We start from the raw sequence: 56,678 nt of genomic DNA, 5'->3' as shown, positions 1-56,678 counted from the left end.
GTAGGGGTAGTCGCGGCCCATCTCCGGGAACTGGCCGAGGAAAGCGCTGTTGGGCTTCTCGTCGCTCTCGTTGACCTTCACCCACACGTAGTGGGCATCGCGGAAACGGCGCAGGTCGCCATCCCCCTCCACGATCTGGTCCAGCGCATGACAGCGGTCGCAGCCGGCGTTGCCGACCTCGAGGATGATGCGCTTCTTGCCACGCTGGGCTTCCACCTTGGCGGTGGCCAGATCGTCGGCGGGGTCGCGGGCCGGGTCGAACTGTGCACTGAGCCCGGCGATGGCGGCGATATCCGCCGCCACCGGGGTGTTGCCCGAGGCCACCGGTTCGCTGGGGTCAGCGACCGGTGGCTCGGTGGGACGGGTATCCAGTGGCTGCGTCGGCCCGGTGGCGGCGGGTGGCGGGGGTTGCGAACACGCGCCGATCAGCGCCGCACAGACCATCCCCATCGCACCACCGAGCTTCCTACGCATGCCAGCTACCCTCTCATCACTTGACGCCGTGCATCAGCTTGTTGATCAGCGGGGCGATCAGGAACAGCACCACGCCGGAACCGATCAGGGCCCAGAAGCCGAAGGTATACCCCTTCAGTGCCGAATCGATCGTCATGCCGCCTTCACCACTGACGGCGCCGGCGAAGATGCCCGACAGGTTGTTGCCGATGCCGGTGGACAGGAACCAGCCCCCCATGCCGAAGCCGACCAGGCGGACCGGGGCCAGCTTGGTCACCATCGACAGGCCGATCGGCGACAGGCACAGCTCACCGACGGACTGGATGACGTAGACCATGAACAGGGTCCAGAACGGGATCTTGCCGTCCACGACCATCTGCGACAGGGCAAACATCAGCAGGGCGAAGGCCGCGCCGTTGAACAGCAGGCCCAGGCCGAACTTGCGCGGGATGGACGGATTGGCGCGACCCAGGGCCACCCAGATCCAGGCGATCAGCGGCGCCAGGGTGATGATGGCCACCGAGTTCACCGACTGGAACCACGCGGTCGGGAAGGTCCAGTTGCCGAAGTCACGGTTGACGATGTTCTCGGCCAGGAAGGTGAACGAGCTGCCGGCCTGTTCGAAGAACATCCAGAACATGACGTTGAACGCGAAGATGATCAGCATGGCGATCACGCGGTCGCGCTGCACCTTGCCCTCGCGGATGCCTTCGACCAGCAGCAGCACGGCCAGCGCAGCGAACATCACGCCCAGGATCCAGGCCAGCGCGGTGGCGCCGGTCGCCAGCAGGAAGTAGGCGACCGGGATGGCCACCAGCGCGCCTACCAGCACCATCACGATGCGACCGAAGCCTTCGGCACCGGCCGGCGGTGCGCCGATGCCCTTCAGGCCGGCCCGGCCGATGTAGAACCACACCAGCGAGATCAGCATGCCCACGCCGGAGGCGATGAACACGACCTTGTACGACGGCATTTCCGAAGTGCCGAACACCTTGCGGGCCAGGTACTCGGTCAGCACCGGGGCGATCATCGCGCCGATGTTGATGCCCATGTAGAAGATGGTGAAGCCCGAATCGCGGCGCTCGTCCTTCAGGCCATACAGCTTGCCGACCATGGTGGAGATGTTCGGCTTGAACAGGCCGTTGCCCACGATGATCGTGGCCAGGCCGAGCTTGAACAGATGCTCTTCCGGCAGCGAGATCATGAACAGGCCGGCCGCCATGATGATCGCGCCGGTCAGGATCGAGCGCTGGTAGCCCAGCACCCGGTCGGCCACGTAGCCGCCGAAGATCGCCGCCGCGTACACCAGCGCCAGGTAGGCACCGTAGATGCGGCTGGCATCGCCCTCGCCGGCGGCGTTGCCGTTGTAGAACTGGGCGACGATGTACAGCACCAAGGCCCAGCGGATGCCGTAGAACGCAAAGCGTTCCCAGAACTCGGTCATGAACAGCATCCACAGCGGGCGCGGGTGGCCCAGCGTGGTCTTGAAGTCCGGCAGCGCCGGCTCCGGGGTGTTCGCAGTGGCGTTTACGCTCATGCGGGATTCCTGGTTCGGTGGATGACGAGCACGTCCGATGTGCAATGGAGCAACGCGCGAGGATCACCGACTTGTGGCGTTCACGTCAAATACACGCAGTTTGAGGCAGGTGCCCGCCTGCTCGCTGAACTTGCATCTGAAACGATCCAGCCGCCGGCCGGGATCCGGATGAATGGGGATCAGCCCAGCTCCGGCGGGGGCGCGGCCTGCAGCGTGGTCCGCACCTGGAACAGCTCGGGGAAGAAGGTCAGCTCCAGCGCCTGGCGCAGGAAGCCGACCCCGGACGAGCCTCCGGTACCACGCTTGAAGCCGATCACCCGCATAACCGTACGCATGTGGCGGAACCGCCAGAGCTGGAAGGCCGTCTCCAGGTCCACCAGGTCCTCGCACAGCGAATACTCGCGCCAGTAGCGGTCGGTGTCCTGGTAGATGCGCTCGAAGACCGGCTGCAGGGCGTCGTCGGCCACATGCGGCTGGGTCCAGTCGTGGGTCTCGTACATCGCCGGCACGGCGTGGCCGAAGCGGGCCAGGTACTTCAGGAATTCCTCGTACAGGCTGGGTGCCTCCAGCACGCTCCGCAGCTGCGCCTGCCCGGCCGGATCATGCTCGAACACCTGCAGCATCTGCGCGTTCTTGTTGCCCAGCAGGAACTCGATGTAGCGGTACTGCAGCGACTGGAATCCCGAGGAAGGCCCCAGCACGTCGCGGAAGCCCATGTATTCGGACGGGGTCAGGGTTTCCAGCACCGACCACTGCTCGGTGAGCTGGCGCAGCACCTGCTTGCTGCGGGCCAGCACCTTGCGGCACTGCCAGACTTCATCGCGCTGCAGGAAGCCGATGGCCGCGCCAAGCTCGTGCCCCAGCAGCTTCAACCACAGCTCCGACGTCTGGTGCTGGATGATGAAGAGCATCTCGTCATGGTGCGGCGGGTTGGACAGCGGCTGCTGGGCACTGAGCAGCTGGTCCAGCCGCAGGTAGCCGCCGTAGGTCAGCCGGCCGTGCAGGTCGGTGTGGATGCCGGCTTCGAGATCGCGTTGGTTGTTGTCGACGGACATGAGCGGGACCAGATCGGGGGCGGCAAGGGTAGCGCGTTGCCGCCGCGCTGGCAGCCGGAGGGTCCATACCGGGCCGTGCGGTGGGCCGTGGATCACCCGGCAATGGCGGGCCCGCGCGTGGAACCGTTTGCGACGTTGCGCCGGCAGTCAGCCGGAGGCGTATTCGGATGCTATGCAGCAACGACTGAATACGTTGTTGTTATTGGCCCTCCACCCGCCGGCAGGGGTACAACGGGGAATCGCCGTGTTGCGCCGCAGGAAGGCTATTTCGTACGCGTTCCTTAACATGGCGATTCATATCATTTGTAACTTCTCTGTCGAAGGTGCAGTACGCGATGACGGTTGCCGCTGAATTCAAGATCGAATACCTGCAGTATCTGGATGCGGACGGCACGCTCGTCCGCGACGACCTGCCCGAATCCCTGAAGGATCCGCGCGTCCTGGTGCCGCTGTTCAAGCAGATGCTGTACGTCCGCACGTTCGACAGCAAATCCATCGCCCTGCAGCGCACCGGCAAGCTGGGTACCTATGCCGCCTGCCTGGGTCACGAGGCGGCGCACGTGGGCATCGGCGCCGGCATGCGCGAAGGCGACGTGCTCGGCCCGAGCTACCGCGAGTACGGCGCGATGTTCATGCGTGGCGTGCGCCCGTACGACGTGCTGATGTACTGGGGCGGCGACGAGCGCGGCAACGACTTCACCGGCAATGCGGTGAAGGACTTCCCGTTCTGCGTGCCGATTTCCACGCAGTGCCTGCACGCTGCGGGCGCCGCGCTGAAGTTCAAGCTCAACAACGAGCAGCAGGTCGCGGTGGCGGTGTGTGGCGATGGCGGCAGCTCGAAGACCGACTTCTATGCCGCGCTGAACTCTGCCGGTGCCTACAAGCTGCCGCTGATCCTGTGCATCGTCAACAACGGCTGGGCCATCTCGGTGCCACGCTCGGCGCAGACCGGTGCCGAAACGCTGGCACAGAAGGGCCTGGCCGGCGGCCTGCACTGCCTGCAGGTGGACGGCAACGATCTGATCGCGGTGCTGGCGGCGATGGAACAGGCGCGCGAGCGCGGCCTCGCCGGCGAAGGCGGCACCGTGCTGGAACTGATGACCTACCGCCTGTCCGACCACACCACCGCCGACGACGCGCGCCGCTACCGCGACGACGCCGAAGTGAAGGATGCCTGGACCCGTGAGCCGATGCTGCGCCTGCGCAAGTACCTCACCGCCCAGGGCGTGTGGAGCGAGGACGAAGAAAAGGCCTGGGTGGAGCAGTGCGGCGCCAGGGTCGACGAGGAAGTGAACCAGTACCTCAATACCCCGGTGCAGCCGGTCGAGGCGATGTTCGACTACCTGTATGCCGATCCGCCGCCGGATCTTCTGGCCCAGCGCGCGGCCGCCATTGCCCTGGAGCAGCGCCATGGATGACATCAAGACGGGCGCTTCCGCTTCCCAGGCCAATGCCGCCGACAGCGCTGCTGTCGCCGGTGGAGACATCGCAATGACCGCTACCCCCATCACCCTGATCGAAGCCATCACCCAGGCGCTGGCCTGGGAGCTGGAACACGACCCGTCGGTGCTGGTGCTGGGCGAGGACGTGGGCGTCAACGGCGGCGTGTTCCGCGCCACCGCCGGCCTGCAGCAGCGCTTCGGTGCGCAGCGCATCCTCGACACCCCGCTGGATGAAACGACCATCGCCGGCCTCACCGTCGGCCTGGCCGCGCAGGGCATGAAGCCGGTGGCCGAAGCCCAGTTCGATGGCTTCGTCTACCCGATGGTCGACCACATCATCTGCCACGCCGCGCGCCTGCGCACCCGTACCCGTGGCCGCCTGCACTGCCCGATGGTGCTGCGCGTGCCGTGGGGCGGTGGCATCCGTGCGCCGGAACACCACAGCGAAGCCAACGAATCGATCTTCACCAACGTGCCGGGCCTGCGCGTGGTGCTGCCGTCCAGCCCGCAGCGCGCCTATGGCCTGCTGCTGGCCGCCATGCGCGATCCCGATCCGGTGATCTACATGGAGCCCAAGCGCATCTACCGCCAGTACAAGGAAGTGGTCGTCAACGACGGCGAAGCCCTGCCGCTGGACGTGTGCTTCGTGCTGCGCGACGGCACCGACGTGACCCTGGTCGCCTGGGGTGCGCAGGTGAAGGAAGCGCTGGAAGCGGCCGACAAGCTGGCTGGCGAGGGCATCAGTGCCGAAGTCATCGACGTGGCCACGCTGCGTCCGCTGGACTTCGCCACCATCGCCGAGTCGGTGTCCAAGACCGGCCGCTGCGTGATCGTGCAGGAGGCCCCGAAGACCGCGGGCTTCGGTGCGGAAATCGCCGCGCGCCTGGCCGAGGAATCGATGTACGACCTGCTGGCCCCGGTCGAGCGCGTTACCGGCTACGACACCCACATTCCGCTGTTCCGCCTGGAGATGAAGTACCTGCCGAGCGTGGACCGGATCGTGACCGCGGCCAAGCGCGCGGTGGCGGCAGGCTGACATGCGGGCCCGCCTCCTTGGGGCTTACCGCAGCCAGTATCCCAACCCGCTCCGGTTCCGCACCGGCCAGATCGTCGAAGTAGGCGTACGTGACGAGGAATGGCCGGCGTTTGCCTGGGTACGCACCAGCGATGGACGCGCCGGCTGGGCGCCCGTCGCCTGGCTGCAACTGCTGGACGACGGTCGCGCCGAAGCCCTGCGCGATTACGACGCCCGCGAGCTGGATGTGGAAAGCGGCGAGATGGTCAAGCTGCATCACGAACACGGCGGATGGTGGTGGTCCGAGCGCGCCAATGGTGCGACGGGCTGGCTGCCGGCCCGCGAACTGGAACTGCTGGAAGAGAACTGCAAATGAGCCAGACCAAGAATTTCAACCTGCCCGACCTGGGCGAAGGCCTGCCGGACGCGACCATCGTCGAGTGGTTCGTGAAGGAAGGCGATGTGATCAAGCTGGACGAGCCGCTGGTGTCGATGGAGACCGCCAAGGCCGTGGTGGAAGTGCCGTCGCCGGTCTCCGGCAAGGTGCTGAAGCTGTCCGGTGCGGCCGGTGACATCATTCCGACCGGCTCGGTGCTGGCCAGCTTCGAGATCGACCCGAACCTGCCGCAGCGTGCCGATGGCCAGGACACCGGCCACAGCCACGGCCATGCGCCGGCACCGGCTGCGGCCGCAGCACCGACCCCGCCGCCGCTGCCGACTCCGGCACCGGCCGCCGCCGAGGACGCCAAGGCCGAGCGCGATGACGCCGGCACGGTGGTCGGCGCGATGCAGAGCTCCAATGCCGTGCACACCGAACAGGCGCTGGCCGTCGGTGGCGTCAAGGCCGTACCGGCGGTGCGTGCGATGGCCCGCAAGCTGGGCGTCGACCTGAGCCGCGTGCGCGCCACCGGCAGCGATGGCGCGGTGACCATGGCCGACGTCAAGCAGGCCGCCGCCAACGGCACCGCCAAGCTCGGCGCCGCGCCGGCCCCGGCTGCCGCTGCGGCCTATGCCGCGCCGGCCCCGGCGCAGGTGTCTGCGCCGGTACAGAACGAAACCCGCACCCCCTTGTCTGCGGCGGGCAAGCCGATGCGCACGCAACCGCCGGGCGTGGTCGCCAAGGGCCAGCCGGAACCGCTGAAGGGCGTGCGCCGCAACATGGCGCGGGTGATGGCCGATGCGCACAGCAAGGTCGTACCGACCACGCTCAACGACGACGCCGACATCCATGCCTGGCTGCCCGGCAACGACGTCACCGCCCGCCTGGTGCGTGCCATCGTGGTTGCCGCGCAGAAGGTGCCGGCGATGAACGCCTGGTTCGATGGCGAAGCGCTGACCCGCACCCTGCACGCGCAGGTGGACATCGGCATCGCCGTGGACACCGACGACGGCCTGTTCGTGCCGGCCCTGCGCAACGCCGACATGCTGGATGCCCGTGGCATCCGCGAGGGCGTGAACCGCCTGCGCGAGCAGGTGGAAGCGCGCTCGATCGCGGCCTCGGAACTGAGTGGCTACACCATCTCGCTGTCCAACTTCGGCATGTTCGCCGGCCGCTACGCGACCCCGGTCGTGGTGCCGCCGTGCGTGGCCATCGTCGGTGCCGGCCGTGCCCGCCATCAGATGACCCCGGTGATGGGCGGCGTGGAAGCGCACAAGGTCATCCCGCTGTCGGTCACCTTCGACCACCGCGCAGCCACCGGCGGCGAAGCTGCCCGCTTCCTGCGCGCGATGATGGACGACTTGGCCCTGGCCAGCTGATCGACCACCACCTCTGAAACACAGAAGACGCCGGGCAGTGCCCGGCGTTTTTTTGTGCGCGCTCTACGGCAGAGCCGAGCCCATGCTCGGCAGCTTCCTGCTGGTCAACCGAAGGTGGGCGGAACCACATCCGGGAACAGCGGAACCGGCAGGTACCGGCTCCCCTCATTTCAACCGCGCGCGGGCAGGCCCTCGGCGCGGCTGTACACACGCAGGCGGTGCCCATCCGGATCAACACCCACGAAGGTATGCCCGAATTCCAGGGTGACCGGGGCCTGCACGATCTGCACGCCGAGTGCGCGCCACGCGTCGTGCATCTGCTGTACAGCCTCCGGGTTGGCGACCACCATCGCCAGTTCCGCGGCGCCGGCCTGCGTGGACACCGGCGGCTGCACGTCATCGCGCTGCCACAGGCCGAGCGCGGCGCCGTCGCCGAGCAGGAACAGGGCAAAGCCGGGCGACTGCTCGACGGGGGGCGTGCCGAGGATGCCGCTGTAGAAGGCGGCGCTGGCAGCGACATCGCTTGCGTACTGCAGCAGGGTGCTGGGCCTGAACATGGGGACGCTCCGTTGTTGGGAGCCTTCATGGTGGTACCGCCCTGCTGACAGATTCTGTCAGCAGCATCGCGATTGTTCGCCCGCTGTTCGCCAAGCTCGAAGGCCGTCGAGCAAGCCCGATGCTACGAACGATCCAACCAGTCCGGTGCGATGCCCTGGGCCTTCTGCCAGCGCCGCAGCAGGATGGCGCGTGGCACGTGATAGCGATCCTCCAGCGCGCGCACCTGCCGGATGCGGTCCAGCCGGAAGTGGCGGAAGTCTTCGCGGCTCTCGCACCACGCCGCCAGCATCGGAACTTCGTCGAAGTAGCCCAGCGCGAAGGGCCAGACGATGCGCTCGCTGCGCTGGCCGTGCGCATCTTCGTAGCCGAACTTCAGGCGCTGCTGTGCGCTTACGGCTTCGCGCACCGCCTGGAGCCGGGCCGCCGGCACCTTCGCCGCTGTTCGTGAAGGGCCCACGCGCAGACCGCTGTCACGCAGTGCCTCGCGGCGAGCGGCGGGCAACACATGCGCAATGCGCGCCAACGCATCACGGGCAGCCTCGGCCAGCGCCGGCTCGCTGCGGGCCGCCACCCAGCGCAGGCCCAGCACCAGCGCGTCGATCTCGGCCGGTGGCAGGGTCATCGGCGGCAGCGTGTCGCTCGGCGCGAGCTGGTAGCCGACGCCGGCCTCGCCGCGCAGGTCAGCGCCCTGCCCGCGCAGCGTCTCGATGTCGCGGTACAACGTACGCAGGCTGATACCCAGCGCATCGGCCAGCACCTGTCCGGCCACCGGCCGTCGATGGCGGCGCAGCAGCTGCAGCAGCTGGGTCAGGCGCAGCGCACGCGACATCAGCCGACCAGTGCGCTTGATGTCACCACGTGCTCACCCGGTTGCGGGGCCAGCGCGGCTCCGGTCAGTGCCCTGGCGATCTCGACGGCTGGATTGATCCGCCATGCCCGCGGCAGTGCCGGCCCCAGGGCACCGAGCACCGCCAGTGCGAAACGCTCGCCACGACGGACCTCGGTGCGCTCGCCGCCGATCAGTCCAGGCCGCACCAGGGTCAGCGAAGCAAACCCCAGCGCGCGCAGGTCACGCTCCAGCTCACCCTTCACCCGGCTATAGAAGATCGACGACTGCGGGTTGGCACCGGCGGCGGAATTCAATACATAGGTCTTCGCGCCCTGTGCCTGTGCGAGGCGGGCGAACGCCAGCGGATAGTCATGGTCGATGCGGTGGAAGGCCTCGCGGCTGCCGGCCTGGGCGATGGTGCTGCCCAGCGCGCAGATGACCGCGTCCACGCGCGCCCACTCAGGCGAGGCCGGCAGCGCGTCAAAGGCCAGCACCGGGTTCTCCAGCTTCCCATGGGTCAACGCCAGCGGACGCCGGGTGGGCGCGATCACGGCGCTGCAGCGCGGGTCGTCCAGCAACCCGGGCAGGGTCAGCCCGCCGACCAGGCCGGTCGCCCCCAGCAACATCACGCGCATCACCACCTCCCGTGCGGCATCCTGTCGCCCATCCTAGCCGTTCAAGCCATCGGCAGCCGCGCCGATATGCTGGAACCAGACCCTGCCAGCCCCAGGATTCGCTCCATGACGGACCACCCCGACCCGCGCCCCGCCCCCGGCACCGCCCTCGGTCCGCCGGCACGCGTGCGCGCGGTTGCCGACGCGGGTGAGGGCGAGCGCGTGGTCCTGCAGGGCGGCAGCAGCGCAAGCCTGCAACGGCTCTTTGCCGGTGCCGATGCGCCGGAGCCGCTGCTGGCCGCGTTCGCCAATGGCATGGCGACGCTGCCGGGCGAACTGGGCGACATGGGTGATCGCCTGCAGTCCGCGCAGGCCAGCGCCGACTGGCCACGCTACGGGCGGGCGATGCGGCAACTGATCGACAAGTACATCCGCACCATCGACCAGCATTCACCGGATGGGCAGCCCGACAGCCTGCGCCTGTCCGAACAGCTGCGCCTGCTGCTGGGCGGCGCGGTAGTGGCGCTGCTGCAGCACGACCCGGACCTGCGCGAGCAGGCGCAGGCGCTGTCCCTTCGCCTGCGCCACTGGCAGCCGGGCAGCGCCCTGGAGCCGATCGAGCAGGGTGTGCGCGAGCTCGGCCATCAGATCGGCGTGCGTGCCGGCAGCTGGCAGGAACAGCAGGCGCTGCTGCTGGAGCTGTTCGCACTGCTGCTGGAGAATGTGAGCGAACTGCTGGACGATCGCAGCTGGCTGCAGGGCCAGATCGCGGCGGTGCGGCAACTGCTGTCCGGCCCGCTGCAGGCCGAGGCCGTTGAACGAACGCGTGCCGAGCTGCGCGAGGTGATCTACCGGCAGGGCCTGCTGCGCCAGGGCATCGACGACTCCAAGGCGGCGATGCGCGGACTGATGGGGGATTTCATCGAACGCATGGATGGCATGGCCACCAGCACCGGTGAATACCATGACCGTATCGGCAGCTACGCACTGCAGCTGCGCGAGGCGCGCAGCATCGCCGATCTGAACCAGCTGCTGCAGGAGGTGATGCGCGATACCGGCAAAGTGCAGCAGCAGGCCGCGCAGGCACGCGACCACCTGGCTGCCGCACGGCTGGACGTGGAGCGCGCTGAACAACGCATCGCCGAGCTGGAACAGGAACTGCGCATGGCCGGCGACCTCGCGCGCATCGATCCGCTGACCCAGGCACTGAACCGCCGGGGCCTGGACGAACTGCTGCAGCGCGAGCTGGCGCGCGCCGAACGCAACAACACGCCGCTGGGCGTGGCGGTGATCGATCTGGATGACTTCCACCAGACCAACAACGCGCATGGTCACGCCGGCGGTGACGCGCTGCTGCAGCACATGGTGGCGGTGTGCATGCTGCTGCTGCGCGCCACCGATGGCATCGCGCGGCTGGGCGGCGACGAGTTCGTGCTGGTGCTGCCGGAGACCCCCGGTGCGGACAGCATGGCCACCGTGCAGCGCCTGCAGCGCTCACTGGCGCATCGGGTACTGACCGTGCAGGACCGGCGCGTGCCGGTGCATTTCAGTGCCGGACTGGCGCAATGGCAGCCCGGAGATGACAGCGAGGCGCTGCTGCGACGGGCCGACGAGGCGCTGTACGCGGCCAAGCGGCAGGGCAAGAACCGCGTGCAGGCGGGCTGAAGCGCTCCGCCGGGCATGGCCCGGCGCTACCGCCGCCCGTCCGGCGACGCGGCTACTTCCCGCGCAGCTTCTGGATGCCGGTCACCGCCGCCAGCACGATGGCGCCAGCGACGATACCCACCACCATGTTGGCAACCGCGCCGATCAGCCAGCCCCACTGGCCCTCGCCACCGAGCGCCTGCACCGCGTGGTGCAGCGCCGGCACGTTGTGCACCAGAATGCCGCCGCCGACCAGAAACATGGCCACGGTGCCGGCGATCGACAGGAACTTCATCAACCACGGCGCCGATGCGACCAGGCCGCGTCCGAACGCTGCGACCGCTCCGCCCTTGCGCGAGAGGTACAGGCCCGCGTCGTCCAGCTTGACGATGCCGGCAACCAGTCCGTAGACGAACACCGTCATCGCCAATGCGACCACCACCAGGGTGAGTACCTGCTGGGAGAACGAGGCGGCGGCAACCACGCCCAGTGTCAGGACGATGATCTCGGCAGAGAGGATGAAGTCGGTACGGATCGCACCTTTCACCTTGTCCTTCTCCCACGCCACCATGTCCACCTGCGCATCGGCCAGTGCCTTGCGCCGCTCGGCCTGGTGCTCGGCGTCCTCGTCCGCCGAATGCAGGAAACGGTGCGCCAGCTTTTCCACGCCCTCGAAGCAAAGGAATGCGCCACCGATCATCATCAAGGGCACGATCAGCGGCACGTTCCAGCCACGACCATGCAGCCAGGCTTCCAGGGCGCTGATCGCCAGCGCGGCCGGAACCAGGATCACCTTGTTGAGCAGCGAGCCTTTGGCCACCGCCCAGACCACAGGCAGTTCACGGTTGGCAGAAACACCGGTTACCTGCTGCGCGTTCAGCGCCAGGTCGTCGCCAAGCACACCGGCCGTCTTCTTCGCGGCCACCTTGGTCAGGATCGAGACGTCATCGAGCAGCGTCGCGATATCGTCGAGCAGGGCAAACAGGCTGGCACCGGCCATGGGGGTTCCAGGAGGGAGGATGGACGGATTCTGACCGATCCAACGGCCCGGGAGGAAGTGGATTCACCGCGTGCCTACCCTGCCCCGGCCAGACTGGCGAGGTGATCCCGTTCCGCCGGGCATGGCCCGGCACTACCGGTCGTTGTCCACAAGGAGTGCCGTTTGAACAATCCGCCCACCGCCACTGGCAATCCACCGCTGGTAAAAGGCATGAGCCGACGCAGCCAGATCCTGCGCCTGCTGATGCGCTACCGTCATTCGGGGGTGTTCTCCGGCATGAACCTGGACGCAGCCGGCAGCCAGGCCGAGGTGCCGGCCGACGGCAATCCCGAGCAGTTCGTCAGTGACCTGGAAGCGCTGGGGCCGACGTTCGTCAAGCTGGGCCAGATGCTGTCCACACGTCCAGACATGGTGCCGGTGGAGTTCGCCACGGCACTGGAGCGCATGCAGGAGAAGGTGGCCGAGATTCCGGTCGAACGCATCCATGCCATCGTCGAGCAGGAGCTGGGGGCACCGGTGAGCAAGCTGTTCGCGGCCTTCGACCCCGAGCCGCTGGGCTGCGCCTCGATCGCCCAGGTCCATCGTGCGGTGATGCATGACGGCCGGCAGGTCGCGGTGAAGGTGCAGAAGCCGGAGGTCGCCGCGCAGCTGCGTTCGGACCTGGAAGCGTTGCGCAGCTTCGCTCTGGCCGCCGATCACCTGACCCAGGTCGGCCGCCGGGTGCGCCTGCGCGACTGGCTCAACGAGTTCGCCAAGACCCTGATGCAGGAGCTGGATTACCACGCCGAGGCCGAGAACCTGGCCCGCTTCGGCCGCCATCTGCGGCCCTTCCGGCGCCTGTGGGTCCCGCAGCCGATCTGGGATTACAGCAGCCAGCGCGTGCTGACCATGGAGCTGGCCACCGGCGTTCGCGTGGACGCGATACCCGGCGTACGCCGTACCGAGCAGTCGATGGACCCGTTGGCAGCCGCGCTGATCCGGGGCTACCTGGACCAGATCTTCGTGCATGGCGAGATCCACGCCGATCCCCATCCGGGCAACCTGCGGGTGATGCCCGATGGTCGCCTCGCCATCTTCGATCTGGGCATGGTCGCGCACATGCCACCGCGGCTGCGCGAGCGCCTGCTGAAGATCCTGTTCGCCGCCGTCGATGGCCGCGGCGAAGAAGTGGCGGACGATCTGATCAGCATCAGCACCCGGCTGGAAGCCTTCGACGAGGAGCGTTACCTGCGCGAGACCGGCCAGTTGATCGCGCGCTATGCCGCCAGCGGCAACTTCTCCGAGGGACGCGTGGTGCTGGACATGGTGCGCATCGCCACGGCCTGTGGATTGCGTACGCCGCCGGAACTGAGCCTGCTGGGCAAGGCGCTGCTGAACCTGGAGACGGTCTGCCGCCTGCTCGCGCCCGAACTGGACACGCGCCGCATCGTCGAGCGCCAGCTGCAGCATGTGATGCGCGCGCGCCTGAAGAAGTCGCTGTCGGCCGCCAACCTCGCCAGCGAGGCGATGGAGCTGCAGCAGCTGCTGCGCGATGGGCCGCGCAAGCTGTCGGACATCATGGCCCTGCTGGCCGAGAACCGCCTGCAGATGAAGGTGACCGGGCTGGAGGAATCACGGCTGATGGAGAACCTGCAGAAGATCGCCAACCGCGTGGCGGCGGGCATCATCAGCGCAGCGCTGATTCTCGCCGCATCGCTGATGATGAAGCTCGATACCGGCTGGCATGTGTTCGGTTACCCGGCGATCGCGCTGGTGCTGATGCTGATCGGCGTGGCGTTGGGGCTGGGCATCGTCACCAGCGCGCTGTTGTTCGATCGGCGCGCGCGTGCACGCGAGGAACGCGGCCATCGATGAGCGGAGTGCGTGGTGCGCGACATGTGCACCTGCGCCATACGTCCATCTCCGAAGTGCCGCATTCATGCGGTTCTTAATGCAATCCAACGCGCGTTTTCACGCTCTTTTTACTTGATCGCGCTGTTACCGCACGCGGTCGATCAACAAACATTTCAGTCAGGTTCGTGCATGCACTATCGGGTCATCGGCCTGTCATGCACACATGCTAGCGGCAGCGCCGGTCGGATGGACACGCGTCGGTACGACGTCCATCGCACCACCCCGTTCACTGCCGAAGCCGCCTATGCTCTGGATCCTTCTGCTGTCGTTGTTGCTGCTGGCCTGGCTGTTCCTCGCTTCCGACAAATGGATGTGGTGGAAGGCCGGTTCGTTCTCACTGCTGTTGCTGGCGCTCAGCACGTGGTGGCTGATCGACAAGCTCTCCGGTGACGGACTCAACGCCGCCACGCTGTACCACCTGGGTGCGGACATGGAGGGTGCCGGCGTCGCCGACTTCAAGGGCTACATCGCCGGCTTCATCGTGCTGGCCCTGGTTTCGCTGCTACCGCTGTTCGCCACGCGGGTCCGCCGCTGGCATCGGCCCGGACGGGGTGCGGCCTGGTTCGCCGGCTTCGCCGTCGCATGGGTGGTCACGCTCATGGTCAGTCCGCTGGCGCGCGACGGCCAGCGTCTTTACCAGCAGCTGCGACCGGTGGATTTCGCGCGCATCGCGCCGGAATACCAGGTGCCTACCCAGCCGTTGCAGCGGCCGCGCAACATCGTCTGGATCTACGGCGAAAGTCTTGAACGCACTTATCTGGACGAGAACGTGTTCCCCGGGTTGATGCCCAATCTCAATCGTCTGGCCGCCAGGTCGTTGGATGTGCGCGGCCTGGCATCGGCCGAAGGCAGTGGCTGGACCATCGCCGGGCTGGTGGCATCGATGTGCGGCGTGCCGCTGACCACCTCGCAGGGCGATGAGAACAGCATGGACCGGATGGGCAGCTTCCTGCCCAAGGCCGTGTGCCTGGGCGACTACCTGAAGCAGCAGGGCTACACCAACCATTATCTGGGCGGCGCCAACGGCCAGTTCGCCGGCAAGGGCCAGTTCCTGGCCAGCCACGGCTTCGACGAAGTACATGATCTGGCGTGGTTCAAGCAGCAGAAGAAGATCGGGCGCATTCACTACTCTGCTTGGGGCGTACACGATGACGTGCTGCTGGACACCGCCTACCAGCGCTTCGAGCAGCTCTCGCGCGCCGGCGCACCGTTCATGCTGACCACGCTGACCATGGATACGCACCATCCCGCAGGCCACCTGCCGGTGTCGTGCAAGGGCGAACGCTACCAGAGCCAGTACGGCAACATCGGCCTGCTCAACGCGCTCAAATGCACCGACCGCCTGATCTCGCAGCTGGTCCAGCGCATCCAGGCCAGTCCGTACGGCAAGGACACGCTGATCGTGATCGCCTCGGACCATCTGGCGATGCCCAACGATCTCAGTCACGTGCTGGCCAGGCAGAAGCGCGAGAACCTGCTGCTGTTCCTCGGTGATGGCGTGGCGCCGCGCCAGCTGGCGGCGGAGAACGGCTCGACGCTGGACTCCGGCGCCACCCTGCTGGGCCTGCTCGATCCGGGCCTGCGCACGATGGGCTTCGGCCGCTCGCTGCTGGACGAAACGCGTGCCCCCAGTGCCAGCGTCGCGGCGCGTCGCGATGGCGGCCGCGATTACCCGCAGTACCTGGCATTCGCCCGGTCGCTGTGGCTGGGCGAGCCGACCCGCGAACTGCGGATCGACAACGACGACCAGGTGGTGGTGGGCATGCAGCACGTGCAGCCGCCGGTCCTGCTGGAGTACGACAAGGACTGGGGCCTGAAGTCGGTGTATCTGGAGAACACGTCCCGCCAGTTCGACGATGCCGATCCGGACAACACCCTGGCCTATGTGGATCGCTGCACCGCATTCGAGGATGGGTCGGCCGACGGCGACTGGTGCGCCTTGCTGGTGAACCGCGACAACGGCATCAAGCTGTACCGCGACGACGACCTGCGTGGTGGCATCGCGGTGGACGCGCCGCTGGATGCGTTCCAGGGACCGCGCCCGAGCGTGCGCCAGGCCCACATGATCACCCAGAAGGGCCGCCGCACCCGCGCCGGCCAGTACATGCTGCAGCTGGTGGCAAGCACGCGCCCGGATCGCGGTTTCTGGATCGAGGCCGTGTCATCGCAGCGCAAGGTGGTGCTGGCCCAGCAGTGGGTCCAGCCTGATGCCGACGGCAAGATCAATGTGTCCTTCGGACTGGATCATGAAGTGGACGATCTGGAGATCCGCGCCTGGTTGAATCACGCCGAGACGCTGGCCGTGGATACCTTCGCGCTGGTGCCTTCGCGCAGCCGACCGCGGGGATAGGGTTTTCTGCAGGTGTGGGTAGGTGTCGACCTTGGTCGACACTTCTGCCAGATATCGAAATCAATCTGGGGTCAGATCCGTTTTCTGCGGAAGAAAACGGATCTGACCCCAAAAGCAATTCCAGCAGATCGCGGAAATCTGTCGAAGGCGGGGTGGGTCCGGTTGCGGGGGCCGCTGCAAGTACGTCCATGTAAGCTCGGTCGCCGCATCCATGCGGCTCACGCCCCCGCAACCGGACCCACCCCGCCATCCCATGGAATGCTTGGTGTTGCTGTTGCTGTTGCTCCGGCCTCGGCAGGTGCAGGGCGCAGCCCTGCCGGGAATCCCCTACTCCTGGGGGTCGCGGGTGATGTGGATGTCCGTTGGCGTGGACAGCGGAATGTTCCGCTCCGCCAGGATCTGCAACAGACTGAAATACAGATCGCTGCGGGTGCCGTACACCTGCCGCGGGCTGGCCACGTAGGCGAAGCTGTTGATGGTGATCTGGCCGCCGGCAATGCCGTCGATGTATACCGTCGGCGCGGGCGTCTGCAGCACGCTGGTGTGCGCGCCATAGGCATCCAGCATGGCCTGCCGCAGGCCGGCGACGTCGGTGCTGGTCGGTACCGCGAACTGGATCTGGATGCGGCCCTGGTTGTTGCCCATCGTCATGTTGCGGATGGTCTTGGTGATCAGCTCCGAGTTGGGCACGATCAACGTGGACTTGTCGCCCACCTGGATCTCGGTCGAGCGCACATTGATGCGGCGGATGTCGCCTTCCTGGTCACCCAGCTTCACCCAGTCACCGATCTTCACCGGTCGCTCGGCCAACAGGATCAGGCCGGAAACAAAATTCTGGGTGATCGCCTGCAGGCCGAAACCAATACCCACCGACAACGCACTGACCAGCAGCGCCAGCTTCTGCAGGTTCAGGCCCATCACCGTCAGGGCCCACAGCACCGCGATGATGATGCCAAGATAGCGGGCGACGGTGCTGATTGAATTGCGCGCGCCCAGATCCAGTTCGGTCTTGGGCAGGTAGGTGTCGGCCAGCCAGCGCTGCACCACCTGCATCACCCCCAGCCCGGCCAGCAGCACGCCGATGGCCAGTACGATGCGGCCCGGCTCCAGCGTCAGGTCCTTGGCGATGGGAATGCCATTGGCCAGCGACGCGAAGCGCTCCACGATCGAGCCGACATTGCCGAAGGGCGCGGCCAGTGCCAGCAGCGCGATCAGGACCACGAAGGTGCGCAGCACCGCCGACAGCAGCACGCCGGCCTGCTCCAGCCTGGAGACGCTCAGGCCGGTGCTGAGCAGGATGGTCTGGCCAACCTTGCTGTCGGCGTTCAACAGCCAGGTGCAGAAATCATCGACGAACTTGAACAGCAGGGTGGCTGCCAGCACCACGATGCTGCCGCCGATCAACTGCTGGTTCACGAACTTGGCGAAGTTCACATAGCCCAGCAGCGTGGCGATGATCGCCGCCACCACCGCGATGTTGCCGGCCACGCGCGCCAGTACCAACCAACTGCTGCGGCGCACCGGCTGCTGTGCGCCGAGACCATCGGCCTGCGCTTCCAGCTTCGCTTCGGCTTCGGCCGTCTGCCGCCGGTGCAGGCGTGCCAGGGTCACCAGCATGGCCATGATCAGGCCGAGGTAGGTCAGCGCAATCACGCCATCCAGTGCCACCGTGGTCACGTCGCTGGTGCGGGTGGCACGGTCGATGGCCACCAGCACGTTGCTCAGCCAGGCCAGCGCAGCGGCACCCCAGGCGTACTTGCGCAGCTTCAGCGCGGCGGTGTCATCCAGGTTCAGCAGCCGCCAGGAGGGGCGCCTGGGCATCAGCAGGCACGCGCTGAGCGCGGCGATGAAGGCTGCAGCGAAGGTCGCCGCCACCAGGCCATCGGCCACGTTCTGCAGGCGCGGGGCGATGCCGCCAATGGCATTCAGCGAAGCCACCAGCACCACCACCGCATAGCCCGGCAGCAGGGTGCCCACCAGCAGCAGCCACATGGCCAGGCCGGAACGGCGCAGGCGGCCGTCCGGCGCGCGTTCCGAGGCGGCAAACCGGCGCCCCAGCGCGCGCAGCCACAGGCGCAGCGGGAACATCATCACCAGTGCTGCGGCCAGGCCGAGCAGCAGGGTGCCCCAGCCGTGGGTGTCGATGGCCTTGGCCAGGGTGTCACGCCCCTGTTGCGCCAACGGGCGCACGCGGGCGATGTCATCGGGAAGCTGATCGGCCACCTGCCGCCAGAGCGACGGCGACAGCGGTGAATCGACCTTGCGGCCCAGTTCCTCGCTGATCTGCGCGGAACGTTGCTTGTCGATGTCCGCACTCAACTGCTGGGCACGCACCGCGATGGATTTTGCCTGGGCCACCGAGGCGGCCAGGGCATCGCGCTCGCGGGTGAGCGTGCGTCGCTGCGCGGCCAGGTCGGGGGGCTCGGTGGTGCCCTGCGGCGCTTCACCCAGCTGGGCCAGCTGCTCATTGAGCTGATCCAGCTGTGGCTGCAGGGACTTGTCCAGCGCCTCGGCATCCCGCTTGGCCTTCGACGCGTTCTCTGAAAGCGTGCCGAGTGTTTCGGTGGCTTCGGCGTCGTCACGCTTGCGCTCGATCTCCTTCAGCGCGCTGTCAATCTGTGCCAGCTGCTGCTTCGGCGTAGGCGCCTCGTTCTGCGCGAGCGCGGGCGCGGACAGCAGAAGGGCAGCACCCAGCAGCAGGCCCAGCCAGGGCCCGCGCATGCGGATCGATTGCAGGAAGGAAGACACGCCAGATGCACACCGGTTCGCGCGGACCACCGCGCCTGCGCGCGACTATACGGCACGACCGGTCAAGGTCGGATGCCCGGGGCGGCACCGCCCGCAGCACCCGCCCCCGCGGTTCAGTACTTCAACCGCAGCTCCTCCACCGTCGGCTGCTGCAGCGCATACCAGTCCTGGAACTCTTCCTCGGTGATTTCGTCCGGGGCGTACACCGCCACCGGAGGCCAGTCGTGGTCGGTCGGCAGCGGCTGGCGCGGACCGGCGCGCAGGCTGTAGCTGACGCCCTCATAGTCCACCAGATCGTCGACCTGCGGCCATTGCTCGCGCGCGAACGCGGTTTCACTCTTCAACAGGATCACCTGGTACATCGGCACCTCCGCTTCAGGTTGGATCGGAACACCCGGCGCTGGCGGCAGGATACCGCCGCGCCGATGACAGCGGGAATGACGCCGCGGCGACGCAATGTTCTGGACACCGCCATCGCTCCGGCTTCACCCGCTCGTGGCGAGGCCGTCGGCATCGTGGAGGCCCCGTTCCCGCTGCGCCTGCCGATGACCGAACAGCTGCCACTGAAGACCGTCGCCGACCTCAAGCTGCCCCGCTACCTGGGCACCTGGTATGAGATCGCGCGCCTGCCCATGCGCCACGAGCCGGAAGGCTGCACCGATGTCTCGGCGCACTACAGCCTGCTCGACAACGGCAACGTCAGCGTCCACAACCGCTGCCGCATGGACGGCCAGGTCGAGGAGGCCAGCGGCGAAGCCTGCCCCGTCGACAACGACAGCGCGCGCCTGGAAGTGAGCTTCCTGCCCAAGGGCCTGCGCTGGCTGCCCTTCGCCAAGGGCGACTACTGGGTCATCCAGATCGCTCCGGACTACAGCGTGTCGCTAGTTGGCAGCCCCGATCGCCGCTACCTGTGGCTGCTGGCACGCGAGCCGAAGCTGGACGCCACCGTGCGGGACCATTATCTGGCCACGGCGCGGCTGCAGGGCTTCGATCTGTCCGAACTGATCCACACGCCGCACACCGGCCATCCCACCGCCTGACCCATCACCATGGACCTGAAAAGTGGCTATCCCTGGTGGGCCGTACGTAATGGCCTGATCCAGGCATTTCCCCCGCTGGAGGGCGACCTGCGCTGCGATGTGCTGGTGGTCGGCGGCGGCATCACCGGCGCACTGATCGCCGATGAGCTGTCAGGTCACGGTCACGAGGTCGCCCTGATCGAGCAGCGCGACATCGGTTGGGGCAGCACCGCCGCCAGCACCGCGCTGTTGCAGTACGAGATCGACACCCATCTGCTGGAACTGGCCCAGCGCTATGGCCACGACGCGGCCACGCTGGCCTACCGGGCCTGTGCCGAGGCGATCCCGGCACTGGGCGAAGTGGCGCGTGGCCTGAAGGACGTGGACTTCCGGCGCATGGACAGCCTGTACCTGGCCAGTCGCCACCGCGACGTGCCCCGCCTCATGGCCGAGGGCCAGGCACGCCGCAGCGCCGGCCTGGACGCCCGCTGGCTGGGCCCGGAGGCGCTGGCGGAGCGCTTCGATGTGGACGCCGGCGGCGCATTGCTGACCCGGCAGGCAGCGCGGGTCGACCCTTACTGCCTCACCTATGGATTGCTGAAGCGGGTGCGCCAGCGCGGCGGCCACATTCACGATCGCACCGTGCTGCACACGCTGACGCCAGGCACACGGGGCGTAACCGCCCAGACCGAATCAGGCGCGACGATCCGCGCAGGCCACGTGGTGCTGGCGATGGGATACGCCAACCAGCGCTGGCTCTCGCAGCGCGTCGCACGCAACCGCAGCAGCTATGCCTTCATCACCGACCCTGTCGATGCCGCTGTGCTGGGCCCCCTGCAGCGCACGATGGTGTGGGAAAGCGCGCGCCCCTATCTGTACCTGCGGGCCACCGGCGACCGTCGCCTGCTGGTGGGCGGGCTGGACGATGCCATCGATATTCCGGCACGGCGCGACCGGCGGGTGGAAGGCAAGGCAGACAAGCTCATGAAGCAGCTGCTGCACTGGTTTCCCAAGCTCGACCCGGTACCGGCATTCTCATGGGCCGGTACCTTCGCCGAGACCGCCGACGGATTGCCGTTCTTCGGCCCGCATGAACAGTGGGGGCCGCGCGTGCACCTGGCAATGGCCTACGGCGGCAACGGCATCACCTATTCCATGATCGGCGCACAGCTGCTGCGGGCCCGCATCGAGCGGCGCAAGCATCCGCTGGCGGAGCTGTTCGGGTTCGGGCGGCTGTGACCTGCAGCCGGGCATGGCCCGGCTCTACCCCAATCCGGCGCCGACAGGCATCATTCAAGCACGCCCTGCTAGCGTCGGCCTGTAACGCCGCGTGTGGCGTGGTCCCTGTCCGCTGGAGCGCCAAGATGATCCGCCCCCTGACCCTGCTGTTGTGCCTGGCCCTGCCCGGGACCGTGCTCGCCCAGTCCGCTGCCGGCGCCACCGCACCGCAGGCATCCGGGCTGGATCTGACATTGCCGCAGGCGCCGATGCGTTACCTCAACGATCCGACGTTGCAGCAGGACCCGCCGGGCACCTACTACGGTGACAAGAGTGGCCCGCGCGTGCACGACGATGCCCGCATCGCCGACGTGCAGGACGACAAGGTGAAGGTCTCCGGCAGTTTCACCACCGGCATCGGGTACTCCAAGCGGGGTGGCAACAGCCACTACAACGCCGCCACGCTGAATCTGAGCAAGAACTACACCACCGACGAGGGCAAGACCCGCGGGGTGAACCTCAACATCCACGTCAGCGAAGGCGAGGGCCCTGGCTTCTTCGGCCCGTATGGCGGCTACTACGGTCGCGGCCCGGGCTACTGGGACTACCCGCCGCCCTACGGCTGGTAAGCACCTGCGGGCAGCGCCGGGCCATGCCCGGCGAGCGCAGCGCATGCATCAGGCCGCCGGGCATGGCCCGGCGCTACCCGAGGCGCTCAATCCAGCCAGCCGTCGCGTTCGCTGTGCAGGATGCGGCCGTCATAGCCGCTCAGGCGCACCTCGACCTTCTGGTTGCGGGCATTGCGCGCTTCCAGCGACCAGGTGGCGCCATCGCGCTCCAGCGAGTGGATCTCGCGCAGGCCCTGCGACTGTGCCTTGGCCAGCACCTGCTCGGTCGGCAGCAGCGCGCGGCCGTTGTGCTCATCGAAGATCTCGCCGGTCTTCGGGTCTACGTAGACCTCGCTGAAGCGGCCATCGGCGCGGCTGACGTCGGCTTCCCACAGGCCGTCTTCGCGTTCGATCTCGTGGATCTGGGTGTAGCCGGCCTTGCGCAGGGCCTGCTCGGCCTGGGCCATGCCCAGCGGTGCAGCGTGCGCGGCCGGAGCGATGGCCAGCACGGCGACGGTGGCGAGGGTGAGCGACTTCAGCATGGGAGTTCTCCTGTTCGTGGCCGGACCATTCCGGCAGCACCACGATGCCGCGGTCGGCTAACAGCCCCTTAGCGGCCATCGTTAGTCGGCTGTTAGTCGGCGGTGCCATGCTCGCGCCTGTCGCCATCGCCCGAGGATCCGTCACCGATGCTGGTCTCCCTGCCCCTGCTGCTGGCCCTGGCCACTCCGGGCTCCGCTGCCGGCCCTGCGCCGGACCCGGCGCAGCAGGTCGCGCGCCGCGCCGTGCAGCAGGGCCGTTACGTGCCCCTGGAACAGGTGGTGCGCGACGCGCTCAGGCGCCAGCCCGGCCAACTGCTGGAGGTGGAGCTGGACGACGCGGTGTACGAGGTGGAGATCCTGCGTGACGACGGCGCAGTGGTGGAGCTGGACTATGATGCGCGCAACGGGACGTTGTTGAAGATGGAACTGGACGACTGATGCGGATCCTGCTTGCCGAGGATGACACCGAGCTGGCCAAACGCCTGCAGCCCCTGCTGGAGCAGGCCGGCTACGTGGTCGATGTGGCCACCGATGGCCGTCGTGCGGAAGAGATCGGCCAGATCGAGGACCTGCATGCCGCAGTCGTCGATCTTGGCCTGCCCGGCCTGGATGGACTGAGCGTGATCGAGCGCTGGCGTGCCCATGGCCGCGATTTTCCGGTGCTGGTGCTGACCGCACGCAGCCGCTGGCACGACAAGCTGGCCGGCTTCGATGCAGGCGCCGATGACTACCTGACCAAACCGTTCCAGGCCGATGAACTGGTGCTGCGCCTGCGTGCCCTGATCCGCCGCAGCCGGGGCCACGCCAGCCCGCGCCTGCAGTGCGGCCCCCTGCAGCTTGACGTCAACGCCGGTCGCTTTGAACTGGACGGGCAACCGTTGCCGCTGAGTCCCCAGGAGTTCCGCGTACTGAGTTACTTCATCCATCACGCCGGCCGCGTGATCAGCCGCGACCGCCTCGGCGAACAGGTCTTCGAAGGCGGTTACGATCCGGACTCGAACGCGCTGGACGTGCTGCTTGGCCGGGTGCGGCGCAAGCTGGGCGTGGAACTGATCCATACCGTGCGTGGCCAGGGTTGGCGGCTGGCCGAGGCATGAGCGCGCGCCAGCCTTCATTGCGGCGGCGGCTGCTGCTGGTGGGGGGCATCGGCCTGGTGCTGGTGTCGGTGCTGGCCAGCGTGCTGCTGGGCGAGCTGTTCAAGCGCAGCGCGCGCGACCGTCTTGACGGCGAGTTGCAGCAGGACATGCTGACTCTGCTCGCGCAGGCGGAGATCGATCCCGACGGACAGCTGCGGCTGCGCCAGGAACCCAACGACGCGCGCTTCCAGCGTGTGTTCTCCGGCGCCTACTGGCAGATCACCGACCGCAACGGCAAGGTGCTGCTGCAGTCGCGCTCGCTGTGGGACCAGACGCTGCCGGTCACGGCCACCGGCCCGGCCGAGCGCAATCTGAGCGGGCCGATGCAGCAATCGCTGCGTGCCCGTGTGCAGCAGGTGCGCCTGCCACGTGCATCGCAGCCCTACATTGCGCTGGTTGCCCATGATCGCAGCGCGCTGGACGCGGACACCGCCGCCTTCCGTCAGCGCAGCGCGCTCGCGCTGGGCCTGCTGGTCGCGGCCTGGCTGGCGGTGCTGGCCAGCCAGGTGCATTTCGGCCTGCGCCCACTGCGCGGCCTGGGCCAGCAGCTGGAACGCATCCGCCGTGGCGATGCCGAGCGCATCGACCGCAGCCGGCTGGATCTGGAGATCGCGCCGCTGGCCGATGAGCTCGATGCCCTGCTCGATCACCACCAGCGCATGGTCGCGCGCGCGCGCAGCAGCGCCGAGGACCTGGCGCATGCGCTGAAGACGCCGCTGAGCGTGCTGGCGGCCGAGGCGGAGGGTGAAGGACGCGGCTGGCGGCGCACGGTGCACGAACAGGGCGCGCGCATGCGTGCGAGCATCGACCGCTACCTGGCCGCCGGCCTGGCCGTGGACCACCACCAGCGCAGCGATGTGGCGCCCGCGGTGGAGGCATTGTACCGATTGATGACCCGCGTGCATGCCGGCCGCCGCATCCGCTTCCAGATGGACGTGGCACACGGGCTGGCCTTCGCCGGCGCAGCCACCGACCTGGAGGAGATGCTGGGCAACCTGCTGGACAACGCCGGCAAATGGGCCGCCAGCGAAGTACGCCTGCGGGCCCTGGCCAAACAGGACCGGCTGCATATCGAAGTGCGCGATGACGGCCCGGGGCTGGACGAAGCCAAGCTGGAGAGTGTCCTGCAGCGTGGCGTACGCCTGGACGAACGAGTGGAAGGCAGCGGCCTGGGCCTTGCGATCGCCGCGGAGATCGCCGCCAGCCACGGCGGCTCACTGCGCCTTTCCAACGAGAACCCGGGACTGCGCGCACGGTTGGAACTGCCGCTGGCCCCGACGGACGCCCCGCCTCCCCGGTAGAGCCGCCCCGGCGCTGCACGACCCGCCTCAGCGGTGATGCATCCACCAGCAGTCGATGGCGTCGAGCATGATGTGGATCACCAGGCCGATGCCCACCAGGCGGGTCTTCTTCGGCACGCACAGCCCGGCATACACCGCGATCGCCGGCGCGGTGTGCAACGGGTGGAAGCCGATGCTGCAGCGGTTCGGCGCGTAGATCGGATCGGCCAGCAGATGGTCGAGGTCGATGATCCAGCCCAGCAGCATCAGCAACCACGCCGATGCAAAGCGCTTGCGCCAGAACAGCCATGCCAGCAGGGCTGGCACGGCGGCATGCAGGAACAGGTGGAAGATCGCGCGGGCGCTCATCAGGACCGATAGCGCCGGGCCATGCCCGGCGTTGCCGCAGGCATCAGACCAGCGGCTCGTCGGACAGGTAGGTGTAGCCGGTCAGGCCCGCCTCCAGCGCCTGCGACAGTTCCTGCGCACGCTCCGGCGACAGCCCGGCGGCAGCCACGCGCTGGGCATAGGCCGCGCGCAGGTCATCCAGCCGGTAGCCCACGTAGTCCAGCATCACGTCGGTGGTGTCGCCACGACGCTGCTGGGTGATCGCGTAGCCGTCCGCATCGGCCACCACTTCCACCGCGTCGGTGTCACCGAACAGATTGTGGATGTCGCCCAGGATCTCCTGGTAGGCACCGACCATGAAGAAGCCGATGCGGTAGCTCTCGCCGTGCTTGATCGCGTGCAGCGGCAGCGAACTGTCCAGGCTCTCGTTCTCGACATAGGTCTTGACCATGCCGTCCGAGTCGCAGGTCATGTCGGCAATGATGCCGCGACGGTCCGGCACTTCGTCCAGCCGCTCGATCGGCACGATCGGGAACACCTGGTCGATGGCCCACGCGTCGGGAATCGATTCGAACACGCTGAAGTTGACGAAGTACTTGTCGACCAGGCGCTCGTTCAGTTCATCCAGCGCCGGACGGTGGCTCTTCTCGTCATAGCTCAGGCGCGCACGCACGCCGTGGGCGATGGCGTAGAACAGGTCGTCGATGCGCGCACGCTGCGGCAGGTCGATCTGGCCCAGCGCGTAGCTGGACAGGCCTTCGGCATGGAAGTGCTGCGCCTCCTGGAACAGTTCCACCGCCGGGCGCACGTCCAGTTCCTCGTGGATCTCGCGCAGATGACGGATCGAAGCCGGCTCGTCATCGTGCTGGTCCGGCACGCGGCCTTCCTGCGCCTGTTCCACTTCGGACACATTCGCGATCAGCACTGCATGGTGCGCGGTCATCGCACGGCCGCACTCGGTAACGATGCGCGGGGGGGGCAGGCCGTGCTCTTCGCAGGCGTTGGCCAGCGGCTGCACGATGTTGCTGGCATACGAATTCAAGCCGTAGTTGATCGAGCAGAAGCTGCGCGAACGGGTGCCTTCGTAATCAACGCCCAGGCCGCCGCCCACGTCCACATGGGTGATCTTCGCGCCCAGCTGCGACAGTTCAACGAAGTAGCGGGTGGCTTCGCGCATGCCGTTGGCGATGTCGCGCACGTTGGAGATCTGCGAGCCCATGTGGAAGTGCAGCAGGCTCAGGCAATCGGCGTACTCGGTATCGCGCAGCGACTTCCACAGGTCCAGCAACTGGCGCGGGGACAGGCCGAACTTGGCCTTGTCGCCCCCGCTGTTCTGCCACTTGCCGGCGCCCAGCGACGCCAGCCGCATGCGTACGCCCAGGCCGGGCTTCACGTCCAGCGCCTTGGACTCTTCCAGCACCAGCTTCAGCTCGGACGGCTTCTCGATGACGATGAAGGTCTGCAGGCCCAGCTTGCGACCGATCAGGGCCAGGCGGATGTACTCACGGTCCTTGTAGCCGTTGCAGACGATCAGGCCGCCCGGGCGCGACAGTGCCAGCACCGCCATCAGCTCCGGCTTGCTGCCCGCTTCCAGGCCGAAGCCCTCGCCGTGGTGGCTGGCCAGGGTACCGGCCACGCCGCGGTGCTGGTTGACCTTGATCGGGTACACCGCGGTGTAACCACCCGCGTAATCCCAGTCCTGCTGGGCCTGGGCGAATGCCGCCTGCAGCTTGCCCAGGCGCTGGCCGAGGATGTCCGGGAAGCGCACCAGCAGTGGCAGCTTGGCGCCCGCCTCGCGGGCGGCGTCCACCACCTTGGGCAGCGACACCACCGGGCCGTCCGCCCCGGTCGGTCTCACCACCATGTGCCCGGCCTGATCCACGTCGAAGTAACCATCCGCCCAATGCGGGATCGAGTAGGTCTTGCGGGCTTGGTCGAGGGACCAATCGGTCATTTCAGTCGGCCTTGTTGGCAATAAAAGGGGGGGCATGATAACGCCTATATGCCCACAGGTTCGTTATCATGCGCGCCCGCGCCCGTGACCCGGCTCCTGCCGGACCTGAACAGGCCGATCCGTCCGGATGTGGCTTGCGCCACGCGGCCCCGTGCCGCCAACCCGGCTCTACCCCCTCCGAACAGGACCCCAGAAGGACACGTCCCATGACTGACAGCAACAACTGGTACATCGAGCATTTCGAGCGCACCGGCTCGGCCATCGGCTACCGCATCACCGGCAAGCTGGACGAGGTGCAGTCGCCCTTCCAGAAGATCGAGATCTTCCAGACCACCGACTGGGGCAACCTGATGACCATCGATGGCGCCATCATGCTGACCAGCAAGGACAACTTCTTCTATCACGAGATGATCAGCCACCCGGTGCTGTTCACCCACGCCGCCCCCAAGCGCGTGGTGATCATCGGTGGCGGCGACTGCGGCACCCTGCGCGAAGTGCTCAAGCACAAGGGCGTGGAGAGCGTGACCCAGTGCGACATCGACGAGCAGGTCACGGTGATGGCGCGCAAGCACTTCCCGGAGCTGTGCGACTCCAACGACGATCCGCGCGCCGAACTGCTGTTCGACGACGGTGTGGCCTACATGGCCAACTGCCCGGCCGGCAGCGTGGACGTGGTGATCGTGGACTCCACCGACCCGGTCGGCCCGGGCGAAGGCCTGTTCAACAAGGCCTTCTACGAGAGCTGCTTCAAGGCGCTGAAGGACGATGGCATCCTGGTTCAGCAGTCCGAATCGCCGCTGATGCAGCTGGAACTGATCAACGAGATGCGTACCGAGATGGGCAAGGCCGGCTTCGGTTCGTTCAAGACCCTGCCGTTCCCGCAGCCGTGCTACCCGACCGGCTGGTGGAGCGTGACCATGGCGCGCAAGGGCGACAGCAGCTTCGACTTCCGCCAGGCTGATTCGGCCGCCAAGACCTTCACGACCCTGTACTACACCGCCGCGCTGCACACCGGCGTGCTGGTGACCCCGCCGTTCGTGCAGGCGGCATTGAAGTAAAGAAAAACCCGCGCTGGCGACAGCGCGGGTTGTTCGTGTTCCGGTAGCGCCGGGCCATGCCCGGCGGCCGTTCGATCAGATCGCCCAGATTCCGGCAATCACCGCCGCCACCAGGCCCCACTTGATGACCTGGTAGGCCACCACGCTGCGCTCGCGCAGCGCCTTGGCCTTCAGGCGCACCTTGTACAGGCTGCCGAATGCCTTGTTGACACCCCCGGTCGGATCACCTGGCAGGTTCGGCGAAGCGCCACCGGCCAGCAGCGTGGCGGCCACCGCACGGTTGAACAGGCCCGGCAGGCCGAAGCGCAGCGGGCGCGCGATGTCGCAGAACAGGATCACTCGGTCCTGCTCGGTCTCGTTATGCGCGTGGTGGATGTAGGTTTCGTCGAACATCATCCACTCGCCGTCGCGCCAGCTCTTCCGGATGCCGTCCACTTCGATGTAGCAGGCATCATCGTTGGGGGTGCTCAGGCCCAGGTGCAGGCGCAGCGAACCGGCGAACGGATCGCGGTGCGGACGCAGCTCGCTGCCCGGCGGCAGCTGCGCGAACATCGCTGCGCGAACATCCGGAATCGACTCGATCAGGGCCACGGTCTTCGGGCACAGCGTCTTCGCTGACGGGTGCGAGGGGCCGTACCAGCGCAGGTAGAAGCGCTTCCAGCCACGGCGGAAGAACGAGTTGAAGCCCGCATCGTTGAAACTGCTGGACGCAGCGATCTTCTGCGCATCGCGCAGCGCCAGCGCCTCGTCACGGATCATCTGCCAGTTCTGGCGCAGGGGTTCCAGCTGCGGGAACTCCTTGCCCGGGTCCAGAAACGGCGTGGTCGGCACCTTCGAGAACATGTACATGACCACGTTGATCGGGGCCATGAAACTGGAGTGGTCCAGCAGCTGGCGCGACCAGCGCGCGCGGACCTTGCCACGGAAGTGGATGTACAGCACGCAGGCCACGAACAGCACTGCCAGTACGATCTTGATCATCAAAAACTTTCCTCCGGCGGCAGCCGGAACGGGAATCAGGGGGCGATGCACGGCGCAGGCGGCCGGCATCGGTGGCAACGCGGCAGGGGACGGGGACGTGCCGGAACGGGGCGGCCGCCAATGTCGCGGATGAACAGCTTATGGTCGGCAGGCCGTGCGCCGGGGTCAAGCCACACGTGCGCCATGTTCAGCGGCGCTTGGCTGAACGGGTGGATTTCTTCTTCAACTTATTGATTTTCAATGCCTCAAACCGAAAAGTGAGACGAAATTGTCCGTCCGTGCGCGACGAACTGTTCCAGCCACGGCCCCGACATTTCTCCGACAGAACGTGGATTAGCGAACTTGCCGGTACTAAAATTGACTTAACGAAAGTTTAGCCAGTTTCCCCCGCCTCACCGGTTCGCTTGACGCTTCAGCGCCGCCCACCGGGTCGTCCGAGACCCCGCCATGCCCCTTCCTGCCTCCCCCTGCCAGACCTGCGGCGATGACGCCACCACGCCCCTGCTGCTCAAGCGTGGCGAACGCCTGCTGGCCCCCGATGTCTACCGCACCTGCCTGGATGGCCGCGAGGCCGTCATCAAGGACTACTCCCGCTATCGCGGCACGCCGCTGTCGCTGGTCGCACGCCTGATGGTGCGCCGTGAAGCGCGCATGCTGCAGCGCCTGGGCGGCTGGAAGCACGCGCCGGCGCTGCTGGGAACACTGGGAGGCCTGGCACTGGGCATGGAGTTCATTCCCGGCCAGACCCTCAGCACCGCCCAGGCAGTCGGCAATGAAGTGTTCGAGCAGCTGCAGCACGCACTCAGCCGCCTGCATGCGGCCGGCATCACCCATAACGATCTGCACGGCACCAACGTGGTGGTCAGCGGCGGCGTACCGGTGCTGCTGGACTTCACCTCGGCCTGGCGCGCACCGCGCTGGCTGCGCCGCAATCCGCTGACCCGGCAGATGCGCCGCAGCGACATGAAGAACCTGCTGAAGATCCGCCAGCGCGTGACCGGGCAGGCGCCCAGCGCCACCCAGGCCGCCCTGGTGGCCGACCCCGGCTGGGTGGCCGCAGTGCGCCAGGGCTGGAAGCGGTTCTATAAGTGGGCGAAGCGCCGGTAAGCGTCGCTCCGCTCACCGCTTTACCGCTCCTTGTAGAGCCGAGCCCATGCTCGGCTGCTCTTTGTAGAGTCGAGCAAGCTCGACTCTACATGACGGCGGAACGGCAGCCGAGCATCGGCTCGGCTCTACAACATCCCGCCGGACGGCTTACAGCGCGTCTGCGTCCAGCTCGCCGGTACGGATACGCACCACGCTGCCCAGGTCATACACGAATACCTTGCCGTCGCCGATCTTGCCGGTACCGGCCGCCTTGACGATGGCTTCCACCACCGCCTCCACCTGGTCATCGGTCACGGCCACTTCCAGCTTCACCTTCGGCAGGAAGTCGACCACGTACTCGGCGCCACGGTACAGCTCGGTATGCCCCTTCTGGCGGCCGAAGCCCTTGACCTCCGTCACCGTGATGCCGGTGACGCCACGCTCGGCCAGCGCTTCGCGCACGTCGTCGAGCTTGAACGGCTTGATCACCGCCATGACCATCTTCATCGTCGATCTCCTGTCTTCCGGCGTGGAGGATAGCGCCTGAACGCGCCCGGTGCGACGCCGCGGCTGCCTGTCCGGGCAGCGCGCGCCGGCAGTATCCTTGTGGCTGAACGGCCTGCCCGCGCCTGATGCGCGGGCGCCACCCACGGAGCACCCCATGATCGACCTGAACCAAATCGATGACCTCGCCCGCCGCCTCAGCGACCTGGTGCCGCCGGGCCTGCGCGAATCACGCGAGGAACTGCAGGCCACCTTCAAGAGCGCGCTGCAGGCTGGGCTGGCCAAGCTCGATCTGGTCACGCGCGAGGAATTTGAAGTGCAGCGCGCGGTGCTGCTGAAGACCCGCCAGAAGCTGGATGCGCTGGAAACAGCGGTGCGCGAGCTGGAAGGGCGCCGCGCCGCAGAATGAAAAAGGAGGCGCGCTGCGCCTCCCACTTACAGATTATTTCCCGGATGGGGCCTTGCAGCAAGGCCCACCTGGCCCCCTAGACTCGCCGGCCTGTCGATCCGGCAGGACAACCTGGGGGTATCGCGATGACGCAGGACACCGAATGGACACCCGTTTCGCAGGACACCTGCGATCAGGTCGCCGGGCCGTTCTATCACGGCACCCGGGCCGACCTGGCCACGGGCGATCTGCTGGTTGCCGGCTACGGATCCAACTATCGCGATGGCGTGGTGATGAACCACATCTACTTCACCACGATTGCCAAGGGCGCCGGGCTGGCCGCGGAGATGGCCCGGGGCGAGGGGCGGCCGCGTGTGTACGTGGTGGCACCGACCGGGCCGTTCGAGGACGACCCGAACGTCACCAACAAGAAGTTTCCCGGGAACCCGACGCGGTCGTATCGCAGTGCGCAGCCGCTGCGGATTGTCGGTGAGATCACCGAGTGGGAACCCTACGATGCGGACTTCATCCGGCAGTTGAGGGAATTCGTCGCATCGGGGAGTGGCGAGATCATCAACTGATGGTCTATTGGTGCTGAGCGTTGCGCACATCTTCATCGGCATCGTAGATGTCAAGGCCGAGCTCGATGCCGCGCTTTCCCAGGGCGAGCAGGACCTTGGGCGAAAGCGAGACACCATCATTGCTGCTGCCCATGAAAAGGCCGCAGAACAGGTCAGGCCGGAACCGTGCCAGCGACTTCCATATGGCGGGATCTCCGGTGAGCTGATCAAGGATCTCAAAAATCTGAGCCTCCAGATCTTCAGGCTCACGACGCATCGCGGCCATTCGCCAGCTTCCGGTCCTGGCGATACGCACGACGCCCGAGTGGCTGCCTCCAAGTTCCTGGCCCTTGTGATGCGAGGCGGTTGGAGCCGCCCCCAGCAGGGCACTGATCTCATCCGGCAGAAGGTCGTCGCCGAAAAATCGAAGCGTTACCAGGGAATGATCGAATGCTGCCATTGAAGTCGGGTCGTCTTTTCGGAATGTCTTTCAGTATGCGCGTCCCGTCGATGTCAGCCTTGATCGGACCTGCGCGATTGCCCCGTGCCTGCACGCCTGTCCATCAATGCGCGGGCTGCGTCTGTAGTGCACTTGGCCCCCTGCGCAGCAGGTACAGCGCGACCAGGAAGGGCCACAGGGAGTTGATGGAAGAGAACAGGCGCTGGGTGAGTCCCCTGAAACCCTGCGGATCCGCGCCCACCAGGTTCAACCATAGATAGACCACTGCCGCGATGCTCACCACGGCAGTCACGGCATAGGCCCTTCGGTTGGCCGACCAGGCCCTCAGTTCGATATGCGACATCGCCGGCGCAATGATGTTCGCGATACCGATGGCGTAGAAGCCGTGCATCGGATGACCCATGGGCCAGAGCCCATTGGTCAACATGGAGACGCCAAAGATCATCCAGCAGGCGGCACCCACGGCGATCCGGCGCCCGGATTCCCGCCATAGCGCGATGGCAAACAGTACGAACCCCAGCCCGCAGCCGATGGCGGCGATCCGTCCGCACAGGCTTGCGAGCGCGGGTGCCTGCAGCAGCTCGCTGGCGTGCTGTGCAATCGGGTTGTAACCGGGTGCGAGCATCGCAGCAACGGTGGTCCAGAACAGGAACCATGGCAGGGGTATCAGACCCGCGAAAAGAAGAGGTCGGCTGTGGCGCAACATCTGCAATGATCCTTGTCGGGGTCTGCGCGGGTCGGCGAATCCATTCAAACACCACCGCCCTCTCGTCCTAAGGGCAGTGCCGCGGCAGTCAGACTCGCCGTGGCGCGCTGGACGGTCAATAGGTGGAAAGTCACTCGCACCTTCGCAGACGCGCGCCGCACGCTGTCGCAATCAACGCACTCTTCTCCCTCCAACAGACGAATCTGACGGGGCCGTCGCAGAAGTACCGAAAGCCCCGCCGTTCAAGCCTCTCGCGCCACTCCTCCCTATACGACAATGCCAGAAACGTCTCGGGCCTGGCCGCATTGGCCCCGATCCCTTGGCACTCCCCACAACGGCAGGTAATTGTTGCCCGGCCACCGTGCATCGGTGGCCGGGCCTCGAAAACCCGCCGTTGTGATGAAGTCTCCGCCGGCCGGCCATGGCGGGCGGTGCGTGGGGGCCTCGTGCCCGCCGGCCCAACACAACCCGGTTTTCGAGCCACGCATCGTCCGCCCCCCTACTGGTGGCAGCTTATGCCCGCCCGTGCCGGCGCATTCCCTCAGTAGTCGTAGCTCACGCTGACGCGCAGCGAGCGCGGTGCCTGCCGTACCGTCGCTGCGCCGTACAGCGGGTCCGGCTGCCCCGGATCCAACTCGGAGTACGGCGATTTCCACAACGCCACCTGGCGGTTGAATACGTTGAACACATCCAGGTTGAAGCCCAGTCGCCCAGCCGCCACCGAAGGCCGGTAGGAGACTCCCAGATCCAGCTGTTTCAGCCAGGGCAGCCGCCCCTGGCTGCCCGGAGGCGCGGGCTGGCCGTTGTAGAAGTGGTAGGCAATGCCGTAGCCGGAAGGGTCTTCGAAGTTCGGGCCATACGAACCCAGTGCGCTGAAGGGCGCGCCGGAAATTACCTTGAGGTTGGCCGAGACCAGCCATTCCGGCGTCAACTGGTAGTAACCATGCAGCTTGAACTGGTGGGTGTGGTCGTTGCTCTGCGGCCCGTTGGTGTGTTCCATCAGCTGCGCGTAATCCCAGGCCTGCGTGGTCGACACCGCCGTCTGGCCGATGCCCGACAGCAGCTGGCCTTCGGTGGTGCCATAGCTGCGCGACCACGTGTAGTCCGCCCGGCCATACCAGCGGCCATCAAACGGGTGCTCCAGCGACAGGTTCACCGCGTAGTAGTTGCGCTTGAACCTGGGGAAGCCCATCTCGGCATTGGTCAGCGGCACGCTTACGTAGTTGCCGCTGGTATCGACCAGATTGAAGGTGTTCGCACGGCCAGGATTGATCAACCAGCAACTGACCGGATTGCTGTCCTTGGTGACGTCATACCCCAGGCTGTCGGCCTTGGCCAGCACCGCGCCGATATCGCAGTAGTCATCCACGCCGCTGCGCAGCACCCGATAGGTCGCCTTCGCGCCGTACACCCAGTTCTGGCCGAGCGCCCTGCTGAAGCCCAGGATGAACTCGTCCTGGTAGGACGGCTCGATGCCGGAGGTCGCCACCGTCTTCGGATCGGGCAGCACGCCGTAGTAGTTGTTGGCCGACACCGCGCCGGAGAACGCGGTGAGGTCGGTCGGATAGCCGTTGCTGTCGATGCCGCCATAGGTGTAGTACGTCGAGGTGGCCAGCGTCGCGCCCGCCGCGTTGAAGGCCGGGTTGAGCGGCAGCGCGAGGTAGTAGCGACCCGCGTTGCCGAACACCTTGAAGCGCCCGTCGCCGTCGACGTCCCAGCTGAAGCCCAGCCGCGGCGCCCACTGCCCGCTGGTCTGCTTGATGTAGGCGTCGCCATCACGGTTGTAGTTGGTGAACTGGTCCAGGCGCAGGCCCAGGTTCAAAAGCAGGCGGTCGGTCACCTGCCAGTTGTCCTCGATGTACTGCGCCCGCTGCGAGGCGCGTACCGACGCCAGTGCGCTGTAGATGTACTGGCGCACGTAATAACCCTCCTCACCATTGCGGATGCCGCCGGTGGCCGGCACGCCCAGGCCGGTATTGAGGGGCACGTTCGGGTTGGACTGGCCATAGATCCAGTAGTAACCGTCGGCGGAGGCCACCGAGCCACGGTTGAGCGCACGGGCATTCTGGTTGTCGATGCCGACCGTGATGCTGTGGTTGCCCCATCTGTAGTTCGCATCCAGTCGCAGGTTGTTGGTGCGGTTGCCGCGATCCGGGTTGACCAGCAGCGACGTGGTCTGCGCATTGGTGATCGGCGTACCACCGTTCAGCGCCGGATTCTGCAGCGTGGCGCTGCTGATGTAGGTCAGGCTTCCGTCGTAGGCCGGGTTGCCGATGTAGTCATCGGTACGCATTTCGCCATACTGCGCGCTGACGGTAAGCCGGTCGGTCAGGTAGCCGGTGTACTTGGCCGTCCACAGGTCGCCACCGGTCTTGGTGGTGTCTTCCTTGCCACGCTGCGCACCGCGGGTGAGCGTGTCGTAGTCGTAAGCGAAGCTATCGCCCCGGAAGACATTGCGGCTGGAGGCTCCGGTCAGTTCCAGCAGGTGGTTGTCGGTGATGTTCCAGTCCAGCTTGGCGTACCAGCGCGGGCGGTCGTACTCATAGCGGGAGTAGGCATTGGTCGCCTCCACATTCTTGACGTCGGTGCCCTCACGGCGCTCGAGCTCGTACGAGCCGAAGAAGAACAGCCGGTCTTCCAGGAGCGGGCCACCGGCGTAGATGCTCTGCGTGGTCACCCACTCGCGGTCCTGGCTTTCCGGTGAATACAGCGCGCCATTTCCCGGGTAACGCACATCGTCCTTGTCCGAGCGCGTGGACGCTGGTTCCCAGGTGACCTGGCCACCGAATCGCCACTCATTGGTGCCGCGCTTGCCCACCGCATTGATGACGCCGCCATCGGAACGGCCGTACTTGGCGCTGTAGCCACCGGTGTAGATTTCCTGCTGGTCGATGCTGCCGTAGGGCAGCGTGAGGCCACCCAGACCGCGCAGTGGATCGGTGCTGTTGAAGCCATTGATGTAGTAGGCGTTCTCGGCAGCGGACGAACCGCCGAAGCTCACCAGCTGTGCACCGGTCGGGCCGGCATAGGTGCCATTGCCACTGTTGCCGTTGACCCCGGGCGCAAGCTGCGCGATCGCCTCGGCCGAGCGACCCAGTGGCAGGCGCTGCAGCTGCTCGGCCGTGATCACCGTGCGCGAGTCCACGCTGCTGACATCGATCGCAGCCGCTGCCCGGTCGGCGCTGACCTGCACACCGTCCAGCCGGGTGACGTCAGTGAAGGACACCTCGGTACTGGCGCCTACCGTCAGCGAAATGCCCTCGCGGGTCTGCAGCACGTTCCCTTCGGCATCGCGTGCTTCCACCACGTAGCGGCCCAGTGGCAGCTGGCCGACGGTAAAGCGGCCTCGCCCATCGACCGTCACCTCGCGGGTGAGGCCGGTATCGCTGCGAACGAAGATGCGCTGGGCGGTGGCCGGCGCCTGTCCGGCGATCGCGCCGGTGGTGGACTGTGCATGAAGTGTGGGAGACGCGGTGGCAAGCAACACCGCCAACGCCAGCAATCGCGGGCGCAGTGAAGAACGAGCTGTCGTCATCGTGGGCTGTACGGGTAGTGGGGGAAGCAATGCCAGCCGCAATCGGTGGACCAGACATCGCACATTCATTAACCCCGCCCGCGCCCCAATGCAGAAATGCTCAGTGGTTATCTGCTTTTGGCCGACGGTCATACCGAACCGCGCGCGCGTCGGTGCCCCCCCCTCCTCGTGCCACGCAGGAAAGCCCTAGGCGCCTGGCCAGCAATGCCTGATGGCGACGGACAGAGTGACGGCCGCACCATCGAGCCTCTCTCTCTGCAGGAAGCACACATGAGCCTGGCCGTGGTCTACAGCCGTGCCCGCGCCGGGGTCGAGGCCCCGCTGGTGCGGGTGGAAGTACATCTTTCCGGTGGCCTGCCCGCCACCCAGATCGTCGGTCTGGCCGAAACCAGTGTGCGCGAGTCGCGCGAACGCGTACGTGCGGCGCTGCTCTGCGCGCGCTTTGATTTCCCGCAACGGCGCATCACCCTGAACCTGGCGCCCGCCGACCTGCCCAAGGAAGGTGGGCGCTACGATCTGGCCATCGCCCTGGGCATTCTTGCCGCCAGTGGCCAGATCCCGCCGCAGTCGCTGCTGCCGTACGAGTTCCTGGGCGAGCTGGGCCTGACCGGCGAGCTGCGCCCGGTTGCAGGCGCGCTGCCCGCCGCCATCGCGGCGGCCGAAGCGGGCCGCATCCTGGTGGTCCCACCGGGGAATGCGGCCGAATCGGCGCTGGCCGAACACGCCGACGTGCGCGTGGCCCGCACGTTGCTGGAATGCTGCGCCGGGTTGGGCAATCCGCGCCTGCTGCCGCAGGTTGAGCGGGTGGACACCACGCCCCTGCCGCTGCCGGATCTGGCCGATGTGCGCGGGCAGGTGCATGCACGGCGCGCGCTGGAAGTGGCTGCGGCCGGCGGGCACCATCTGCTGCTGATCGGCAGCCCCGGTTGTGGCAAGACCCTGCTCGCCTCACGCCTGCCCGGGCTGCTGCCGGCGTCCACCGAGATCGATGCCTTGCAGCTGGCGGCCATCGCCTCGGTCAGCGGCGAAGGGCTGGACCCGAAGCGATGGCGGCAACGACCGTTCCGCGCGCCACACCACAGCGCCAGTGCTGCGGCACTGGTGGGCGGCGGCTGTCATTTCCACGTAAAAGAGAGACTCAACATTTAAAAACGAGACACACGAGATCGAAGCCCTAGCACTAGCCCGATCGGCATCTCTTTGATATCTATAGTGAATATCCTGAGGCTCGCGTGCACGGAGGCAAGCGATATCTACCCAACGCCCCCTGCGACATGAGCAAATGGTGACGGAACGGCTGCGGCCGCGCGGCCAGGAAAGCTCGTGCCCCGTGCCGTGCACCGAGGACGTCAACCGGCGCCCTGGGAGCCACTCCCCCGCCTACAAGCTTGGCAGCTAGATAGATGAAGGCCAGGGCAGAGCAGTGAATTCCCCAAGTCCTGGTCTCCGATCCCCCTGCTTTTTCCACCTAGCCATGTCGCAACTGCGCAGATTTGCGCGCATTATGGGGGCAGAATCGCCCTAATGAGCGGAATTACGCGCATATGAACGACAGTCCAGCCCAGTCACCGGAGGAAATTGCCCAGGCATTAGGACATCGCCTGCGGAGGAAAAGGCTCATCAAGAACATCTCTCAGACAGTTCTGGCTGACAAGGCGGGTATCTCGCGTAGGGCACTGGTGCAGCTAGAGGCTGGAGAAGGGTCCACGGTGAGGACGCTCGTGTGCGTACTCAAGGCGCTAGGCCTGGAAGAGCAACTAAGCGCAATCGCTATGAGCGCAACAGTTAGCCCAATGGCTTTGCTAAAGACCAAGCGCCTGCGAAGACGGGCGAGCTAGTTAGCGTCACTTCTGCCCCCCTGCCTCAGAGTCCACGGAAACTTGCACTCAATCAAGACTGTTGGAACCTTTCAGACCAGTACTGTCAGGGCGCGATCGGCTCACGTCCGCGCGGAGCGCGTGACGCCAATATGGTTTCGGCACCTGGCAAAGCGGGATCTCTACAAGAGAGCAGCCAGCGCCCTGCATCTGAAGTTCAACCACTGAAGAGCCAGATGACTCGCTCCCGGGTACCTCCTCCAAAGTCGACCAGAGTGCGGTCTGTCGAGGCTCCACCCGACAGCGCGGATGGCTCTAAGATGAAATTGCCACCATCACCTCGGCAGGCCGCAGACTGGTTGGCGCTTCCGAGTGGGAGATCAATCCTTTTAGGGAACGAATCGTCCTTCTGAAGAAGCAGTTGAAGGCGTATGCCAAGAGTGGCTGCATGGATATCAGGAGGAAGGTGCCAACTAATGCAGAACGAACGTGGTTCTCCACTCCCGTCTTGCAGGCGTCTTCCCACTTCCATATGCGCACAAACGCCGGCCCTAAGCTGTGGTCACTGGGGCTTTCGGAGGTAGCGATGGACATATCGTGGGCAGTAGCACGCCTTGAGAAACAGATCGAAGGTCGCTGACGGTACTCGTACCCATAACACGCATACCTGATCCTAGAAAGCAGACCAACCAGGCCCTCAGGTCCTGGGCAGCCTAAGCTTCCAGACGGATTGGAACGGCCGAAGCGGTAGCTACTGCAATGGGGACGCCAAGGACTCTGGAGCGCCCGGCAGGGCGGACCGCAGCTGACTACGTCCCATGGCATCATGCCAGCCTCGCTGTTCCACTGGAGGCGCTATGGCACTTAGTCTCGGCGAGCGGGTCGCTGTCGCCGCTCTCGCAAAGCTCTTGTACGATTTCCTGCCAGCCAGTGGGAATGGCAGCACGTCCTTCCCCTTGGCCGCGGCAAAGGTTGGCATCCCAGAGGCTTGGCCCCAAGGAAAGCCCAGCAAAGAGCCCGGCATAATCGCACTGCTGGTGTGGACCCTCGAGAATCGGCGCGGGAAGTTTTGTTCGCTGATTCAGGAGGTGGTCCTCCAATCCATAACCTGGAGAGGCAGGAGTTCCACTCCGCTTACACGGGAAGAGATTGTTGAGTTGAATCGACTCCTTCTTGGCGTGAGCTTCAAAATTCCCGAACTTCACTCCCCTGCCTTTCTGGACAGCCTGCCCACGGCTTCCCCACCAGCGCCTGCGGCAGCAGCTACCCCTCGTCTTGTGGAGGAGGCAGTCTACGTAGACCTTCAGCGCCATCTGATAGCACTCTCAGGCCTTGAGCCACAGGCGCGGGGGGTATGCGTTTGAGGAATTTCTCTCTAAGGCTTTTGCGGCCTTTGGCCTGGCCCCTCGGAGTGGCTTCCGCAATACAGGTGAGCAGATAGATGGGAGCTTTGTACTTCACTACCACACATACCTCGTCGAGGCAAAGTGGCAGAACAGCAAGACCGATGCGGCCGATCTGCGAGCGTTTGCCGGCAAGGTGAGAGACAAGGTTGCTTGGAGCAGAGGTGTCTTTATCAGCAACTCCGGCTTCACGGACGTAGGCCTGGAAGCCTTTGGACGAGGGCACCAGGTAATTTGCATAGAAGGTCTAGATCTTTATGACGCCCTACAGCGCCGACTGGATCTTGCCGATGTGATCGCGCTCAAGGACCGACGCGCAGTGGAGACTGGCCGCCCATTCGTACGCGTGCGCGAGCTTTTCCCCTAACCAAAGCGGCAGGAGCCAAGATCCGAGACAGTCCCCACGGAAGTCGGTATTCCGGTGCTCATACCAGTCGGGCATGCGAGCCAGCCGCCGCCAATGGGCTGGGGCCGGCGGCGAGCAAAGCATCGATGAGATCGGAGACCGCCTTGGCCGCTTGCGGGTTGGCTGCGGCTAGCTGTAGAAGCCTGGAATCGGGCACCAACTGGGGCTCTAATCCGGCCGAGTTGGAGCCAGCAATTAGCCCCTGTGCATATTTGCATACCCGGAGCGCGTGGCCTTCCAGCTTCACAAATCGACCGGCAGCGATTCTGGATACTTGGGAAGCATCGATTCCCAATGCCCTGCCGACACTTGACCGGCTTACTTCCGGTAGGGCCAGAGCTTGCCTGAGCACGGAGATACCGGTAACTTTGTCCATGCTCTGAGTATGCAAATCTGCATCCTCTTATGCAAATTTTAGGCAAATCCAACATGCATGGAGTTCCGATGGAGTTGGCTCCACAGTCCGCCCAGAGTCACCCCGATCTGTGCGTTTCCTTCGAGGAATGGACCGGCGGCCGCAAGATCGTGTCCATCGGCTCAAATGCCGGCGCCCAGCGCCTGCCATTCCAGGGATGGCATCACTTCAAGGAGGCATTCGCCCCTGAGGTCATCGCCCGGGCAGTCAATGAGAGCGCCCGTGAAGTCCGCTCCTGCCTAGATCCGTTTGGGGGCTCTGGAACGACCGCCCTCGCCTGTCAGTTCCTGGGCGTTGAGCCGACGACAGTCGAGGTCAATCCATACTTGGCTGACCTGATCGAGGCCAAGCTATCCAGCTACGACGCTGATGATCTTGCACTGGATCTCAGCCGCGTGGTCGCGGCCGTAGGCAGCCGCCGGCGAGCATCACTGGCTCGGTTCAAGAACGTGCCACCGACGTTCATCGAATCGGCTTCCCAGGATCGCTGGGTGTTCAACCGAAATGTCGCCGAGCGCATTGCTTGCCACTTGGACGCAATCGAAGAACTTGCCCGCCCAACTCATCGCAGGCTATTCAAGGCAATGCTGGGCGGCATGCTGATCTCGGTGAGCAACGTGCTGATCAACGGCAAGGGGCGCCGCTACAGAAGCAATTGGCAGGAACGAGACATCCCGCCAAGGCTGGTGGACGAGCTGTTTGAAGAGCGCACCCGCCACGCAATCAAAGAAATTCATGCCCATCGCATGCGCCGTCACCGTGGATATCATGTGCTCCGCGGTACCTGCATCGAGCAGATCGCAGGCAGCAAGAAATCCGATTTGGCTGTATTTTCACCTCCGTACCCCAACTCGTTCGACTACACCGACGTGTACAACGTGGAGTTGTGGATGCTCGGCTATCTTGGCGGGAAAGACGCCAATCGCGATCTTCGCATGTCCACTCTCTGTTCCCATGTGCAGATCAAGCGCGAATTCGCTCCCGCGCCTAAGGGTTCTCGTCGCCTGAACCTGGCCCTTGGTCGCTTGGCTCGCGTAAAGGGAGAACTCTGGTCCCCGTGGATTCCGGAGATGGTTGGCGGCTACTTCCATGACATGGCTCAGGTGATGGCTGCATTGCACGGCCGCCTGAATGATCGTGGTGAAATCTGGGCCGTTGTAGGCGATAGCCGCTATGCCGGCATTCGGATTCAGGTTGCAAACATCCTCGCCGACCTCGCAGCTCCATTGGGCTTTGAGGTCGTCAAGGTTGAGCCTTTCCGATCAATGAGATCGTCTGCTCAACAGGGTGGCAAACAAGAGCTCGATGAGAGCCTGGTGATCCTTCGCAAGAAGGGCTAGTTCACCAAGGCATCCCGGGCACGGTCGGCCGTTGGGTACAACGGCCAAGCCCACAGCCCCACGTTCCAAGTAGCAGCGTTGCTGACTTCATGTGCGATCGCCGCCTCAGGATCTGGCGGCTTTCGCATGTCATAGCATGAGAGCGCCGCAAGCCGGCACTTATGAGCATGCCTGTAGCCCACAGCCTGCTTCACCCCCTTGGTCACCGCCTCAAGATTCTCTCTGGCCGCCACGGGCTTGCCAGACGATGTAAAGCTTTTGAGGACTTTCAGCTCAATGATTGCGTGGTGGGTCCAAACTGAGGGGTCTACCGGGTCCTGCTCCTCAAGATGGAAGTCGAACCTTCCCATCTCCGATGTGCCCTCTTGCCTGACGGCAATTGCACCAAAGCCTAACCGGGCGGTGAGAGCGACGTGCAGGATGTCCTGCACCGCCTTCTCGGCATGCATGATGGGAATCGTCTTTTGCTGGTTCTCCCAGAGACTACGAGCCAGGTTCGACGCTGTAGGGCTGACCAAAAGACGGGCATGAGCGCCTTTGAGCATGTCCCGGATATGTTCGAGAGAGAGGTCAGCAGATTTCAACGAAAGATCGTCGTACACGTTGGGCTTACCCATCCCTTCTGGGAAGGCCCTCATCAGGTGCTCGCTCTCACTGGCGTCGTAGTAGATCGCTGGCGAATCCCCCATCCCCAGGGTCTGCGTAACGTAATTGAATCGATCCGCCGCAGTTCCCTGAGGTAGATCCAAGCCCGTTGCAACGGCCAACCGGGACGCACCTGTCCACAAGCGACCCTCAATACTCTGCGCCCCCATGTTGAACAGGTGACGAACTTCCCCACCCTCTGCCGAGGGGGGAATGATTCCCTCTAAGACGAAGATCACAGGTCCATCAGCCATTGGCTTACCAGCCAAAGCTCGACGACGACGAATGATCTTCGCAGCCTCATGGCAGAACTGAGTAAACGCAGGCAGATCCTGGTTGTATCCAGAACCGGTATAGGCACTGACAGTCCCTAGCAAGCTATCGTCAGACCACAGGCCACCATCACTTGCCATTGCGCAGCCTCCAGCCCAAGTGATCCATGTACAGCTCCATCAGCTCTGCCGGCTTCAGCCTGCGGCCTGCAACTGACTGGAGCTTGGCCAGAACGTACTCAGTTGGTGTCGTAGCGTCTGGGCGGATCCAGCGCCCCAAATCCACGACGTTACCCGCGTCCACACGTGGATCGCCATAGGTAGCGTCCTGAGTGAGCGCCACCGCTTGCTCAACGTCTGAGAGGCGATTGGTTGCCTGAACTACATCATCGAGGAAGTCCAGAAGATTTGAGTCTTCTGGAATGCGGCGCATCGTGGACAGGACACGATCGCAGAACTCACGATTGACCACGAACCTACCCTGGATGCGCAGACCATCGTCTGTCGTGGCCAAATCAGCGACAACCAGCAGCCCCATGCCCACCAAACTATCAATGTCAGCCTGGACGCCCGGAAAGTACGGCTGCTTGTCCGTCTTGAAAACGGCAGCATCGAACGGCGGCAGCCCCCAGGCCGGCGCCAGTGCGTTGGCCAGGTACCACAGCGTATGCATTCGCTTGGCTTCTACTGGTCGAGTACCGGAGCGCTCGACTGCATCAATCAGCCCCAAGAGGATGATCTGTCGACGCCTGGGATCCACAAAGCTCCCATAGGAGATGGTCATTGCCCGAGCCCCTGGATAAGGATGTTCTCCCACTCCTTGCGGTACTTGTCTCCCACAGCCTTCACCGCGGCCGTGGGCACGGCCACGTCCATCAAATTCAGCAACCGATCTCGCTTCTCCGCCGGCGGCACACCAAGCCTGATCAGATCAGGCAGCAGGCGCCCATCAATCAGGTTTGAGGTAATCAATAGACGATTTGTGCTCGATGGCTGCCCGAATCGGCACAGAACCTCAGCAGCCCGCTCCACGAACACAGCATCCAGCGAGGACTCCGGTGCATCGATCACCAGACTTCCCCCCTTCCCTTCACCCGCAATTTCAATGAGCGCCATGCGGAATGCGAGGTCGATGAACTCACGCTGGCTCTCTGAGACGGCAGAAGGCCCCTCTCGGCGGTGGCTTACGCCGAAGTCCGTCCCCCCCATATCGAGGTCAAAAGTGGACGTTTCGATCGTCTGCAGCTGTCCGACCTGACGTACCTGGGGAGTCCACTTCAGTGCGACATCTTCAAAAAGAAAGTCCTTGGCGTATCTATTGAAGGCCCGCTTGATCTGTTCCACGCGTTGGAACACGCTCCTGTCAAAATTCTGCGCGGTTGCCTCAAATTCCTTCGTCAGCTTCTCAAGGCGAGCTCTATCCTGGTCCACCGAGTGCCGCAGACCGATGAGCTCCTTCTTTGCTTGGAGCTGCATCTCATCGTCCGTGGGAAGAGACTTGATGAGTGATGTCAGCAGCTTGTCCCGAGCACTGACCTCATCTGAAAGCTTCAGCATGTATGAGCTGCGATTGTCATAGCTCTCAGAAACGGCTCGAAGCTCACTCTGCAGCTCTGCAGCGCGCACCCTGGCACGCTCCAAAGCATCCCGAGTCTCGGCAAGGCTTTCAAACTTAGGCGCGGCCGTCTCCGGTCCTTCTACGTGCGCCGGGCTACCGCAGAGCACGCACATTGAATGCTCCGCACGCGACTCGATCGTGGCAGAAAATCCAGGCGACTCTTCCGAGCAAACGGCACACTTTCCATCCAGCATCAGCAAAGACAGGAGGTACTTGGCTGTCTCCGATTTGGAAGGGAACTGACTGTGAATGATCTGAAGCCGTCCATCCTCCAACTGCTCCTGCAGGCGACTGGCTCGGTCCTCAGCTTCCAGCAATTGGCGCCGCAGCCCACGCCGGAACTCGTCAATGTCGTTGACCTCCGAAACGAGCTGCGCCTGCTTCTCTAGATCTCGCTCCTGCAACGGCTGCAACGATCGGACTTGGCTAAGGACATCCTGACTATCGGTCCTCTTGCGCTCCTCCTCATCAACTCGCGCCTCAAGCCGACCTAGGGCCGCATTGGTATTTCGTATCCCACTGTCCAGCTTCAGGATCTCTCGCTCTTTCGTGTACAGATCCCTGGCAGCCGTAGGGGGCAGGAAAAGCATGCGGAAGACCTGTCGTTGCGCCGATGCATCCCATACCAGCGACCTTCGGTCCTCGAAGTAGAACACCAGCTGCCGTAGGAACATCAACCAGTCGCCGAATGAAGACAGGCCGGCACAGGTGACCACGTGCTGCTGGTAGTCCCCCTCCTTGTTCCCGACCAGCTTTCCGTCAACCCAAAGGCCCATCAGCGAAAGATTCTTAATCGCGCGCTTCACGACAACTCGGCTCTCTCCTAGCCGGAACTGAAGTTCCGCGTGCGCGGTTGCTGCACGGTCGCTCACCCTGTCCGCAAACATGGCCTTCTGCCTGGCTGGCAAGGCGATCTCATCCAGAGACTGCCCACCAAGCTCGGTTGCATTGAGCGTCTGGTGTGACAGATCATGCGGCCCGCTGAGCATGCGGAACAGCATCGTGGCCATGGTGGTTTTACCCAGACCGTTGGTACCCACAACCAGCGTCAGGCCAGGCCTGAAGGTCAGCTGTAGCCCAGGACGATCCGGCTTACCTGGGTAGAGGCCGTATTCGTGGACGTGGAAGTGTTCGAGAATTGGGAAACTGATCGAACTGTGCATACCTGAGCTCTCTAATGGAGTCGGCGGAATGGCCAATCGTCTGCTCAATGCCTGAGCTAGGTCGTGAGGGGCCTAAAACGGCCTAGCAAGCAACGGCTAGGGAGCGGAGGGCTCCGGGGAGTTCACCAATGACAGATCTGCCTCTTGCGTCCCTTGAGGGTCTGCTGAGGCGGACGCAGCGCTGTCAATGTTCGACTCAGCCGCAACCGTAAGGTCCGGCACCTCGTCGTCCCAAGCTTTATCCAGCGGAGGGTCCATCTGATACCAGCGCAGATTGACGTTCAGTCGTTCCGCATGAGGCTTGAAGCCAGGCATCTGATCAGACTGATCCTTTCGCCCGTCGAAGATGCACGCAAATACGCCGGCGGTGTCCACCCTGCGATACCTGTTGGCCTGTTTGATGCCCTTCCAGATCCAACGTCGATGCGCGGCGTTGCCACGACCTTCAATGAGAACCTTCAGCTCAATCATGACGGAAGTGTAGTTGTGAAGACCACCCGGATTGGGCCACTGAACTCGGATATCGCAACGACCTCCCCTGCCGACGGTCTCCTCATCGACAATGGCCTTCAGGTAGAGATAGCGGTTATCGAGCGCCGTGAAGAGGTAGGACTGGATAGCTTCTTCAGGGTTATGGACAAGCTTGTAGGGCTTAGCCGGTCCCAACCAAATCCTCCGGGAAATCCGGCTTGCGGCAATCTTCAGCGTTTGGTCGTGGAACTCATGGATGTCTTTATCAATGCGCTCAACGGACAGCGCATCCAAGCCGCTACGCATCTGGAACTCGGGCGGATGCTCGCACCAGGACTCGAGGTCATCCCCACCATAGTGCAGCATCATCTTCCGCTGGGCGAGCGGAAGCACAACGAACGTCGCCTCGGGGGGAAGCATCATACAGGTCGCCATGGCATCGCTGATCGAGCTGAATCCACCCCTGACCCTAATCATCCGGCGAGTGTTCTCAGTCGTCAGCACCACACCTTCAAGATTCGCATCGAAGGCTGACCTGAACACAATCTCCTTGTCAGTGCCCACAGACGCGAAGTCAGCGCACTCAATGTCCGGCGAGACCGTATGAATCAGCACGAGCACCTGCGTATTTTTGATGCCGTTACTATCCAGGATCGGAGCATTAGCCTCGAGCCACTCGCGGTACCAGGCTGAGCAAGACTGCACGAAGCGCTGAGCCTCAGTGCCAGAAGGAGTGACCGTTGGGTTGCCGAGCCCGCCGATCTCTTGTTTAGTCAGCGCTACTGGGCTGGTAGGCACACTCATGCGCTGCCCCCTGCACGTCGCGACAGAACGACTTGATAGGCGGCCACCACATCACGGCGGTTAAAGAACCCTTTGCTCTGCAAATGGTCATCGATTGAGTGAAGACCACGAACGGTCGGCGTCTCGTCCTCACTCGGATCTTGAAGCTCTAGAATTTCACCATGTTTGCGCACTGCTCTCTGATAGGTGAGGTCTGCCTCCAGAGTCCGATCAAGCACTTGGGAATCTGCTTGGGCGGCGTCAGACCCGAGCGACTCAGCAGATGCCAGTGACATATCCAGCAGGAACCGATAGATGCGATCCCCGGTCATCGTCATGCGCAGGTGCTTGCACGCCTTGATACCAGCCAGTGTTGGCCGAAAGACGCCCTCAAACTGCAGATCCCGAGGCGCCGGGTGCGGTCTGAAGTCGGTAACGTCCAAGAGCCCTGCCATCACCAGATGACCCAAAGCGATGTGAGCCATGCGGTAGTACGGCCCGTGCTCAGATCGGCGTGCCCGCTGGCGCAGTGGGACGATGCTGTAAAATTTTGAAGAAGCAAAGGAGACAAAAAGCAGCGAATGCAATCTCTGCCGGTTCAACACCGGCAGGCCTGCCGCCTCATTGGCGACGACAAGTAGAAGCATCCAACGAATGAAGAAAAGGCGGTCGTGGTCGGCAACCGTCACCTGTTTGAGCTTAGGCATCGGCGTACTTCCGCATCTCTGCCAATAGCGCGGCCTTGGCGTCCTTCTCCTTCAGAACACCTGGCTCAGCGGCTAGCGTCATCAGGTTGATCAGGCGGTGAGAGTCTTTGCTTGCCAGCCTCTCTCCATCCTTCAGGCCAAGCAAGTCCGGGATCATGGACGTGCCGTTCACATTGGAAGTAGCGATCAGCTTCGTAGCTCCGCCTTCGGCGGCGAACTTGCGAATCATCAATGCGGCCCGTTCCATGAACCATGAGTCGAGGCTCGCTTCGGGCGTCTCCATGATCAGCATTGTTCCGGAATCAGCGCCGATCATGTCGAGCAGCGTCATTCGGAAGGCCAAGTCCAAAAATTCCTTCTGGGACTCCGATACGCTGGAGGGCTCTGTTCTCTCATGGGTCGCCATGTGTGTGCTTGACGTCATGGAGACTCGGAACGTTGGAACCTTGATGGGTACCGCACCCGTGACGATCTTGACCGACGCATTTCGCGAGAACTCGACTGCCACCTTTTCTAGCAGGAACTGCTCGGCATATGCGGTCAGTCTCTGACCCAGATCCTGCTCGAATGCACCCATTCGAGTGCTAAGCGCGGCGATCTGGGTCCGATAGTCCTGGTTGAGCTGGTTTCGCCTCACCCGAAGTTGCTCAATGGCCGCCTCTTCAGATGCCAACTCCCCTGGATTGCCGCCATTTGCAGCCATGACCTCGTTTGGCCATTGGATGGCGAGCTGTTCAAGCTTATGGACCAACTCGTTGCGCCTGACTGCCAAGGGACGGAGCGCTGCAAGCGCCTCGCTGTACACCTTGTCCCCTTCCTCCTGGCCAGCCTCACGGCGCAGTATTTCAGCCTCAAGCGTCGCGATCTTTTCCTCAAGATCCAACAACTCTTGTGGGGACTGCTCACCTTCGTCCGCTGCTATCTCCGGTAGCTTTCCATCACAAATGAAACAGTGATGCTGCTCAAGACGCTCATTGATGACCGCCACTTCGTTGCTTCCGGCACGGCCGCACACAAAGCAACCCAAATTCGATGTGAGCCCCTGAATCAGAAGCGCCATCTTGTCCTTATGCGGAACCGGCAGAATCTGCGAAATGAAGGCCGCGTCTCGCTTGTGGAATTCGTGTGTGATCTGATCCAGCCGGTTCTGAAGATCATCCAGTTCACGCCGCCCGGCATCCTGTTGAGCGATGGCGTCCTGGACAGACTGATTGCCAAACGCTACCGCCTTGCTAGCTTGTGCAAGCTCGTCCTGGGTCTCCTGCAGAACGCGTCGGACTTCCTCTACACCGACGCCATCCAGCCCAACCGCAGCGATGACCTTGGCGTGCATCTCCTTCCGGTCGTTCAGCTGATACACGCGATTTCGCAGATCGCTATCGACCTTCTGAATTTCCTTGTAGAGAGCATTGAGGCTGGCCATGTTTGGCGCCTCGGCAAAGAGCATCTTGAACAGCTCGACCTGAGCTGTGGCAGACCAAAGCAGCGGTAGGCGCTCTTCGGTGAAAAACTGAACATAGCGCACTACCATGTGGTAGTCGTAAGCCGAGCTCATGCCGGCCAGCACAGCCATGCGATCCAAGAACTGGGCGTTGGTGCTGTCTTTGATCGACTCCTTACCCACGGTAAGCTTGATGATGCTCAGATCGACCAAGCTGCGCTCAATTACGACCTTGGTCGCACCAATACGGTAAGTAAGAACCGCAGATGCGGCCGCAGGCAAGTTCGGCACTCGAGCGGCAAAGAACTTGAACTTCTTCGTATTGACGAGACTACGTCGGCTCGCCTTCCCGATGTCCCGCGTGGCGGCCTTGCTGGGGTTGCTTGCGCCCAGAAGCATGCGCAATGCCAAGTTTAGCAACGTGGTTTTGCCAATGCCATTGACGCCGGCAATTACGGTTACGCCAGCACTGAATATCAGATCCAGTCCGTTCTTGGCTGCGCCTGGGTAAAGCGGATAGTTTGAGACCTGGAGCCGGTCCAGGACCGGAAGGTGAATCGGTGTGCGCATGCATCCCCCTGATGCGTTAAGTAGGCCTGTCCATGACCGTGCGTTGCCGATGAACAGTGGAATCGCCCTGCCCTAGCTCACAGATTAGCGCCGAGTGACCGTGCTTGCCATCAGCCTTAAGGCCAAGGCATCAGACGTTTCCAGACGCTGGATGCCGGTGGGATGCAAGCAACTGAAATCTCTAGTATTTATGACGATGCCAATAGGCGACTACGGTGGCAACGCTGTCATTCTCCAGCCCGCCACGCAAGGTTCCCTCAAGGTTCGCTTCCAGTACTGCGCCGAAGTGTGGCCTCCCTGAATCGGGCGATGGCAGTACCAACCCTACTGTCACATTTGACTTCGCCACGGGGCGCCCCCGTGCGGTTCCTGCTATGTAAAGCGATGATCCAAGTAGGCAGAGTGAGCGAGATTCTTCCGTGGATGGAAGTTAGCTCAAGCTCGTGTGGAGCGTTGTGGTGATTGGCTAACACAAGGGCAAGATGACGCACCAAAGACATCTAAGCTGATCGGATGAAGCCACGACACTTCACGCTGCGGGGGCCGAAGCTCACTGACTTCGACCCCCACATCCTATCTGCGGCGCCGCACCCGGCACTGCCTGTAGCGTATCAACCGTCGGCAAGAGGCGCCTAGGCAGTGCTAGCCGAAATGGGCCGTAGCAGGTCGGTGCTATCGATCAGGCCAGTTCGCCGCTACCAACCTTCTCCTGCCAGAGAGCTCCCGCGATCTCCAGAAGATCATTGACGTTGTCCAGCAGTACCGTCACTTCTGCCTCATTGGGATTCCAGCGGCACGAGAACATGTTGGCGTGCGCGGCGTTTACGGAGTAAAGGCGGTAGATGTTGTAGATGAAGTCCAGATCCAGCTCGCCAAGAATATTGTAAACCCTGACGCCAGGGTCTTTGACCTTGTTTCCATCGTCATCCAGGAACTCAGCCAGATGCTGACGATTCTCCTCCGTCAGCACATCCCGCCCCGCCTTGTCGTCACGACGCTGGGCGCTGTCGAGGCCCTTAGCGTTCTTGAGAATGTCGTACTTGAGTTGCTGCTCAACGCTTTCAACCGTGATCACACCGTTGACCAAGCCGTACATGTACGCAAAGTGCTCGATCGACACCCGATGCACCATCGCCGCGGGGCTACCGTAGTCTGTTTGTACAAGCGAAACCACCGCCTTACTGTTGGCGATCAACTTCGCCCAGAACTGCAGGGCCAACTGCTGATCTTGTGCCACTTTCGGTGCAAGCTCCTTGAACTTTGCTTCCGCACCGGCCAAGAGCAAATCTGCTTTATCCAACGACATCGCTAAGTCCCTCTTTTGTTGCTCCTACGGAGCGTGGTGGTAAAACATCCGGGAAACGTCGACGCTAACTGCCAACTAGTCCATTGAGGAAGTCATCAAAGCCATTAGCTTGATCAACGCGAAGCTTCTCAAGGCGCGCGATATGATCGGCGTAGACGTCAGTGAATTCTGACAACAACGTCGGCTGGCCAAGCGCCTGTAGCGAAGCTCTGATCCGATCCGGAGCCCTCGCGAACTTCCGGGCTAGGTGCTTTGGATCGCGCTCCAGATCGTACTGATATGCCGCCTCGTCACCAGCGGGGCGTGGCGCCAAATACGAGTCAAATTCTTCGGGCATCACGGAGGGATTTCCCACCTCCAGTACCGCGTGAAGCGCAGAAAGCTCAGCCTCACTCAACGACGCAGCTGAGGCGTGGTCGCCGGAGTAGGTGCGGTGCAGCCTCTCGAACACCCCGCGATTGAGGTGCTCAATGGGAATTTCATGCCCCACTCTGTAGGAGAGGTGGCGAGAGGACTTGATACGGTTGATCGCAGCAGAAAGCGCATTGCTACCTAGTGAGTACTTGAGCCGGATACTCGCCTTGGTCGCGTTGAAGGTCCCATCGCCCCAGCTATTAAGAGGTGGCAGTTCATCTGCAATCTTACGAAGCGTGTCACGACCTGAAGGGCCTGCGAAGGATCCGCAGGCAGCTTCAGCCTCGACGGTCATAAGTGTATAGCGGATGTCCTCAAGGATCTTGCACAGCTCAGCATAGCCTTGAGCGAAATGGGCCAGATCGATGTGATCCAGCTCTTCCAGATGCAGCTCATCGTCATCAGAATTACTCGCATATCTGAAGACTTGTCCTGTCGAGTCAACCGATTCAAGATCCTGGATGTACGGCTCCAGTGCACCAGCTAGGCTCTCTAGACGGCTGTCAGTGGCCTTGCATATATCGTTGAGCATGTTCCAGTAGAGCTTGATGCTGTGCTTGGTGCCGATCTCAGGCTTTGATAGGCCCTTGCGATCGTTAGGATGCCTCAGCTTGAACGCCGTCCAAGCCAATGGGATCAGGTGCTTGATGGACAACTCAACATGGTGGCGAGCGCAATAGCAGATCGGGTAGACCAGGATGTCCTCGATGCGGCCACGGGCCCACATTGGGCGGGCGTTCGAGGGCGGCACCAGTCCAAGTGACACAAGAAGAACCTCAGTGGCCTTCTCAAATCCACCTGCATACAGGGGCGCATTTTCGACTGAACCAGTGTTCTCACCCACGCATGCGTTGTAATGCGGGTCAGCACCGGCCTCAATGGCGGATTGGAAAAGAACCTTGGTTGCCGGTTCTAGGGACTCATCATCTGCCATATCCGTTCCATCCTTTCATCGGTCTTCCTAGGGAGTTGTTTGGTAGCGACTCCGCCCCAGGAGCACAGATCGGATCGATCCGCCTGATCGGGAGACGAACTGGACATCGGCACAAGCCGCCAGATATTTAGCTCGGTGAAGGTGCGAGGCATCTGTCGAGCGGTACAAGGGGACGCCGGGCTGAGCCCTAATCCGGGGGCGAAACAATGCTGAAGCCAACGCTCCGCCGCTGCTCCACTGCGAGTGGTGCCAAGGAGCCCTATTGCCATCAGCGTGTGCTCACGCAGTCCGCAGGCTCGGGTTCTACCCCGATATCACGGACGGTTCCAAAAGAGCTGCAATCTTCTGATCTTGCCGGGCGACCCTGATCCGAATGCAGGATGACTTCGTGGCTGCCTTGGCGCTATCAGAGCCCAGCAGCAGCACATCAGGCAGTCCAAATGATACGCCAGCCTTCATGGCTCAGCTCACCTTGAGCGGCTTGAGCAATAGCAGCAGACTCAAGCCCAGCATGAAGAGGGCCATGACGCTGTCCAGCACGCGCCAGGCCCGCGGGTTCTTGAACACGGGAAGCAACAGTCGAGCGCCGTAGCCAAGGAGGGTGAACCAGGCTGCACTCGCACAGCAGGCGCCCAGCGCGAATGCCCAGCGGATCTCTGCCGGATACCGGGTAGATAGGCTGCCCAGCAGCACCATGGTGTCCAGATAGACGTGGGGATTCAGAAAGGTAAATGCGAGGACAGTTAGCAGGACTGGCCGCCAGTGCTGCTTCGCCGTGGACGCGGCAATGAGTTCGCCACCTCCACGGATGGCGCGTTGCGCAGCCATCGCACCATAAATGGCCAGGAAGGCAGCGCCGCCGAACCGAAGCAACTGCAGCAGCCATGGCCACTGGTGGACCAATGCGCCGATGCCAGCCACCCCAGCCAGAATGAGGACGATGTCTCCCAGCATGCAAACCAGCACCACCAGACCCACATGGCTCTGCTGCAGGCCCTGGCGCAGCACAAAGGCGTTCTGTGCTCCGATGGCGATGATCAGGCCTGCGGCGGCAACGAAGCCGGAGGCGGCGGCGGACAGGAGCATGGGACGGGGCCGGGCTGCGGGAAGTTGCGCATGGTGGACCCACAAGCGCCAGCAGAAAAGCTAATATTTTTCTCGTTCATGAAGAAAACCTAATGGAGCTGCCGTGGACCTCATTCACCCCCAATTGGCCGCCTTCTCTGCCGCCTTGGATGAAGGCGGTTTTGATGCTGCCGCGCGACGGTTGTCCATCACCCCCTCGGCCGTTTCCCAGCGCATTAAGTCCTTGGAGGATCGCCTAGGCCAGGTGCTCTTGGTACGCCAGGTCCCGTGCCGGCCAACTCCGGCGGGCCAGCGCCTGCTGCAGCGGCTTCAGCCGATGAAGGTTCTGGAGGCGGAAGCGCTGGCGGATCTTCATCCGGAACGGGCCGGCCCGTTCTTCTCTATCGCGGTGGCCATCGCCGTGAACGATGACTCCCTGCAGACTTGGGTGCTTGATGCCCTGGCCGAACTCCACCGTGAACATGGCTACCTGTTCGATGTGCGCGTGGACGATCAGGACCACACGCTGGCGCTGCTGCAGGATGGCGCTGTGCTGGGTGCCGTCACATCCCAGGCCACGCCGCTGAAAGGCTGCAGTGTCGTGCCACTTGGGTCGATGCGCTACCGCGCCATCGCGTCGTCGGCATTCGTTAAGACCTACTTCCCATCGTGCGTCGATGCCATCAGCCTCTCCAAGGCACCGATGCTGATCTTCAACCGCAAGGACGAGCTGCAATGGCGCTTCCTCAGGCGCATCACCAAGGCACGGCTTAATCCGCCCGTCCACTATCTGCCTTCGTCCACAGGCTTCGTGGATGCGGCCCGGCTGGGGCTGGGCTGGTGCTTGGCACCCGAAGCCCTCATCAAGCAGGCGGTAGCCGCCAAGCACATCGTCACACTGGATCAGGACAGGCCGGTTGACGTGCCGCTCTACTGGCAGCACTCGGCCATCCGTTCGGCAACGCTGCAGGCCATGGCTCGCGCATTCGTGGACGCGGCCAAGACAAGGATGAACTAGGGTCGCGATCCGCGTCGGATCATGAGCGCCACCAGCGCGCCAGCAACGGCGATCGCCGCAGACAGATAGCCGATGCCATCCAGACCAAGCAGGGGGATGGCCATCCCACCGATCGCAGCACCGAGGCCGATGCCCGCATTGGAAGCCGAGACGTTCATTGTCCCGGCCAACGCCTTGGCCTGGGCGCCGGCTTGCATCACCCGCACCTGGCAGACCGGGAACAGTGCCGTGTAGGCCATCGCCCAGACCATCATCGCCAGCACGACGCCCGGCAGCCAGCCTGCCGCTGCGGGTACCCCGGCCATGCCGAAGGCCAGCATTCCCAGCAGCGTGGCGGTCGCCAGCGCGGCATCCCGGTCGACCAGCCGCCCGCCCAGCACATTACCCAACATGCCAACAGCACCAAAGCCCATCAGCCACCATCCCACACGCTCGGGGGCAACACCGACAACACGCTCAAGAGTATCGGCCAGGTAGGTGTAGGCAACGAACATCCCTGTAAACACCAGCGCGGTAAGAAGCACGTTCGCGATGAAGTGCCCATTGCGCAGAATGGAAAGCTGCGAGGGCGCACCCTCCGCTCTGGGCGCCCCGGGCACGTTCGGCATGAAGACAGCCATCAGCGCTGCCACCAGCAGGCACAGGGCCCCGAGTAGAGCAAAGCTGCCGCGCCAGCCCACATAGGTGACGGCAACGGTCCCCAGTGGGATTCCGAACACGAAGGCCGTGGTAATCCCCAGATAGACCTGGGAGACCGCTCGCCCTGCACGCCCGGCGGGGACCAGCGCGGCGGCACTTTCACTGGCCGTGCCCCAGAACACAGGCAACGCCGCGGCCGCCAGTGTCCTGGCCAGGGCCAAGCTCCAAAAATCGGTGGCGACAGCCGAAAGCCCATTGGAGACGGCGAACACCACGAGAATGCCAAGGAACAGCGGCTTGCGTGACCAGTGTGATACCAGCGCCGCGAGAGGCGGTCCCGTTAGCACGACGACCACGGCAAAGACGGTCACCAGCTGTCCAGCAACGGAGATGGATATGCCCAGATCCCTGGCCAGCGGTGGCAACAGGCCGAGGATGAGGAACTCCGTTGTCAGCAGAACGAACGCTGCAACAGCAAGAATGAAGATGGACAGGCCCGCCTTTTGCGACGGGCCCGCTGATGTATGGATGTTCATGGGACGTACCTGGGGCTGGGCACGCGGCGGCTGCCCCCTTTGAAGGGCTGTCAGGTCGAAGGAGAAGCCAGCTTCATCAACACCAGGCCACTGACGATCAGAACAGCAGCGGTCACACGTCCTGCCGTGACCTGCTCACCAAAGGCCACGATACCGAGCACGAAAGCTCCGACGGCGCCGATGCCGGTCCAGATCGTGTATGCCGTGCCAAGTGGCAAAGACTTCATTGCCAAGGACAGTAGCCAGAAGCTCAAGATCATCCCCACGACGGTGACGACAGACGGGGTCAACCGACTGAAGCCATCGGACTGCTTCATCGCAACCGCCCAGACAACCTCAAGCAAACCGGCTACCAAAAGATACAACCACGCCATGGCGCAACCTCTTCGTGTTGCCAGGTCGTCCAGGCATGATTCCCAACAAGGGGGAGGTCGTCCTCCAGTTACTGCTCACCAGCGCTTTCGCGCTGGATTAGGTTCTCAGTATTTCCGACTGCAATAGTGAGCCTGGCATCATGCGTAGGATGTCGCGCTCAAGCGTATCGCCGGCCTCGTGCAATGCTTCGATCGGCATCTCGGGCAGAGACTCAAGAATGAACCACATCCGCGTGGCGTGCTGGTCCAGGCGCGTCCGGATACCCTGACGCCAGTTCCATCGACGACAGGTCACGCCCAGGTCATCGCGCCAGACGACTTCGCCCTTGTCGGGGGATTCCACGGCGGGTTCGCCGTTCTTCATGCTGTCAAAGGCTTCGCTTCCGTCGGCGATCACCAGGCGGGGCGAACCTCGGTAAGCCTCCAGATTCTCGCCACCCACGGGCACTGCGAACTGTACGCTGATCGCATTGTAGAGATCGACGATTGGATCGATTCGGGGCAATCCGCCATCACGCGCCGCACGCTTTCTCAGCGCCTCGGCAGAGCAAGGCGTGCGCTGCGGCTTCGCACCGAAGTTGCGGAACACCTGCGCCCAAGCGTCCATATGCGCATCCGCCCACGCCGGAACACCTGACTTCAATGCCGCAAGCGCTCGCTCAGTGGCCTCGACGGCGACGTCGGGCGCCAGAACCGGACGGGCGGACACGTGGATGCTCAACGCCCGGAAGCCAGGCGCTATGGCGGCGATGCTCGGACTCAGGGATGGAGAGACAAGGGACATAGCTGTCAGGGCACGATGGAAGCGCGGCACCGTACCAAGCACTCCCGAGCTAGATCAAATGCCTTAAGCAAAGTTTCGGGCCGGAAAAATTTCTTATGCGTCTCCGGTGTCTTGGTCGCCGGCCTATCATTGACCTAGGACATAGAGGCGTCGAAGTCTTGGCGCAGGGGCTACCGCAATGAATGATCTCGTCGAGCTGATGCGTCACAAACGATGGATCGACGGTTCGTATCTGGAGCTCGCAACATCAGCCACTCTGGAAGGCAAGCCTGAGCTCC

Annotated in this window: 50 protein-coding genes and 1 pseudogene (2 of these 51 running past the window's edge); 22 read left to right on the top strand and 29 right to left on the bottom strand. The window is 64.1% G+C overall.

Annotated features, from left to right (window positions below; all coding sequences use genetic code 11):
* The 3 genes from N5J29_RS03180 to N5J29_RS03170 form a co-directional block, all read right to left on the bottom strand.
* Positions 1–474, bottom strand: partial view of a thioredoxin family protein gene (locus N5J29_RS03180; protein ID WP_065174365.1) — the 5' portion only. It extends 126 nt beyond the left edge of the window; the window shows 474 of its 600 coding nt (coding positions 1–474); it begins with the start codon at positions 472–474; the stop codon falls past the left edge of the window.
* Positions 475–490: 16 nt separating this feature from the next.
* Positions 491–1,990, bottom strand: coding sequence for an oligopeptide:H+ symporter (locus N5J29_RS03175; protein WP_053519850.1), 1,500 nt, complete (start codon positions 1,988–1,990; stop codon positions 491–493).
* A gap of 179 nt (positions 1,991–2,169) precedes the next feature.
* Positions 2,170–3,045, bottom strand: a complete 876-nt coding sequence (locus tag N5J29_RS03170) for a tryptophan 2,3-dioxygenase family protein (RefSeq protein WP_053519851.1) — start codon at positions 3,043–3,045, stop codon at positions 2,170–2,172.
* Positions 3,046–3,380: 335 nt separating this feature from the next.
* Between N5J29_RS03170 and pdhA the strand changes: the two genes are divergently transcribed.
* Genes pdhA through N5J29_RS03150 form a run of 4 tightly spaced genes read left to right on the top strand, consistent with a single transcriptional unit; the run spans position 3,381 to position 7,260 of the window.
* Positions 3,381–4,463 (top strand): pyruvate dehydrogenase (acetyl-transferring) E1 component subunit alpha, encoded by a 1,083-nt coding sequence (pdhA, locus tag N5J29_RS03165; RefSeq protein WP_053519852.1) that lies wholly within the window; start codon positions 3,381–3,383, stop codon positions 4,461–4,463.
* Positions 4,456–5,523: an alpha-ketoacid dehydrogenase subunit beta gene (locus N5J29_RS03160; protein WP_053519853.1), complete on the top strand. Its 1,068-nt coding sequence runs from the start codon at positions 4,456–4,458 to the stop codon at positions 5,521–5,523. The genes pdhA and N5J29_RS03160 overlap by 8 nt, the downstream gene beginning before the upstream one ends.
* 1 nt (position 5,524) lies before the next feature.
* On the top strand, positions 5,525–5,878 hold the full coding sequence (locus N5J29_RS03155; protein WP_053519854.1) for an SH3 domain-containing protein: 354 nt from the start codon (positions 5,525–5,527) through the stop codon (positions 5,876–5,878).
* Complete coding sequence (locus tag N5J29_RS03150) at positions 5,875–7,260, top strand: dihydrolipoamide acetyltransferase family protein (protein WP_053519855.1); 1,386 nt, start codon at positions 5,875–5,877, stop codon at positions 7,258–7,260. The genes N5J29_RS03155 and N5J29_RS03150 overlap by 4 nt, the downstream gene beginning before the upstream one ends.
* 170 nt (positions 7,261–7,430) lie before the next feature.
* On the opposite strand, the gene N5J29_RS03145 is transcribed toward N5J29_RS03150, so the two are convergent.
* From N5J29_RS03145 to N5J29_RS03135, 3 genes are all read right to left on the bottom strand, one after another.
* Positions 7,431–7,817: a VOC family protein gene (locus N5J29_RS03145; RefSeq protein ID WP_065174364.1), complete on the bottom strand. Its 387-nt coding sequence runs from the start codon at positions 7,815–7,817 to the stop codon at positions 7,431–7,433.
* Between the two features lie 122 nt (positions 7,818–7,939).
* Positions 7,940–8,647: a YafY family protein gene (locus tag N5J29_RS03140; RefSeq protein WP_164151945.1), complete on the bottom strand. Its 708-nt coding sequence runs from the start codon at positions 8,645–8,647 to the stop codon at positions 7,940–7,942.
* A complete protein-coding gene (locus tag N5J29_RS03135) occupies positions 8,647–9,282 on the bottom strand; it encodes an NAD-dependent dehydratase (protein ID WP_065174362.1) in 636 nt (211 codons plus the stop codon). Before N5J29_RS03135 ends, N5J29_RS03140 begins: the two co-directional genes overlap by 1 nt.
* Positions 9,283–9,387: 105 nt before the next feature.
* On the opposite strand from N5J29_RS03135, the gene N5J29_RS03130 reads away from it, so the two are divergent.
* Positions 9,388–10,926 carry a GGDEF domain-containing protein gene (locus N5J29_RS03130; RefSeq protein WP_279924093.1) on the top strand — a complete coding sequence of 513 codons (1,539 nt, stop codon included), beginning with the start codon at positions 9,388–9,390 and terminating at the stop codon, positions 10,924–10,926.
* A 52-nt stretch (positions 10,927–10,978) separates the two neighbouring features.
* Here N5J29_RS03130 and N5J29_RS03125 read toward each other — a convergent pair whose 3' ends face one another.
* Complete coding sequence (locus N5J29_RS03125) at positions 10,979–11,905, bottom strand: DUF808 domain-containing protein (protein ID WP_164151943.1); 927 nt, start codon at positions 11,903–11,905, stop codon at positions 10,979–10,981.
* A 210-nt stretch (positions 11,906–12,115) separates the two neighbouring features.
* Between N5J29_RS03125 and N5J29_RS03120 the strand changes: the two genes are divergently transcribed.
* Together N5J29_RS03120 and N5J29_RS03115 are read left to right on the top strand one after the other, a co-directional pair.
* Positions 12,116–13,759, top strand: a complete 1,644-nt coding sequence (locus N5J29_RS03120) for an AarF/UbiB family protein (RefSeq protein WP_227255316.1) — start codon at positions 12,116–12,118, stop codon at positions 13,757–13,759.
* Between the two features lie 283 nt (positions 13,760–14,042).
* Complete coding sequence (locus N5J29_RS03115) at positions 14,043–16,148, top strand: phosphoglycerol transferase I (RefSeq protein WP_164151942.1); 2,106 nt, start codon at positions 14,043–14,045, stop codon at positions 16,146–16,148.
* Between the two features lie 327 nt (positions 16,149–16,475).
* On the opposite strand, the gene N5J29_RS03110 is transcribed toward N5J29_RS03115, so the two are convergent.
* Positions 16,476–18,869: a DUF3772 domain-containing protein gene (locus N5J29_RS03110; RefSeq protein ID WP_164151979.1), complete on the bottom strand. Its 2,394-nt coding sequence runs from the start codon at positions 18,867–18,869 to the stop codon at positions 16,476–16,478.
* A gap of 140 nt (positions 18,870–19,009) precedes the next feature.
* Positions 19,010–19,258, bottom strand: a complete 249-nt coding sequence (locus N5J29_RS03105; protein ID WP_053520409.1) for a hypothetical protein — start codon at positions 19,256–19,258, stop codon at positions 19,010–19,012.
* A 183-nt stretch (positions 19,259–19,441) separates the two neighbouring features.
* Between N5J29_RS03105 and N5J29_RS03100 the strand changes: the two genes are divergently transcribed.
* The 3 genes from N5J29_RS03100 (at position 19,442) to N5J29_RS03090 (ending at position 21,762) form a co-directional block, all read left to right on the top strand.
* Positions 19,442–19,936 (top strand): lipocalin family protein, encoded by a 495-nt coding sequence (locus tag N5J29_RS03100; protein ID WP_053520408.1) that lies wholly within the window; start codon positions 19,442–19,444, stop codon positions 19,934–19,936.
* A gap of 9 nt (positions 19,937–19,945) precedes the next feature.
* A complete protein-coding gene (locus N5J29_RS03095; RefSeq protein ID WP_164151940.1) occupies positions 19,946–21,154 on the top strand; it encodes an FAD-dependent oxidoreductase in 1,209 nt (402 codons plus the stop codon).
* Between the two features lie 125 nt (positions 21,155–21,279).
* Positions 21,280–21,762, top strand: coding sequence for a hypothetical protein (locus tag N5J29_RS03090; RefSeq protein ID WP_074900053.1), 483 nt, complete (start codon positions 21,280–21,282; stop codon positions 21,760–21,762).
* Positions 21,763–21,848: 86 nt separating this feature from the next.
* Here N5J29_RS03090 and N5J29_RS03085 read toward each other — a convergent pair whose 3' ends face one another.
* A complete protein-coding gene (locus tag N5J29_RS03085) occupies positions 21,849–22,283 on the bottom strand; it encodes a PepSY domain-containing protein (RefSeq protein WP_164151938.1) in 435 nt (144 codons plus the stop codon).
* A 147-nt stretch (positions 22,284–22,430) separates the two neighbouring features.
* Here N5J29_RS03085 and N5J29_RS03080 point away from each other — a divergent pair, with 147 nt between their 5' ends.
* Genes N5J29_RS03080 through N5J29_RS03070 form a run of 3 tightly spaced genes read left to right on the top strand, consistent with a single transcriptional unit; the run spans position 22,431 to position 24,720 of the window.
* Positions 22,431–22,721 (top strand): PepSY domain-containing protein, encoded by a 291-nt coding sequence (locus tag N5J29_RS03080; RefSeq protein ID WP_053520369.1) that lies wholly within the window; start codon positions 22,431–22,433, stop codon positions 22,719–22,721.
* Positions 22,721–23,380 (top strand): response regulator transcription factor, encoded by a 660-nt coding sequence (locus tag N5J29_RS03075; protein ID WP_053520370.1) that lies wholly within the window; start codon positions 22,721–22,723, stop codon positions 23,378–23,380. Before N5J29_RS03080 ends, N5J29_RS03075 begins: the two co-directional genes overlap by 1 nt.
* On the top strand, positions 23,377–24,720 hold the full coding sequence (locus N5J29_RS03070) for a HAMP domain-containing sensor histidine kinase (RefSeq protein WP_164151936.1): 1,344 nt from the start codon (positions 23,377–23,379) through the stop codon (positions 24,718–24,720). Before N5J29_RS03075 ends, N5J29_RS03070 begins: the two co-directional genes overlap by 4 nt.
* 27 nt (positions 24,721–24,747) lie before the next feature.
* Here N5J29_RS03070 and N5J29_RS03065 read toward each other — a convergent pair whose 3' ends face one another.
* The gene (locus tag N5J29_RS03065) at positions 24,748–25,068 is read right to left on the bottom strand and encodes a DUF6122 family protein (protein WP_164151934.1); all 321 of its coding nucleotides are present in this window, start codon (positions 25,066–25,068) and stop codon (positions 24,748–24,750) included.
* A gap of 43 nt (positions 25,069–25,111) precedes the next feature.
* Positions 25,112–27,001 carry an arginine decarboxylase gene (gene speA, locus N5J29_RS03060; protein WP_053520373.1) on the bottom strand — a complete coding sequence of 630 codons (1,890 nt, stop codon included), beginning with the start codon at positions 26,999–27,001 and terminating at the stop codon, positions 25,112–25,114.
* Positions 27,002–27,207: 206 nt separating this feature from the next.
* On the opposite strand from speA, the gene speE reads away from it, so the two are divergent.
* Positions 27,208–28,059, top strand: coding sequence for a polyamine aminopropyltransferase (speE, locus tag N5J29_RS03055; RefSeq protein WP_128988323.1), 852 nt, complete (start codon positions 27,208–27,210; stop codon positions 28,057–28,059).
* Positions 28,060–28,134: 75 nt separating this feature from the next.
* On the opposite strand, the gene N5J29_RS03050 is transcribed toward speE, so the two are convergent.
* A complete protein-coding gene (locus N5J29_RS03050; protein WP_164972362.1) occupies positions 28,135–29,040 on the bottom strand; it encodes an aspartyl/asparaginyl beta-hydroxylase domain-containing protein in 906 nt (301 codons plus the stop codon).
* 447 nt (positions 29,041–29,487) lie between these two features.
* Between N5J29_RS03050 and N5J29_RS03045 the strand changes: the two genes are divergently transcribed.
* Positions 29,488–30,147: an RIO1 family regulatory kinase/ATPase gene (locus N5J29_RS03045; RefSeq protein ID WP_053518133.1), complete on the top strand. Its 660-nt coding sequence runs from the start codon at positions 29,488–29,490 to the stop codon at positions 30,145–30,147.
* Between the two features lie 147 nt (positions 30,148–30,294).
* Here N5J29_RS03045 and N5J29_RS03040 read toward each other — a convergent pair whose 3' ends face one another.
* On the bottom strand, positions 30,295–30,633 hold the full coding sequence (locus tag N5J29_RS03040) for a P-II family nitrogen regulator (protein ID WP_005411374.1): 339 nt from the start codon (positions 30,631–30,633) through the stop codon (positions 30,295–30,297).
* Positions 30,634–30,787: 154 nt separating this feature from the next.
* Between N5J29_RS03040 and N5J29_RS03035 the strand changes: the two genes are divergently transcribed.
* Positions 30,788–31,039, top strand: coding sequence for an accessory factor UbiK family protein (locus N5J29_RS03035; RefSeq protein ID WP_053518135.1), 252 nt, complete (start codon positions 30,788–30,790; stop codon positions 31,037–31,039).
* A 125-nt stretch (positions 31,040–31,164) separates the two neighbouring features.
* Complete coding sequence (gene arr / locus N5J29_RS03030) at positions 31,165–31,599, top strand: NAD(+)--rifampin ADP-ribosyltransferase (RefSeq protein WP_074900061.1); 435 nt, start codon at positions 31,165–31,167, stop codon at positions 31,597–31,599.
* A 4-nt stretch (positions 31,600–31,603) separates the two neighbouring features.
* On the opposite strand, the gene N5J29_RS03025 is transcribed toward arr, so the two are convergent.
* The 3 genes from N5J29_RS03025 to N5J29_RS03015 all read right to left on the bottom strand — a co-directional run bounded on the left by N5J29_RS03025 (position 31,604) and on the right by N5J29_RS03015 (position 36,279).
* Complete coding sequence (locus tag N5J29_RS03025) at positions 31,604–32,038, bottom strand: DUF4279 domain-containing protein (protein ID WP_164151932.1); 435 nt, start codon at positions 32,036–32,038, stop codon at positions 31,604–31,606.
* A 103-nt stretch (positions 32,039–32,141) separates the two neighbouring features.
* Positions 32,142–32,744 (bottom strand): DUF998 domain-containing protein, encoded by a 603-nt coding sequence (locus tag N5J29_RS03020; protein WP_164151930.1) that lies wholly within the window; start codon positions 32,742–32,744, stop codon positions 32,142–32,144.
* A 541-nt stretch (positions 32,745–33,285) separates the two neighbouring features.
* Entirely contained in the window at positions 33,286–36,279 is a 2,994-nt protein-coding gene (locus N5J29_RS03015; protein WP_164151928.1) for a TonB-dependent receptor, read from the bottom strand.
* A 270-nt stretch (positions 36,280–36,549) separates the two neighbouring features.
* On the opposite strand from N5J29_RS03015, the pseudogene N5J29_RS03010 reads away from it, so the two are divergent.
* The 3 genes and pseudogenes from N5J29_RS03010 to N5J29_RS03000 form a co-directional block, all read left to right on the top strand.
* Positions 36,550–37,392 (top strand): annotated as a pseudogene (locus tag N5J29_RS03010) (magnesium chelatase domain-containing protein); the annotation flags it as partial.
* Positions 37,393–37,823: 431 nt separating this feature from the next.
* Positions 37,824–38,117 (top strand): helix-turn-helix transcriptional regulator, encoded by a 294-nt coding sequence (locus N5J29_RS03005; RefSeq protein WP_164151925.1) that lies wholly within the window; start codon positions 37,824–37,826, stop codon positions 38,115–38,117.
* Between the two features lie 2,232 nt (positions 38,118–40,349).
* Complete coding sequence (locus N5J29_RS03000; protein WP_070490439.1) at positions 40,350–41,660, top strand: DNA methyltransferase; 1,311 nt, start codon at positions 40,350–40,352, stop codon at positions 41,658–41,660.
* Here the strand turns inward: N5J29_RS03000 and N5J29_RS02995 are convergent.
* From N5J29_RS02995 to N5J29_RS02955, 9 genes are all read right to left on the bottom strand, one after another.
* The gene (locus N5J29_RS02995; RefSeq protein WP_141750857.1) at positions 41,657–42,718 is read right to left on the bottom strand and encodes a hypothetical protein; all 1,062 of its coding nucleotides are present in this window, start codon (positions 42,716–42,718) and stop codon (positions 41,657–41,659) included. The two genes, N5J29_RS03000 and N5J29_RS02995, sit on opposite strands and share 4 nt — an antisense overlap.
* Complete coding sequence (locus tag N5J29_RS02990) at positions 42,708–43,361, bottom strand: hypothetical protein (RefSeq protein WP_164151923.1); 654 nt, start codon at positions 43,359–43,361, stop codon at positions 42,708–42,710. The genes N5J29_RS02995 and N5J29_RS02990 overlap by 11 nt, the downstream gene beginning before the upstream one ends.
* Positions 43,358–45,358 (bottom strand): AAA family ATPase, encoded by a 2,001-nt coding sequence (locus tag N5J29_RS02985; protein WP_070490433.1) that lies wholly within the window; start codon positions 45,356–45,358, stop codon positions 43,358–43,360. The genes N5J29_RS02990 and N5J29_RS02985 overlap by 4 nt, the downstream gene beginning before the upstream one ends.
* Before the next feature lie 96 nt (positions 45,359–45,454).
* Positions 45,455–46,633, bottom strand: coding sequence for a hypothetical protein (locus tag N5J29_RS02980; RefSeq protein ID WP_141750856.1), 1,179 nt, complete (start codon positions 46,631–46,633; stop codon positions 45,455–45,457).
* Positions 46,630–47,319 carry a hypothetical protein gene (locus tag N5J29_RS02975; RefSeq protein ID WP_070490429.1) on the bottom strand — a complete coding sequence of 230 codons (690 nt, stop codon included), beginning with the start codon at positions 47,317–47,319 and terminating at the stop codon, positions 46,630–46,632. The genes N5J29_RS02980 and N5J29_RS02975 overlap by 4 nt, the downstream gene beginning before the upstream one ends.
* On the bottom strand, positions 47,312–49,330 hold the full coding sequence (locus N5J29_RS02970; protein ID WP_164151921.1) for an AAA family ATPase: 2,019 nt from the start codon (positions 49,328–49,330) through the stop codon (positions 47,312–47,314). Before N5J29_RS02970 ends, N5J29_RS02975 begins: the two co-directional genes overlap by 8 nt.
* A gap of 679 nt (positions 49,331–50,009) precedes the next feature.
* Entirely contained in the window at positions 50,010–50,636 is a 627-nt protein-coding gene (locus N5J29_RS02965) for a DUF5677 domain-containing protein (protein ID WP_070490425.1), read from the bottom strand.
* Positions 50,637–50,700: 64 nt separating this feature from the next.
* Complete coding sequence (locus N5J29_RS02960) at positions 50,701–51,984, bottom strand: hypothetical protein (protein ID WP_141750855.1); 1,284 nt, start codon at positions 51,982–51,984, stop codon at positions 50,701–50,703.
* 462 nt (positions 51,985–52,446) lie between these two features.
* Positions 52,447–53,070, bottom strand: a complete 624-nt coding sequence (locus N5J29_RS02955) for a LysE/ArgO family amino acid transporter (protein WP_164151919.1) — start codon at positions 53,068–53,070, stop codon at positions 52,447–52,449.
* Positions 53,071–53,173: 103 nt separating this feature from the next.
* On the opposite strand from N5J29_RS02955, the gene N5J29_RS02950 reads away from it, so the two are divergent.
* Positions 53,174–54,067, top strand: coding sequence for a LysR family transcriptional regulator ArgP (locus tag N5J29_RS02950; protein WP_164151917.1), 894 nt, complete (start codon positions 53,174–53,176; stop codon positions 54,065–54,067).
* On the opposite strand, the gene N5J29_RS02945 is transcribed toward N5J29_RS02950, so the two are convergent.
* The 3 genes from N5J29_RS02945 to N5J29_RS02935 form a co-directional block, all read right to left on the bottom strand.
* On the bottom strand, positions 54,064–55,242 hold the full coding sequence (locus tag N5J29_RS02945; protein WP_164151916.1) for an MFS transporter: 1,179 nt from the start codon (positions 55,240–55,242) through the stop codon (positions 54,064–54,066). The two genes, N5J29_RS02950 and N5J29_RS02945, sit on opposite strands and share 4 nt — an antisense overlap.
* Before the next feature lie 50 nt (positions 55,243–55,292).
* Positions 55,293–55,616 carry a quaternary ammonium compound efflux SMR transporter SugE gene (gene sugE, locus N5J29_RS02940; RefSeq protein WP_164151914.1) on the bottom strand — a complete coding sequence of 108 codons (324 nt, stop codon included), beginning with the start codon at positions 55,614–55,616 and terminating at the stop codon, positions 55,293–55,295.
* 97 nt (positions 55,617–55,713) lie between these two features.
* Positions 55,714–56,325, bottom strand: coding sequence for a phenylalanine--tRNA ligase beta subunit-related protein (locus N5J29_RS02935; protein ID WP_197622615.1), 612 nt, complete (start codon positions 56,323–56,325; stop codon positions 55,714–55,716).
* Positions 56,326–56,578: 253 nt separating this feature from the next.
* Between N5J29_RS02935 and N5J29_RS02930 the strand changes: the two genes are divergently transcribed.
* Positions 56,579–56,678: the 5' end (the start) of a DinB family protein gene (locus tag N5J29_RS02930; protein WP_164151911.1), read on the top strand. It continues 377 nt past the right edge of the window; only the first 100 of its 477 coding nucleotides appear in the window; its start codon is at positions 56,579–56,581; the stop codon falls past the right edge of the window.

The organism is Stenotrophomonas sp. GD03680 (genome assembly GCF_029844625.1).
Lineage (GTDB): Bacteria > Pseudomonadota > Gammaproteobacteria > Xanthomonadales > Xanthomonadaceae > Stenotrophomonas > Stenotrophomonas maltophilia_P.
This window is presented reverse-complemented; position numbering and strand designations above follow the sequence as displayed.

Bases quoted from the DNA above. Each gene is read 5' to 3' on its own strand.
- N5J29_RS03065 (WP_164151934.1), bottom strand. From the start codon at position 25,068: ATGAGCGCCCGCGCGATCTTCCACCTGTTCCTGCATGCCGCCGTGCCA.
- N5J29_RS03090 (WP_074900053.1), top strand. From the start codon at position 21,280: ATGATCCGCCCCCTGACCCTGCTGTTGTGCCTGGCCCTGCCCGGGACC.
- N5J29_RS03110 (WP_164151979.1), bottom strand. From the start codon at position 18,869: ATGCGCGGGCCCTGGCTGGGCCTGCTGCTGGGTGCTGCCCTTCTGCTG.
- N5J29_RS02975 (WP_070490429.1), bottom strand. From the start codon at position 47,319: ATGCCTAAGCTCAAACAGGTGACGGTTGCCGACCACGACCGCCTTTTC.
- N5J29_RS02985 (WP_070490433.1), bottom strand. From the start codon at position 45,358: ATGCACAGTTCGATCAGTTTCCCAATTCTCGAACACTTCCACGTCCAC.
- pdhA (WP_053519852.1), top strand. From the start codon at position 3,381: ATGACGGTTGCCGCTGAATTCAAGATCGAATACCTGCAGTATCTGGAT.
- N5J29_RS03125 (WP_164151943.1), bottom strand. From the start codon at position 11,905: ATGGCCGGTGCCAGCCTGTTTGCCCTGCTCGACGATATCGCGACGCTG.
- N5J29_RS02990 (WP_164151923.1), bottom strand. From the start codon at position 43,361: ATGACCATCTCCTATGGGAGCTTTGTGGATCCCAGGCGTCGACAGATC.
- N5J29_RS03120 (WP_227255316.1), top strand. From the start codon at position 12,116: ATGAGCCGACGCAGCCAGATCCTGCGCCTGCTGATGCGCTACCGTCAT.
- N5J29_RS02970 (WP_164151921.1), bottom strand. From the start codon at position 49,330: ATGCGCACACCGATTCACCTTCCGGTCCTGGACCGGCTCCAGGTCTCA.
- N5J29_RS03000 (WP_070490439.1), top strand. From the start codon at position 40,350: ATGGAGTTGGCTCCACAGTCCGCCCAGAGTCACCCCGATCTGTGCGTT.
- N5J29_RS03095 (WP_164151940.1), top strand. From the start codon at position 19,946: ATGGACCTGAAAAGTGGCTATCCCTGGTGGGCCGTACGTAATGGCCTG.
- N5J29_RS03145 (WP_065174364.1), bottom strand. From the start codon at position 7,817: ATGTTCAGGCCCAGCACCCTGCTGCAGTACGCAAGCGATGTCGCTGCC.
- N5J29_RS03155 (WP_053519854.1), top strand. From the start codon at position 5,525: ATGCGGGCCCGCCTCCTTGGGGCTTACCGCAGCCAGTATCCCAACCCG.
- N5J29_RS03100 (WP_053520408.1), top strand. From the start codon at position 19,442: ATGACCGAACAGCTGCCACTGAAGACCGTCGCCGACCTCAAGCTGCCC.
- N5J29_RS03080 (WP_053520369.1), top strand. From the start codon at position 22,431: ATGCTGGTCTCCCTGCCCCTGCTGCTGGCCCTGGCCACTCCGGGCTCC.
- speA (WP_053520373.1), bottom strand. From the start codon at position 27,001: ATGACCGATTGGTCCCTCGACCAAGCCCGCAAGACCTACTCGATCCCG.
- N5J29_RS03025 (WP_164151932.1), bottom strand. From the start codon at position 32,038: ATGGCAGCATTCGATCATTCCCTGGTAACGCTTCGATTTTTCGGCGAC.
- N5J29_RS03150 (WP_053519855.1), top strand. From the start codon at position 5,875: ATGAGCCAGACCAAGAATTTCAACCTGCCCGACCTGGGCGAAGGCCTG.
- N5J29_RS03085 (WP_164151938.1), bottom strand. From the start codon at position 22,283: ATGCTGAAGTCGCTCACCCTCGCCACCGTCGCCGTGCTGGCCATCGCT.
- N5J29_RS03170 (WP_053519851.1), bottom strand. From the start codon at position 3,045: ATGTCCGTCGACAACAACCAACGCGATCTCGAAGCCGGCATCCACACC.
- N5J29_RS03160 (WP_053519853.1), top strand. From the start codon at position 4,456: ATGGATGACATCAAGACGGGCGCTTCCGCTTCCCAGGCCAATGCCGCC.
- N5J29_RS03050 (WP_164972362.1), bottom strand. From the start codon at position 29,040: ATGATCAAGATCGTACTGGCAGTGCTGTTCGTGGCCTGCGTGCTGTAC.
- N5J29_RS02980 (WP_141750856.1), bottom strand. From the start codon at position 46,633: ATGAGTGTGCCTACCAGCCCAGTAGCGCTGACTAAACAAGAGATCGGC.
- N5J29_RS03130 (WP_279924093.1), top strand. From the start codon at position 9,388: ATGACGGACCACCCCGACCCGCGCCCCGCCCCCGGCACCGCCCTCGGT.
- N5J29_RS03075 (WP_053520370.1), top strand. From the start codon at position 22,721: ATGCGGATCCTGCTTGCCGAGGATGACACCGAGCTGGCCAAACGCCTG.
- N5J29_RS02945 (WP_164151916.1), bottom strand. From the start codon at position 55,242: ATGAACATCCATACATCAGCGGGCCCGTCGCAAAAGGCGGGCCTGTCC.
- N5J29_RS03020 (WP_164151930.1), bottom strand. From the start codon at position 32,744: ATGTTGCGCCACAGCCGACCTCTTCTTTTCGCGGGTCTGATACCCCTG.
- N5J29_RS03070 (WP_164151936.1), top strand. From the start codon at position 23,377: ATGAGCGCGCGCCAGCCTTCATTGCGGCGGCGGCTGCTGCTGGTGGGG.
- N5J29_RS02995 (WP_141750857.1), bottom strand. From the start codon at position 42,718: ATGGCAAGTGATGGTGGCCTGTGGTCTGACGATAGCTTGCTAGGGACT.
- N5J29_RS03175 (WP_053519850.1), bottom strand. From the start codon at position 1,990: ATGAGCGTAAACGCCACTGCGAACACCCCGGAGCCGGCGCTGCCGGAC.
- N5J29_RS03005 (WP_164151925.1), top strand. From the start codon at position 37,824: ATGAACGACAGTCCAGCCCAGTCACCGGAGGAAATTGCCCAGGCATTA.
- N5J29_RS02965 (WP_070490425.1), bottom strand. From the start codon at position 50,636: ATGTCGTTGGATAAAGCAGATTTGCTCTTGGCCGGTGCGGAAGCAAAG.
- N5J29_RS02960 (WP_141750855.1), bottom strand. From the start codon at position 51,984: ATGGCAGATGATGAGTCCCTAGAACCGGCAACCAAGGTTCTTTTCCAA.
- N5J29_RS03135 (WP_065174362.1), bottom strand. From the start codon at position 9,282: ATGCGCGTGATGTTGCTGGGGGCGACCGGCCTGGTCGGCGGGCTGACC.
- N5J29_RS03045 (WP_053518133.1), top strand. From the start codon at position 29,488: ATGCCCCTTCCTGCCTCCCCCTGCCAGACCTGCGGCGATGACGCCACC.
- sugE (WP_164151914.1), bottom strand. From the start codon at position 55,616: ATGGCGTGGTTGTATCTTTTGGTAGCCGGTTTGCTTGAGGTTGTCTGG.
- N5J29_RS03035 (WP_053518135.1), top strand. From the start codon at position 30,788: ATGATCGACCTGAACCAAATCGATGACCTCGCCCGCCGCCTCAGCGAC.
- speE (WP_128988323.1), top strand. From the start codon at position 27,208: ATGACTGACAGCAACAACTGGTACATCGAGCATTTCGAGCGCACCGGC.
- N5J29_RS03015 (WP_164151928.1), bottom strand. From the start codon at position 36,279: ATGACGACAGCTCGTTCTTCACTGCGCCCGCGATTGCTGGCGTTGGCG.
- N5J29_RS03105 (WP_053520409.1), bottom strand. From the start codon at position 19,258: ATGTACCAGGTGATCCTGTTGAAGAGTGAAACCGCGTTCGCGCGCGAG.
- arr (WP_074900061.1), top strand. From the start codon at position 31,165: ATGACGCAGGACACCGAATGGACACCCGTTTCGCAGGACACCTGCGAT.
- N5J29_RS03040 (WP_005411374.1), bottom strand. From the start codon at position 30,633: ATGAAGATGGTCATGGCGGTGATCAAGCCGTTCAAGCTCGACGACGTG.
- N5J29_RS03140 (WP_164151945.1), bottom strand. From the start codon at position 8,647: ATGTCGCGTGCGCTGCGCCTGACCCAGCTGCTGCAGCTGCTGCGCCGC.
- N5J29_RS02955 (WP_164151919.1), bottom strand. From the start codon at position 53,070: ATGCTCCTGTCCGCCGCCGCCTCCGGCTTCGTTGCCGCCGCAGGCCTG.
- N5J29_RS03115 (WP_164151942.1), top strand. From the start codon at position 14,043: ATGCTCTGGATCCTTCTGCTGTCGTTGTTGCTGCTGGCCTGGCTGTTC.